The organism is Pseudomonas sp. Irchel s3a12 (assembly GCF_900187485.1).
In the GTDB taxonomy this organism is placed as follows: domain Bacteria; phylum Pseudomonadota; class Gammaproteobacteria; order Pseudomonadales; family Pseudomonadaceae; genus Aquipseudomonas; species Aquipseudomonas neuropathica.
The window spans coordinates 283,731-341,401 of sequence record NZ_FYDN01000001.1; the positions used below are offsets into that span (position 1 = coordinate 283,731).

At 60.4% G+C, this 57,671-nt stretch carries 48 protein-coding genes (2 of these 48 cut by a window edge); 21 read left to right on the forward strand and 27 right to left on the reverse strand.

Annotated elements, in window-relative coordinates:
* Window positions 1-256, forward strand: partial view of a 1-aminocyclopropane-1-carboxylate deaminase/D-cysteine desulfhydrase gene (locus tag CKW14_RS01340; RefSeq protein ID WP_095124453.1) — the 3' portion only. 671 nt of this gene lie to the left of the window's left edge; only the last 256 of its 927 coding nucleotides appear in the window; its start codon lies beyond the left edge, outside the window; it ends in the stop codon at window positions 254-256.
* 3 nt (window positions 257-259) lie between these two features.
* Here the strand turns inward: CKW14_RS01340 and CKW14_RS01345 are convergent, their stop codons facing one another.
* From CKW14_RS01345 to CKW14_RS01355, 3 genes are all read right to left on the reverse strand, one after another.
* Window positions 260-808, reverse strand: a complete 549-nt coding sequence (locus CKW14_RS01345; RefSeq protein WP_095050808.1) for a cytochrome b — start codon at window positions 806-808, stop codon at window positions 260-262.
* A 189-nt stretch (window positions 809-997) separates the two neighbouring features.
* Entirely contained in the window at window positions 998-1,825 is an 828-nt protein-coding gene (gene phnX, locus CKW14_RS01350; protein ID WP_095050807.1) for a phosphonoacetaldehyde hydrolase, read from the reverse strand.
* Between the two features lie 145 nt (window positions 1,826-1,970).
* Entirely contained in the window at window positions 1,971-3,080 is a 1,110-nt protein-coding gene (locus CKW14_RS01355; RefSeq protein ID WP_095050806.1) for a 2-aminoethylphosphonate--pyruvate transaminase, read from the reverse strand.
* Between the two features lie 112 nt (window positions 3,081-3,192).
* On the opposite strand from CKW14_RS01355, the gene CKW14_RS01360 reads away from it, so the two are divergent.
* On the forward strand, window positions 3,193-4,059 hold the full coding sequence (locus CKW14_RS01360) for a LysR substrate-binding domain-containing protein (protein WP_095124454.1): 867 nt from the start codon (window positions 3,193-3,195) through the stop codon (window positions 4,057-4,059).
* Window positions 4,060-4,166: 107 nt separating this feature from the next.
* Here the strand turns inward: CKW14_RS01360 and CKW14_RS01365 are convergent, their stop codons facing one another.
* A complete protein-coding gene (locus tag CKW14_RS01365; RefSeq protein ID WP_095050804.1) occupies window positions 4,167-5,045 on the reverse strand; it encodes a LysR family transcriptional regulator in 879 nt (292 codons plus the stop codon).
* A gap of 281 nt (window positions 5,046-5,326) precedes the next feature.
* On the opposite strand from CKW14_RS01365, the gene CKW14_RS01370 reads away from it, so the two are divergent.
* Both CKW14_RS01370 and CKW14_RS01375 read left to right on the forward strand, forming a co-directional pair.
* Window positions 5,327-6,652, forward strand: a complete 1,326-nt coding sequence (locus tag CKW14_RS01370) for an MFS transporter (protein WP_095050803.1) — start codon at window positions 5,327-5,329, stop codon at window positions 6,650-6,652.
* A gap of 72 nt (window positions 6,653-6,724) precedes the next feature.
* A complete protein-coding gene (locus tag CKW14_RS01375; RefSeq protein WP_095050802.1) occupies window positions 6,725-8,116 on the forward strand; it encodes an FAD-dependent oxidoreductase in 1,392 nt (463 codons plus the stop codon).
* A 105-nt stretch (window positions 8,117-8,221) separates the two neighbouring features.
* Here CKW14_RS01375 and CKW14_RS01380 read toward each other — a convergent pair whose 3' ends face one another.
* Window positions 8,222-9,613: a type VI secretion system Vgr family protein gene (locus CKW14_RS01380; RefSeq protein ID WP_095124455.1), complete on the reverse strand. Its 1,392-nt coding sequence runs from the start codon at window positions 9,611-9,613 to the stop codon at window positions 8,222-8,224.
* 221 nt (window positions 9,614-9,834) lie between these two features.
* On the opposite strand from CKW14_RS01380, the gene CKW14_RS01385 reads away from it, so the two are divergent.
* Window positions 9,835-10,539, forward strand: a complete 705-nt coding sequence (locus CKW14_RS01385; protein ID WP_016983911.1) for a YebC/PmpR family DNA-binding transcriptional regulator — start codon at window positions 9,835-9,837, stop codon at window positions 10,537-10,539.
* Between the two features lie 126 nt (window positions 10,540-10,665).
* Here CKW14_RS01385 and CKW14_RS01390 read toward each other — a convergent pair whose 3' ends face one another.
* Together CKW14_RS01390 and zapE are read right to left on the reverse strand one after the other, a co-directional pair.
* A complete protein-coding gene (locus CKW14_RS01390; protein ID WP_095124456.1) occupies window positions 10,666-11,979 on the reverse strand; it encodes a leucine-rich repeat-containing protein kinase family protein in 1,314 nt (437 codons plus the stop codon).
* A 218-nt stretch (window positions 11,980-12,197) separates the two neighbouring features.
* On the reverse strand, window positions 12,198-13,328 hold the full coding sequence (gene zapE / locus CKW14_RS01395) for a cell division protein ZapE (protein WP_095050799.1): 1,131 nt from the start codon (window positions 13,326-13,328) through the stop codon (window positions 12,198-12,200).
* A 305-nt stretch (window positions 13,329-13,633) separates the two neighbouring features.
* Between zapE and CKW14_RS01400 the strand changes: the two genes are divergently transcribed.
* From CKW14_RS01400 to CKW14_RS01430, 7 genes are all read left to right on the forward strand, one after another.
* Window positions 13,634-14,137, forward strand: a complete 504-nt coding sequence (locus CKW14_RS01400) for a spore coat U domain-containing protein (RefSeq protein ID WP_176471249.1) — start codon at window positions 13,634-13,636, stop codon at window positions 14,135-14,137.
* Between the two features lie 99 nt (window positions 14,138-14,236).
* Window positions 14,237-14,770 carry a spore coat U domain-containing protein gene (locus CKW14_RS01405; protein ID WP_095050797.1) on the forward strand — a complete coding sequence of 178 codons (534 nt, stop codon included), beginning with the start codon at window positions 14,237-14,239 and terminating at the stop codon, window positions 14,768-14,770.
* Between the two features lie 20 nt (window positions 14,771-14,790).
* Window positions 14,791-15,327, forward strand: a complete 537-nt coding sequence (locus tag CKW14_RS01410; RefSeq protein WP_095124457.1) for a spore coat U domain-containing protein — start codon at window positions 14,791-14,793, stop codon at window positions 15,325-15,327.
* Window positions 15,328-15,331: 4 nt separating this feature from the next.
* Complete coding sequence (locus CKW14_RS01415) at window positions 15,332-15,832, forward strand: spore coat U domain-containing protein (protein WP_095124458.1); 501 nt, start codon at window positions 15,332-15,334, stop codon at window positions 15,830-15,832.
* 33 nt (window positions 15,833-15,865) lie between these two features.
* A complete protein-coding gene (locus tag CKW14_RS01420; protein ID WP_095124459.1) occupies window positions 15,866-16,654 on the forward strand; it encodes a molecular chaperone in 789 nt (262 codons plus the stop codon).
* Window positions 16,655-16,734: 80 nt separating this feature from the next.
* Entirely contained in the window at window positions 16,735-19,092 is a 2,358-nt protein-coding gene (locus CKW14_RS01425; RefSeq protein ID WP_095124460.1) for a fimbria/pilus outer membrane usher protein, read from the forward strand.
* Window positions 19,089-20,060: a spore coat U domain-containing protein gene (locus CKW14_RS01430; protein ID WP_095124461.1), complete on the forward strand. Its 972-nt coding sequence runs from the start codon at window positions 19,089-19,091 to the stop codon at window positions 20,058-20,060. The genes CKW14_RS01425 and CKW14_RS01430 overlap by 4 nt, the downstream gene beginning before the upstream one ends.
* A 123-nt stretch (window positions 20,061-20,183) precedes the next feature.
* On the opposite strand, the gene CKW14_RS01435 is transcribed toward CKW14_RS01430, so the two are convergent.
* A complete protein-coding gene (locus CKW14_RS01435; protein ID WP_095124462.1) occupies window positions 20,184-20,939 on the reverse strand; it encodes an anti-sigma factor in 756 nt (251 codons plus the stop codon).
* Window positions 20,936-21,442, reverse strand: coding sequence for a sigma-70 family RNA polymerase sigma factor (locus CKW14_RS01440; protein ID WP_095124463.1), 507 nt, complete (start codon window positions 21,440-21,442; stop codon window positions 20,936-20,938). Before CKW14_RS01440 ends, CKW14_RS01435 begins: the two co-directional genes overlap by 4 nt.
* A 157-nt stretch (window positions 21,443-21,599) precedes the next feature.
* Between CKW14_RS01440 and CKW14_RS01445 the strand changes: the two genes are divergently transcribed.
* Together CKW14_RS01445 and CKW14_RS01450 are read left to right on the forward strand one after the other, a co-directional pair.
* Window positions 21,600-22,706, forward strand: coding sequence for a catalase family peroxidase (locus CKW14_RS01445; protein WP_095124464.1), 1,107 nt, complete (start codon window positions 21,600-21,602; stop codon window positions 22,704-22,706).
* Entirely contained in the window at window positions 22,703-23,248 is a 546-nt protein-coding gene (locus CKW14_RS01450) for a cytochrome b (RefSeq protein WP_093434126.1), read from the forward strand. Before CKW14_RS01445 ends, CKW14_RS01450 begins: the two co-directional genes overlap by 4 nt.
* Here the strand turns inward: CKW14_RS01450 and CKW14_RS01455 are convergent.
* On the reverse strand, window positions 23,245-24,438 hold the full coding sequence (locus CKW14_RS01455) for an MFS transporter (RefSeq protein ID WP_095124465.1): 1,194 nt from the start codon (window positions 24,436-24,438) through the stop codon (window positions 23,245-23,247). The two genes, CKW14_RS01450 and CKW14_RS01455, sit on opposite strands and share 4 nt — an antisense overlap.
* Before the next feature lie 148 nt (window positions 24,439-24,586).
* Entirely contained in the window at window positions 24,587-25,738 is a 1,152-nt protein-coding gene (locus CKW14_RS01460; RefSeq protein WP_095124466.1) for a M14-type cytosolic carboxypeptidase, read from the reverse strand.
* 96 nt (window positions 25,739-25,834) lie between these two features.
* Here CKW14_RS01460 and CKW14_RS29900 point away from each other — a divergent pair, with 96 nt between their 5' ends.
* Window positions 25,835-25,999, forward strand: a complete 165-nt coding sequence (locus CKW14_RS29900) for a hypothetical protein (protein ID WP_156685516.1) — start codon at window positions 25,835-25,837, stop codon at window positions 25,997-25,999.
* A gap of 219 nt (window positions 26,000-26,218) precedes the next feature.
* Here the strand turns inward: CKW14_RS29900 and CKW14_RS01470 are convergent, their stop codons facing one another.
* Window positions 26,219-26,557 (reverse strand): DUF6124 family protein, encoded by a 339-nt coding sequence (locus CKW14_RS01470; protein WP_093434137.1) that lies wholly within the window; start codon window positions 26,555-26,557, stop codon window positions 26,219-26,221.
* Window positions 26,558-26,687: 130 nt separating this feature from the next.
* Here CKW14_RS01470 and CKW14_RS01475 point away from each other — a divergent pair, with 130 nt between their 5' ends.
* Window positions 26,688-27,347, forward strand: coding sequence for a LexA family transcriptional regulator (locus CKW14_RS01475; protein WP_095050787.1), 660 nt, complete (start codon window positions 26,688-26,690; stop codon window positions 27,345-27,347).
* Between the two features lie 40 nt (window positions 27,348-27,387).
* Here the strand turns inward: CKW14_RS01475 and CKW14_RS01480 are convergent, their stop codons facing one another.
* The 4 genes from CKW14_RS01480 to CKW14_RS01495 form a co-directional block, all read right to left on the reverse strand.
* A complete protein-coding gene (locus tag CKW14_RS01480) occupies window positions 27,388-29,337 on the reverse strand; it encodes an acetyl/propionyl/methylcrotonyl-CoA carboxylase subunit alpha (protein WP_095124467.1) in 1,950 nt (649 codons plus the stop codon).
* Window positions 29,337-30,152, reverse strand: a complete 816-nt coding sequence (locus tag CKW14_RS01485; protein ID WP_093434145.1) for a gamma-carboxygeranoyl-CoA hydratase — start codon at window positions 30,150-30,152, stop codon at window positions 29,337-29,339. Before CKW14_RS01485 ends, CKW14_RS01480 begins: the two co-directional genes overlap by 1 nt.
* 117 nt (window positions 30,153-30,269) lie before the next feature.
* Complete coding sequence (locus CKW14_RS01490) at window positions 30,270-31,877, reverse strand: carboxyl transferase domain-containing protein (protein WP_095124468.1); 1,608 nt, start codon at window positions 31,875-31,877, stop codon at window positions 30,270-30,272.
* A gap of 11 nt (window positions 31,878-31,888) precedes the next feature.
* A complete protein-coding gene (locus CKW14_RS01495; protein ID WP_095124469.1) occupies window positions 31,889-33,052 on the reverse strand; it encodes an isovaleryl-CoA dehydrogenase in 1,164 nt (387 codons plus the stop codon).
* A 294-nt stretch (window positions 33,053-33,346) separates the two neighbouring features.
* On the opposite strand from CKW14_RS01495, the gene CKW14_RS01500 reads away from it, so the two are divergent.
* On the forward strand, window positions 33,347-35,044 hold the full coding sequence (locus tag CKW14_RS01500) for an AMP-binding protein (RefSeq protein ID WP_095124470.1): 1,698 nt from the start codon (window positions 33,347-33,349) through the stop codon (window positions 35,042-35,044).
* A 666-nt stretch (window positions 35,045-35,710) separates the two neighbouring features.
* Here CKW14_RS01500 and CKW14_RS01505 read toward each other — a convergent pair.
* The 3 genes from CKW14_RS01505 to CKW14_RS01515 form a co-directional block, all read right to left on the reverse strand.
* Complete coding sequence (locus tag CKW14_RS01505; protein ID WP_095124471.1) at window positions 35,711-36,610, reverse strand: hydroxymethylglutaryl-CoA lyase; 900 nt, start codon at window positions 36,608-36,610, stop codon at window positions 35,711-35,713.
* A 148-nt stretch (window positions 36,611-36,758) separates the two neighbouring features.
* Window positions 36,759-37,160 carry a MerR family DNA-binding transcriptional regulator gene (locus tag CKW14_RS01510; protein WP_038362702.1) on the reverse strand — a complete coding sequence of 134 codons (402 nt, stop codon included), beginning with the start codon at window positions 37,158-37,160 and terminating at the stop codon, window positions 36,759-36,761.
* A gap of 196 nt (window positions 37,161-37,356) precedes the next feature.
* Window positions 37,357-38,286, reverse strand: coding sequence for a LysR family transcriptional regulator (locus CKW14_RS01515; protein WP_016986544.1), 930 nt, complete (start codon window positions 38,284-38,286; stop codon window positions 37,357-37,359).
* Window positions 38,287-38,457: 171 nt separating this feature from the next.
* On the opposite strand from CKW14_RS01515, the gene CKW14_RS01520 reads away from it, so the two are divergent.
* Window positions 38,458-39,687: an acyl-CoA dehydrogenase gene (locus CKW14_RS01520; protein ID WP_095050781.1), complete on the forward strand. Its 1,230-nt coding sequence runs from the start codon at window positions 38,458-38,460 to the stop codon at window positions 39,685-39,687.
* A 119-nt stretch (window positions 39,688-39,806) separates the two neighbouring features.
* On the opposite strand, the gene CKW14_RS01530 is transcribed toward CKW14_RS01520, so the two are convergent.
* Window positions 39,807-41,141: a substrate-binding domain-containing protein gene (locus CKW14_RS01530; protein ID WP_095050779.1), complete on the reverse strand. Its 1,335-nt coding sequence runs from the start codon at window positions 41,139-41,141 to the stop codon at window positions 39,807-39,809.
* 163 nt (window positions 41,142-41,304) lie between these two features.
* Entirely contained in the window at window positions 41,305-42,117 is an 813-nt protein-coding gene (gene xthA, locus CKW14_RS01535) for an exodeoxyribonuclease III (RefSeq protein WP_064389273.1), read from the reverse strand.
* A 321-nt stretch (window positions 42,118-42,438) separates the two neighbouring features.
* Here xthA and CKW14_RS01540 point away from each other — a divergent pair, with 321 nt between their 5' ends.
* The 3 genes from CKW14_RS01540 to CKW14_RS01550 all read left to right on the forward strand — a co-directional run bounded on the left by CKW14_RS01540 (window position 42,439) and on the right by CKW14_RS01550 (window position 48,554).
* The gene (locus CKW14_RS01540; RefSeq protein WP_095124472.1) at window positions 42,439-43,089 is read left to right on the forward strand and encodes an N-acetyltransferase; all 651 of its coding nucleotides are present in this window, start codon (window positions 42,439-42,441) and stop codon (window positions 43,087-43,089) included.
* Window positions 43,090-43,155: 66 nt separating this feature from the next.
* Window positions 43,156-44,883, forward strand: a complete 1,728-nt coding sequence (locus CKW14_RS01545) for an autotransporter assembly complex family protein (protein WP_095124473.1) — start codon at window positions 43,156-43,158, stop codon at window positions 44,881-44,883.
* Entirely contained in the window at window positions 44,880-48,554 is a 3,675-nt protein-coding gene (locus CKW14_RS01550; RefSeq protein ID WP_095124474.1) for a translocation/assembly module TamB domain-containing protein, read from the forward strand. Before CKW14_RS01545 ends, CKW14_RS01550 begins: the two co-directional genes overlap by 4 nt.
* A gap of 130 nt (window positions 48,555-48,684) precedes the next feature.
* On the opposite strand, the gene CKW14_RS01555 is transcribed toward CKW14_RS01550, so the two are convergent.
* From CKW14_RS01555 to CKW14_RS01580, 6 genes are all read right to left on the reverse strand, one after another.
* Complete coding sequence (locus tag CKW14_RS01555) at window positions 48,685-51,177, reverse strand: fimbria/pilus outer membrane usher protein (RefSeq protein WP_095124475.1); 2,493 nt, start codon at window positions 51,175-51,177, stop codon at window positions 48,685-48,687.
* Between the two features lie 84 nt (window positions 51,178-51,261).
* The gene (locus CKW14_RS01560; RefSeq protein ID WP_095050774.1) at window positions 51,262-52,011 is read right to left on the reverse strand and encodes a molecular chaperone; all 750 of its coding nucleotides are present in this window, start codon (window positions 52,009-52,011) and stop codon (window positions 51,262-51,264) included.
* A 72-nt stretch (window positions 52,012-52,083) separates the two neighbouring features.
* On the reverse strand, window positions 52,084-52,674 hold the full coding sequence (locus CKW14_RS01565) for a fimbrial protein (protein ID WP_095050773.1): 591 nt from the start codon (window positions 52,672-52,674) through the stop codon (window positions 52,084-52,086).
* Between the two features lie 110 nt (window positions 52,675-52,784).
* Window positions 52,785-53,432 carry a response regulator gene (locus tag CKW14_RS01570; protein WP_095124476.1) on the reverse strand — a complete coding sequence of 216 codons (648 nt, stop codon included), beginning with the start codon at window positions 53,430-53,432 and terminating at the stop codon, window positions 52,785-52,787.
* 22 nt (window positions 53,433-53,454) lie between these two features.
* Window positions 53,455-56,622 (reverse strand): hybrid sensor histidine kinase/response regulator, encoded by a 3,168-nt coding sequence (locus CKW14_RS01575; protein ID WP_095124477.1) that lies wholly within the window; start codon window positions 56,620-56,622, stop codon window positions 53,455-53,457.
* 86 nt (window positions 56,623-56,708) lie between these two features.
* Window positions 56,709-57,671, reverse strand: the 3' portion of a protein-coding gene (locus CKW14_RS01580; RefSeq protein WP_095124478.1) for an EAL domain-containing protein. It continues 225 nt past the right edge of the window; only the last 963 of its 1,188 coding nucleotides appear in the window; the start codon falls outside the window, past its right edge; its stop codon occupies window positions 56,709-56,711.

Genomic DNA, 57,671 nt, shown 5'->3' on the forward strand with positions numbered 1-57,671 from the left:
TGGACTGGCCACTGCCGACTATGAGTTGATCGATGCCAGCCGTGGCGGTTTTGCCAAGGTTGATCCGCTGCTGCTCGCGTTCATTGACCAGACCCAGCAGGCCAGCGGCGTCCCACTGGAGCCGTTGTACACCGGCAAGGCGTTGCTGGCACTCAAGCAACAGGTCGAGGCAGGCAGGTTCGCGCCCGGCACGCGGCTGATCTTCATCCACACCGGAGGCTTGCAGGGCCGGCGTGGGTTTAGCGCCAGCCGCTGATATTCAGCCGCGCTTGGGCATCATCCGCAGCAGCGTGTTATCGCCCACCACATAGTGGTGATAAATCCCCGCCAGTGCATGCAGGCCGATCAACCAGTAGCCGATCGTGGCAATCAGCACATGCCAGCCCTCAACCTGCTTGGCGAAATCTTTGTTTTCCGCGACCAACAGCGGCAGGTCAAAACCATAGAACATCACCTGATGTCCTTCGGCGCTGGTGATCAGCCAGCCCAGGATCGGCATGCTGATCATGAACAGGTACAACGCCCAGTGCATCAGCCGCGCCAGCACGGTTTGCCATTGCGGTGAGGCGGGGAAGATTTTTGGCGCCGGACCAATGCTGCGCGCGAGCAGGCGAAACCACACCAGCACAAACACGGTCAGGCCGAGCATGTAATGCACTTCGCGGATCAGCGTGCGCCCGCCACTGCCTTTGGGAAACAGACCGCGCAACTCCATGCTGGCGTACACCAGCACCAACAGGACCAGCATCAGCCAGTGCAACAGGACCGAGACGGTGCTGTAGCGGGATTCGGAACTTGTCCACGGCATACGGTGTTTCCTCACAGATCAGGGTTCAAACCTGCCGTTCTTGGCCGACGGCATGCTTTAACTGTAATCCGCTTTGGCGGATTTGCCTGAGGCTGATCGGACTTTCAATGCTCTGAGTCAGGGCTTGCCAATAAAAAACGCCAGCGTCGTGCAGACACTGGCGTTTTTCTTTGCAGCAAGCGGCAGGGATCAGCTCGATTGCGGCATTTCACCGTTGGCCAGACGCTTGTTGATGTCGGCGATGACTTCCGGCAAATCGGTAATGGTGTCGATCATGTAATGCGGGCGCGAGCCTTCGAACAGCGCGTGAATGCGTTTGCGCTCGCTGGCCAGTTCATCGCTGCCCAAGGCACGGAACCCTTCGTAGTCCAGACCCAACGCGTTGCCTGAGCAGATCAGCGCCACGGTCCACATTCCGGCGCGGCGGCCTTCGAGAATGCCCGGCACGGTGTCGTCGATCTTCACGCACGCTGCGACATCGTCGATGCCCAGCGCGATCACGTTGGCCAGCGCCTGAGCCGGCCACGGACGGCCATTTGGCACTTCGTCGGTGGCAACCACGTGGTCGGCGACGTAGCCGTTGGTGGCGGCCAGCTCGACGACCTTGTCCATCACCTGCTTCGGGTAGCCGGAACAGGAGCCGATCTTGATGCCTTGCTGACGCAGATTGGCGATGGTTTCCAGTGCGCCGGGAATCAGCGCCGAGTGTTCGGCGATCTTCTCGATCTGCAGCGGCATGAAGCGGTTGTAGATGGCGGTGACGTCATCGTCGGTCGGCGTGCGGCCGAACGCCTTGCGATAACGCTCGGCCACTTGCGGCTGATCGCAGAGGGTGCGGATGTGGTCCCACTTGCCCATGCCCATCGGGCCACGCGCTTCTTCGATGGAGACCTGCACGTCGAACTCGGCGAAGGCTTCGACGAAGATCTGCGTCGGCGCGAACGAGCCGAAATCGACCACGGTGCCGGCCCAGTCGAGGATCGCGGCTTGCAGCTTGTTTGGGTTGACGTAGTTCATGTTGATCAAATTCCTGAGTTGGCAATGCAATTCAAATGTAGGAGTGAGCCTGCTCGCGATAGCGGTTGATCATTCAACATCTTCGTCGACTGGCACGGCCTCATCGCGAGCAGGCTCACTCCTACAGGGGGATTTTTGGTGTGGGTTAGATTTCTAACACTTCCATCTCGCGCAGCACTTCGCCGATCGCTGCAACGGCCTGGCGCATTTCGCCCGGACTGACGTGACCGATGCAGCCGACGCGGAAGGTCTCGACCTGAGTCAATTTGCCCGGATAAAGGATGTAACCCTTGGCCTTCACGCGTTCGTAGAAATCCTTGAACTGGTAGCGCGGATCTTGCGGCGCATGGAACGTAGCAATGATCGGCGCCTGAATTGCCGCCGGCAGGAAGCTGCGCAAACCGAGTTTGCCCATCTCGTCCATCAGCGCCTGGCAGTTGGCGGCATAACGCGCATGGCGTGCCGGCAGGCCACCTTCTTCGTTGTATTGCAGCAGCGCTTCATGCAGCGCCGCGACCACGTGGGTCGGCGGGGTGAAGCGCCATTGACCGGTTTTCATCATGTAAGCGTGCTGGTCGTACAGGTCCATCGCCAGCGAGTGCGAATTGCCAGCGGCTGCGGCCAAAGACTCTTTGCGAGCGAAGACAAAACCCATCCCCGGCACGCCTTCCAGGCATTTGCCGGAAGCGGCGATCAGCGCGTCGAACGGCACTTTCTGCGCGTCCACCGGCAGAGCGCCAAAGGAACTCATGGCGTCGATGATCAGGCGTTTGCCGTGTTGCTCAACGACCTGGGCAATCTCCGGCAGCGGATTGAGAATCCCGGTGCTGGTTTCGCAGTGGATCAGGGCGACGTGGGTAATATTGCTGTCGGCGCGCAGCAAGCGGTCGACGTCGGCGGCGGTGGTCGGTTCATCTTCAGCGGTTTCGAAGGTGCTGAACGAGCGGCCGAGCACTTCGCAAATCTTCGCCAGACGCTTGCCGTAGGCGCCGTTGATCAGCACCAGGACTTTGCCGTCACGCGGCACCAATGTGCCGATCGCTGCTTCGACGGCGAAGGTGCCGCTGCCCTGTAAGGGTACGCAGTGGTGAGTGGCGGCGCCGTTGAGGATCGCCAGCAGTTGTTCGCAAAGGCTGGCAGTCAGTTGATTGAAGCGGTCATCCCATGACCCCCAGTCGACCATCATCGCCTGGCGGGTGCGGGCCGAAGTGGTCAACGGGCCGGGAGTGAGCAGGATGGGTTCGGCAATACTCATTCGTGTGTCCTCGGATAGCGCTGTGGGATGAAGCTACGGGGCATACGTTGCAATTCGCCGTTGCATCAATCAAATTGTTTGTTGTTATGCCAGCCATCAGTGAGAGTTATCCATGAACCTGTTCCAGCTCCGCGCCTTCGACGCCGTGGCCCGCGAAGGCAGCTTCACCCGTGCCGCCGCGCGCTTGTTCATCAGTCAGCCGGCGGTTACCGGGCACATCAAGGCGCTGGAAGAGCACTACCAGATCACCCTGTTGCGGCGCACCGCGCGACGGGTGGAACTGACCGAGGAGGGCACCAAACTCGCGGCGATCACCCGCGCGATGTTCGGCCTGGCGGAAGAGGCGCAGACGATGCTCGAGGCCAACCGGCAATTACTCACCGGGCGACTGGAAGTGGCGGCGGACGGGCCGCATATGGTCATGCCAATGTTGGCGAGCCTGCGCGCGCGGTACCCGGGAATTACGGTGAACCTGCGCTTGGGCAATGCCCAGGAAACCCTCGCTGCATTGTTGTCGGAACACGCCGATGTGGCGGTGTTGACCGAAGTGGAGCCGCGCAAAGGCCTGCACCTGCAGGCATTGAGCGAATCACGGATTTGCGCGTTGGTGCCGGCAGGGCACCCGTGGGCGATGCGCGCCGGGGAAGTGAAACTCAAGGATCTGGATCAGGTGATCATGGTGCTGCGCGAACCGAGTTCGATCACCCGGCGTACATTTGATGAGGCCTGTGCGCAGGCGTCGATCCATCCTCGCGTGTTGCTGGAACTGGACAGCCGTGAGGCGGTGACCGAAGCGGTGGCGGCCGAGTTGGGCGTTGGCGTGGTGTCATCGGTGGAGGTCAGCCATGATCCGCGGGTGGTGGCGATTCCGATTGTCGGGGCAGGGCTGGTCAATCGGCACATGATCGGCTGCATGGAGCGGCGACGGGAGTTGCGCTTGATTCAGGCGTTCTTTGGCCTGGCGCCAACCGCCCCGTGATCGTTCCCACGCTCTGCGTGGGAATGCAGCCTGGGACGCTCTGCGTCCCATCCAAAGCCGAACGCGGAGCGTCCGTTGAGGCGTTTCCACGCAGAGCGTGGGAACGATCAGGAACCGGGGAGGCTGTCGCGGACCATATCGAGGAAGGTCGCCACCACCCGTCGATTGCTTTGCTCGCGCAAACACACCAGCGTCTCCGTCAACCGTCGGGTGCAGTCGACAATCGGCAACGCACACACCCGCGAATCGGCGCCAAATTCCGCGGCCGACACCACGCCAACGCCAATCCCGACCACCACCGCCTCACGCGCCGCTTCCCGGCCCTCGACCTGAATCGCCGGACGAATGCGAAATCCGGCCCGGGCCATTTCCTCTTCCAGCGTCTGCCGCGTTACCGAACCGTGTTCACGCAACACCAGCGGCGTGTCATCCAGGTCTGCCAGGCAGATCGATTCACGCTCGGCCCACGGATGATGGCGCGACACGAACGCGACCATCGGATCATTGCGCAGCGGCACACACAGCAAGCGTTCATCACTGACATCGCGGCCAAGCAACGCCAGATCGGCCTGATAGTTGAACAGGCGAAATAACGATTCATCGGTGTTGCCGGTCTCGATCTTCACGCTGATTCCCGGATAGCGCTCACAGAAGCGCGCGATCTGCGGCAGCACGTGGACCGGCGCATCCACTGCCAGAATCAGGCTGCCGGTCTGCAAGGCCTGGGATTCCTGCAACAGTTCCTGTGCTTCGGCTTCAATCACAAACAGGCGCTGGGTGATCGCCAGCAAGCGTTCGCCCAAGTCAGTCAGGCGTACGGAACGTTTATTGCGGTGAAACAGCAAAACGCCGAAACGCTCTTCGAGTTTGCGCACTTGGTCGGATATCGCCGGTTGCGTGAGAAAAAGGCGCTCGGCGGCTTTGGTGAAGCTTCCATGCACGGCCACGGCGTGGAAGGCTTTGAGTTGGGCGTGGGACACCGACATGAAGTCACCTGATCGCTTAGTCAGTAACAAGCTGAGCTTATGTGTGAAATACGATAAATCGATTTTATTTATTAAACAGTAATTGCTTTGATCGGCTCACGCCATCGCTGACTGCCCGCTCGGGCCGCACGGTAGCCATGAGCCTGTGCGTGCAACAACAGGACTCATCTGACCGATATCGCCACAGGGACGGGGTGATATCGCAGTGCTCAACAATAAAAACACAGGCGTTTTTCTTAACGATTCTGCCGGCACACTCACACCCTGAGGTCAGAACCACCATGAACAAGCACATCGGCACCATTGCGCGTTGGCGCGTGCAGATTTTCGCGATTACCTGGCTTGCGTACGCCGCTTTCTATTTCACCCGCAAAGCGTTTTCGGTGGCCAAACTGGGCATCGCCGAAGACCCTACCTTCATGCTCGACAAGATGGCCATGGCCAACCTCGATGCGATTTATCTGGCGGCTTATGCCCTCGGCCAGTTCACTTGGGGCATGCTCGCTGACCGCTTTGGCCCACGGGTCGTGGTGCTCGGCGGCTTGCTGATTTCCGCCGCAGCGGCGCTGGTGATGGGCAGTTACGCGACGTTGCCGATCTTCGCCACCTGCATGTTGATACAGGGGTTGGCGCAGTCCACTGGATGGTCGGGGCTGTGCAAAAACCTCGGCAGTTTTTTCCCTTCCCAACAACGCGGGCGAGTGCTCGGATTATGGAGTTCCTGCTACGCGTTTGGTGGTCTGGTAGCGTCGCCGTTCGCCGGCTGGTGGGCGTATACGTTGATGGGCACCTGGCACGCGGCGTTCATTTCCAGTGCGGTGGTGGTTGCCGTCGTGGCGGTGTTGTTCTTTATCTTCCAGCGCAACAAGCCGGAAGACGTCGGCTTGCCGGCGGTCGAGCCGGAGCCTGAACTGACGGCGGAAGAAACCGAAGCCAACAGCAAACTCAGCGTCTGGGAGCCCTTGAAGGAAATCCTGCGTAACCGCACGGTGCTGGTATTGGGCCTGGCGTATTTCATGTTGAAACCGGCGCGTTACGCGATTCTGTTGTGGGGCCCGGTGATTGTCTTTGAACAGATGCCCAGTGTCGGCAAGGTCGGCGCGGCGATCATTCCCACCTCATTCGAACTGGCCGGGTTGCTCGGGCCGATCCTCATCGGTCTGGCTTCGGACAAACTCTTCGGCGCCCGTCGGATGCCGGCCTGCGTGTTGAGCCTGTTGGCGTTGACCGTGACGCTGGCGCTGTTTATGGCCGCGTTGCACACCGGCAGTGTGTTGCTGGTGGTCGCGCTGCTGTTCGTCATGGGCCTGACTTTGTATGGGCCGGACTCGATGATCAGCGGTGCCGCCGCGATCGACTTCGGCAAAGCCAAGGCCGGCGCCACGGCGGCCGGTTTCGTCAACGGCTGCGGCTCGGTTGGCGCGGTGCTCGGCGGTTTGCTGCCGGGTTACTTCGACTCGGTGACGGTGTTTATCGTCTTCGCCGGTTGCGCGCTGTTCTCGGCGCTGGTGCTGATTCCGCACTGGAACAGCCGCCCGGTTGGCGTGATGGAACCGCGCGCCTCTATCCCCAATTGCCCGCTGACGATCAAACCCCTGCGTTCCTGAAACCCTTGCCTCGTGGCCTGCTGCGACGCTCGCGGCAGGCTGGGTCGTGGCCATCTGACTTGGAGAAACCCCATGAGACCGTTTTGGCTGGAGCAGGCCTTGCAGGCCGACACCTCGCAAACCTGCCCGCCGTTGCAAGGCGAAGTCCGCGCCGATGTGTGCATCGTCGGCGGCGGGTATACCGGGTTGTGGACGGCGATCATGCTCAAGCAACAAAACCCCGAACTTGATGTCTTGCTGATCGAAGCGGACATCTGCGGCGCCGGCGCCAGTGGGCGTAATGGCGGATGTGCGCTGTCGTGGTCGGCGAAATATTTCACCCTTGAGCGCCTGTTTGGCGTCGAAGAAGCGGTGCGTCTGGTCAAGGAATCGGAACGCAGCATCCATGCGATCGGTGAGTTTTGTGAGCAGTACGGCGTCGATGCCGACTACCGCCTCGACGGCACGCTGTACACCGCGACCAACCGCGCGCAAGTCGGTTCGACCGACGCGGTGATTGCCGCACTGGAGCGCAACGGCATCAACTCGTTCACCCAGCGCCCGCTGGCCGATGTGCAGCGCATGGCCGGTTCGAGCAAGCATCTGGAAGGCTGGTTCTCGCCGGCAGCGGCCAGTGTGCAACCGGGCAAACTGGTGCGGGGCTTGCGTCGGGTGGCGTTGCAGTTGGGTGTGAATATTTACGAAAGCACGGCGATGACCGGGCTGGAAGAAGGGCGCCCGGCGCGCCTGCAAACACCGAACGGCAGTATTGTTGCCGATCGCGTAGTGCTGGCGATGAATGCGTGGATGGCCCGTGCCTTTCCACAGTTCGAACGCAGCGTGGCGATTGTTTCCAGCGACATGCTGATCACCGAGCCGCGCCCGGATCTGTTACAGCAGATCGGCCTGACCAGCGGGGTCACTGTGCTCGATTCGCGGATTTTCGTGCACTACTACCACAACACCCCGGACGGCCGAATCATGCTCGGCAAGGGTGGTAACACCTTCGCGTTTGGCGGACGAATGCTGCCGGTCTTCGATCAGCCATCGCCTTATGCCGGCCTGCTGAAAAATAGCCTCGCCGACTTCTTCCCGGCGTTTGCCGATGTCAAAGTCGATGCCACCTGGAACGGCCCGTCGGATCGCTCGGTCACCGGTTTGCCGTTCTTCGGCCAGATGAGCAGCGCCGGCAATGTGTTTTACGGCTTCGGCTATTCCGGCAGCGGCGTCGGCCCGTGCCACATGGGCGGGCAGATTCTTGCTTCGTTGGTGCAGGGCCTGGACAACCCGTGGACCCGTTCGCCGCTGGTCAACGGGCCGCTGGGTTATTTCCCGCCGGAGCCAATCCGCTACCTCGGTTCGTTGATGGTGCGCAACGCCATCCGCCGCAAGGAACGCGCCGAGGATCACGGGCGGCGTCCTCGGCATCTGGATGTGCGCCTGGCGAAATTCGCTGCGGCGGCGGGCAAGGCTGACAAAGCCTGAAGCACGGCGTGTTGATGTAGGAGCTGCCGCAGGCTGCGATCTTTCGATCTTGTTTTTAAGATCAAAATCAAAAGATCGCAGCCTGCGGCAACTCTTACAAAGGGATCAGCGTGCGCCGCTGTCGAGTAGCCAGTCGAGTAATAGGCTGTCACGTGCGGGTGGTTCGCGAGGTGTGGGCTTGCGTGAGTTGCCCAGACACAGAATCGGCCGGTCGGGGTCGCTGTCAAGGAAACTCACCCACACTTCGCTGCCGGCGCAGGGCAGTTCCTCCCGTGCCACTCGGCCATTGGCGCGAGTCATGGCGATGGGCAGCCAGATCGCCTCGTCATCAAGGGTTTGCAGATGTTCCGAGGGCCACAGCCTGACGGCGACCCGACCCTGTTCATCGAGCTGCGCCGGTTGCCCGGCAGGTCCCAGCACCAGCGCCAGGTGATAACCGGCAATGCCTGGACGCGGTTGGTTGAGCGCCGGGCGAAAATCGCTTGACCAGGGCTGGGCGGTAAAATCGTTTTCGTAGCGGTGCAGGGGTGGGGTCGGGTCAAGAATCGACGGATGTTGCCCGTGATGACGTATCGAGGTGAGCCGCCATTGTTCGTTGAAGTGGCTGATCGGATGCGCCGACACTTGCAGCAGTTGTCCACTGAGCAAGCCGATCCGGTCGCTGCGGCCATTGATCGTGCGATGCTGGCAGCGTTGCCGTTCCAGATGTCGACGGCTGCGTTGTTCGTGGTGTCGTTGTTCGAGGGAAGATGCCTGCGGCAAGGGATTTGCCGTGATGTGGTTGGCGGCCTCGTCGCTGATCGCCCGCTGCCCTCGGTTACGCACGGCATGCAGCGTGGCGACGGGCGCGGCGTGATGATGCTGGTACAGCGAAGCGATGCAGGGTGAAGGCGTTTGCTCACAGGCCTTGAACGGAACCAGTACCGGCTTTTGCGGCAGACTGAGGCTGTCATCGGCAAACACGACAACGTGTCCGTCCATCCGGTGTTCGAAGTGGTAGTGAATGCCTTCCTCCTCGCAAAGCCTGTGCAGCAGCGCCAGATCGCTTTCTTCGTACTGGATGCAAAAAGGCCGGATCGGGTAGCGGCCGACAGTCATTTCAATCCGGTAGCCGTCAGCGGGCAGGGCGTTTTCCGTGAGCAACTGCTGGAGAATCTGCGGCACACTCTGTTGCACGAACACTCGCCGTTTGCTCGGCTGAGCCAGCCTGTGCAAGCGCGGCACGACCGTCACGCGATAGCCGATCCGGTGCGTACCGCGATGTTCGCAACTGGCACTGTCGATCACGCCGTGGATTCCATGATGGTCGTCCAGACGCAGAAAGGCCCGTTGGTGCAGGAATGTGCCCGGCGCCACGGCGGGGGCCAAACCGATCAGTTCGATATCGAAACGGTAGGGCTGGTTGAGCGCTTCCTCGCCGTGAAAGCGCACCACTGGCAGGCACAGACCGCTGTCGTTCAGGGTCAGGGTAAAAGGACTTTCCTTGTCATTGAGCATTCGAACGGGCTCTGTCAGGCAATACGGGCCTGAGAGGGTACGAAACCGCAGCGTTGAATGGTCATGTCAAAGGCGTTTTTCAGAATTCCCCTACAAGCTCTGGTGAAGATGTCGATTCCACATTGCGTTTTTTTGGTCGATTGCCGACTTTAGGCCGTATAAACTTGGCGCCACGCGTCGGCCAATAGATGTCTCGGCGCCACAGATCAAGAGAGTGAGTAATGGGCGCACAGTGGAAGGTTAAACACAAAGAAGCGGCATCCAACGCCAAGGGCAAGATCTTCGGCAAACTGGTGAAGGAAATCACCATCGCTGCCCGCAACGGTGCCGATACCGCCACCAACGCACACCTGCGTCTGGTGGTCGAACAGGCCAAGAAAGCCTCGATGCCAAAAGAAACCCTCGATCGCGCGATCAAGAAAGGCGCCGGTCTGCTCGGTGAAACCGTGCAATACCATCGTGTGACCTACGAAGGGTTCGCCCCGCACCAGGTGCCGCTGATCGTCGAGTGCGTGACCGACAACATCAACCGTACCGTCGCCGAAATCCGCGTGGCGTTCCGTAAAGGCCAACTGGGGGCTTCCGGCTCCGTGGCCTGGGACTTCAACCACGTCGGCATGATCGAAGCCTCGCCGGACACCCCGGACGCCGATCCGGAAATGGCCGCGATCGAAGCCGGTGCTCAGGATTTCGAGCCGGGCGAAGACGGCGCAACGCTGTTCCTGACCGACCCTACCGACCTGGATTCGGTGCAGAAAGCGTTGCCAGAGCAGGGTTTCACCGTGCTGTCGGCCAAGCTCGGCTACCAGCCGAAGAACCCGGTCAGCGGCTTGAGTGACGAGCAGATGGCTGAAGTTGAAGCGTTCCTCGAAGGCCTCGACAACCATGATGACGTGCAGGACATGTTTGTTGGCCTGGCGGGCTGATCTGTTTCGTCAGTGATGGCCTCATCGCGGGCAAGCCCGCTCCCACAGGTTCAGAGGTGTCCACACATTTTGTGAACGACCCGGACACTGTGGGAGCGGGCTTGCCCGCGATTGACTGCGCAGCAGTCAGCTTTCCTGCAACACCGCAATAACTTCAGCAAACCCCGGCCGCGCCAGCACATCCGCCTGACAGCAACGTCGCTCCAGCTCTTCAAGCACCGCATGCTGCTCATCACTCAACCCCGAGTCGATGCGCGCCAGCAATTCCCCCAGCAAAACCCCGAACGCACGCACTTCGATGCGTTGCAACGCGCGCGTTTCCGCCGTATCGGCAATAGCATGGAACGACGCCCCGCCAAAATCCCCGAGCAGGCAATCGCCGCGCTCGTTCAACAGAATGTTGTGCCCGTACAGATCGCCGTGGGTGATGCCTTGCCGGTGCAAGTGTTCGGCTGCCGAAGCGATGCCTTTGGCAATGTTCAGCGCGACCTCGGCACTGAACCGGCAGTCATCGGCGTACACATCCCGCGAGCAGGACGCCAGGCTCGGCAGATCAGCGAGGTTGCGGAAAGACGGATCGATCAACTGCATCACCAATCCTTGCTGGTCGTCGGGATGGCCGCTGATGCGACCCTCGACGCGGATCAGATTGGGATGCAGGCCAGCAGTGATGCAGGCATTCATTTCGTGCAGTGGCGAACCGTCGCTGGTCATTTCACCTTTGTACAGTTTCACCGCGACCGGCGTCACTGCGCCATCGGCGCGTTGCCAGTTCGCCCGGGAAATCACCCCCGAGGCGCCTTCACCCAAGCGTTGCTCCAGACTTAGCGCAGACCAGGGGATCTGTGCCGTTGCCTCGAGTGCGGCGGCGTCGGCCTCGGTTTCCAGCGGGTTACCGGCATAAGCCAGCCAGGTCAGGCTCGGCAGGCTGAGCAGCCATTGCGGCAGTTCGCTCAGGCGGTTGGCGGAGACGCGCAGCAACTCCAGTCGATGGCAGTTGCTCAGCGAGGGGGGCAGCGTTTGCAGACGGTTGCCCGAGAGCATGAGTTTTTGCAGGGCAGGGCGCTCGCCAAGTTCGCTCGGCAGGCTTTCGATGCAGTTGTCGGTCAGGATCAGCCAGCGCAGCTGAGGCGGCAGGGCGGCACCGGGTACGTTGACGATGCGATTGGCCCTGAAGCCGACCATCGTCAGGGCCGCGCACTGGCCGAGGCAGGCGGGCAGTTCGGTGAAGGTGTTATCGGAGCAAAACAACACGCGCAGGCGAGTCAGGCGATGCAAGTCGTCCGGCAGGCTGCTCAATTGGTTGCCGCTGAGGTTGAGGATTTCCAGGGTGTCGGCCAGATCGAAAATCTCGCGCGGGAATTCGGTCAGGCCACAAGACAGATCCAGTCGAGTGATGCCCGACAACTCGCCGGCGCGCAATTGAGCAAGGGTGTGCATGTTTGGTGTTCGCTATTGATCAGGGGCGCGCCGCTGGGGCGCCGGGAATGGCCGACATGATAACGGCAATACCCTGATTTGAAATTGGCTAGGTGGCGAAACTTCAGATGCCCTTGGTGGGAGCGAGCCTGCTCGCGAAGGCGGAGTGTCAGAAGCTGATGTTTTGACTGATAGGGCGCTTTCGCGAGCAGGCTCGCTCCCACAGGGGAGTGGCGTGCTCAGATCGTCCCGTGCACTTCCTGCAACTGCCCCAACCGACTGCGCGTGCGCGCCAGGTCAATGGCATTGCCATCCAGGCTAGCGCACAAGGGCAAACGACCGAGTAGCGTCAGGTGCTTGTCCTGGTCGTACAGCACGTCGATCAGGTTGATGAAGCGTTGTTGCGCGGCGATCGAGCACTCCGCCAGTTCCGGCAGACCATCGATGATCCAGCGGTCGAAACGGCGACACAGTTCCAGGTAATCCATCACCGCCGTTGGCTGTTCGCACAGATCGTTGAAGGTAAAACCGACCCGCCGCTTCTCAAAAAACCGCGCCTGAAACTGCCGGGTGCCGACCGTTAGCGCAACGGCCGGTGCCTCTGCAGGCGGGAGATCCAGGGCCGTGCGTTGTGCTGGCGTGGCCGGCCACACGTAATGTCCCTGGGTGAATATCTGGTGTGCAGAGTGACGCGTCTGGCTGCGGTAATCGTGCGGGCCGCCGACTTCCATCACCTGCATGTGCGTATTGATCAGTTCGATCACCGGTTTGAAGCGGGCGTGATAAAGCGGATTGGGCAGCAAACCTTCAGGCGCATAGTTGGAGGTCACCAGCAGCAGAATCCGTCGTTTGAACAACGCCTTGAACAGCCGGGTGATAAGCATGGCATCGCCGATGTCATGCACATGAAACTCGTCGAAACACAGCACCCGACAATCTTGCAGCAGTTCGTCGAGAGTCACTTCGAGGGCATCGTCCTGCAGGCGATGGCTGAACATGCCCTGATGCAATTGCGCGAAAAACTGATGGAAATGCAGGCGTCGTTTCTGGGTGATCGGCAGCGCCTGAAAGAAGCCGTCGAGCAGCCAGCTCTTGCCACGCCCGACGGCGCCGAACAGATACAGGCTTGGCGCGGTTCGGCCACTGGCGGCCAACAGCAGACTGGCCTGCTGCGCCATGCACTCGATGACGCGCTGCTGGCTGTGGCTGAGGGTGTAGCCCTGACCGCTGGCCTTGTGTCGGAAGTAATCGCGGATCGACTGGGCACTGGCGTCATGCCCGGCGCCGGCCGGCAAACCCTTGCCGAACCAGCGGTGCAACGCCGGCCAGCGCTGGATCAGTCGCGATCGTTTCGGCGGGTGGGCAGGCACTGTCGGCGTCTCCGTATTCGTCAAAACCGGCTCCCGGGAGCGCGGCGATGTAGTGTAACCAGACGCCGAGATGACCAGCCACCGCGACGTGTCGACAATGGGCGGTTATTGAACAAATTTGTGCGGCACGTACAGCCATTTTTAGCGACATGGCTCGCCCCGTTGCCAATCTTTCGAAACATATCCCGGCCGATCCATGGATCCAATCGACTGGCGGAATCGTCGACCGTTGCTAACCTCAATCACAGAAACGACGTCGCAAGCGATCACTGACAAGGAATGGCGCAGTGAATGTATATGGGGTCATGGGGCTGTTGGGTGTGCTCACTGCGCCTGCCTATTCGGCGGATCTTCAGGTCGAAGTGCGCGTCGATGTGCAACGCGGCTGCCAGTTGATCGGCCAGCAGCGGCAGGCTGGCATCGAGCAATTGGGTGTGCTTGATTTCGGCAGCACCGCGCGCCTCGATGACCCGGCCGGGCCTTTGGCAGCGGCGCTGACCAATCAACGCCTGCCACGGCTGGAGTGTAATCCGGACACGCCGTACCAGATGCGCGTCGACGGCGGTTTGCATGGCGGTGTCGGCGAAGTCCGTTACATGGCCGGTTCGGTCGGCAGCAAACCGATTCCGTACCGCTTGTATCAGGACGCGGCGCGCCGGGTGCCGCTGGTGGTGGATGTTCCGGTCAGTGGGCGGGTGCCGGACAGCGGCACGGTGGAGTTGCCACTGTACGCGCGGATCGAGCGCCTGGCTGAAGTGCCGCAGGTCAGCCGTTATTCGGATTTGGTCAAGGTGACGGTCACCTGGTGAGCGTGGTTTCAAGGCAGCCGCTGGACGTGGGTGCGCAAGGAAGGCGTTCGATGATGAGCGCGGTGATCGAGTCAGCGTAAAGGAGCAGGGACGGGCGCAATGACAGGTAAACACTGGATGGTGGTGGCAGCAGGTACGCTGGCATTGCTCGCAGACGAGGCGCAAGCGGCGGTCAGCGGGCAGATCAATGCGCGGCTGATCCTGATTGCCGGCTGCGAAGTCACCAATACCAGCACACCCGACAGTCCGCTCAGCGCCCTCGGCACCCTCGACTTCGGCCTTCAGGGGCCCACCTGGAATGCACCGATCAAGGCCAGTCTGGACGGCGACAGCAGCGGCAAACTCAACGTCGCCTGCAATCCCTCGGTCACTGGTTTCACCGTCACCATCGACGGCGGCACCCACGGTGACGGCAATACCCGGCGCCTGAGCAACGGCCGCCAGACTCTTCCTTATCAGCTGTTTGTCGATCCCTCCGGTGCCCGGAGTTACAGCATCGGCCAGCAACACAATTTCGCTGTCACCAGCGGTGCGCAGATACCCATTCCGGTATTTGGCTCGGTGGTGGCGAATACCCGTGCGGTACCGGCAGGAGTCTATACCGACACCCTGACGGTGACGCTCGACTGGTAACCCCGTAGAGGACGGACACCATGCGTATGTTTGCATCAAGGATAGGTTTGTCGTTGCTTGGCCTGGCGCTGGCTTCCGGTGCCAACGCCGCCACCACGGTCACTGGCCAGATCACCTCCAGCCTGATTCTGATTAGCAGCTGTCAGGTCAACGGCGCTGGCGGTTCCACCGGGCTGAACTTCGGTGCGTTGAACTTCGGCACTGCCAACAGCCTGTTCACTACCGCCACCGGGCAGGTGTTGGGCGGGGGCGGCGGGGCGTTGTCGATTCTCTGCTCCAGCGGCACCACGCCGACGGTCAAGGTGCGCGCCGGTTCCCATGACGGCATGTCACCGGGCGGCACACGGGCGCTGTATGACGGCGTTGCCAATTATGTGCCGTACGACTTGTACACCGATGCCGGGCACTCGCAACTGCTGGCGATTGACGGGACGATCAACCTCGCGGCCAGTACTGGTGTCGCGCAGACAGTGAACATCTACGGTCAGGCGGTCGGCAAGGCCGGTTTGCCGGCGGGGACGTACACCGACACTGTCGCCGTAGAACTGACGTTCTGATGCCATGCGCCGCCATGGCTGTGCCGCGCTGCTCCTGCTCTGCGCAGGCAGTACGCCGCTGCCGCTGACCGCAGCAACGAGCCAAAGCTTTCAGGTCAGTGCCACGGTCACTGCCGGGTGTCTGGTGGTGGGCGGGGTGTCGAACTATGGCGGGCTGAATTTCGGTTCGCGTTCGGCACTGGCCACCGGCACCGTGCAGGTCGCGCTGACGGGTGGGGTGCAATTGCAATGCACGCCGGGCGTGACGCTGAACATGAGCGTTGATGGCGGCCAGTACAACAACAGCGGCCGGCACATGCAGGTCAACAGCGGCAGTGCGCGGGTGGCGTATGCGCTGTTTAGCGATGCGGCATACAGCCAGAGCCTGGGCATCGGCCAGAGTGTGGCGGTGGCCTACAGCGATGCGAACAACATCAGCCTGCCGATTTACGGTCAGGTGCAATTGCCGGGCAATCAGCCTGGGGGGACGTACAGCGACGTGTTGCAGGTGCAACTGTCGTGGTAAGGCGAAGTTGAATGGCCGACAAGGAGCAGGTTTATGGGGTCAGTTACGTCACGGCATTCGTTCGTGCGCTGTGCGATGTGGACGCTGGTCATGCTTGGGGCAAGTCAGGCACACGCGGCGAGTTCGGTGCTGATCTGGCCGATCGATCCGGTGCTGGAGGCTGATCAGCAGGCCAGTGCGCTGTGGCTGGAGAATCGCGGCAGTGAAACCGCCAATCTGCAGATCCGCGTGTTTGGCTGGAGCCAGAGTGGTTTCGCCGAGCAATACCAGAACCAGCGCGACGTGATCGGCAGCCCGCCGGTGGCGAAAATCGAGCCGGGACAGAAACAATTGGTGCGTCTGACCCGAACCAAGGAAGTGCCACCGGGGCAGGAACTGGCCTATCGGATCATCATTGACGAAATTCCTTCCGCACAACCCGCGACCGCTGACGGAGGCAAAACCGCCGCAGCGATCCGCTTCCAGATGCGTTATTCGGTGCCGCTGTTTGCCTATGGCGCCGGGCTGTGGAGCAAGGAAGACAGCAGCCGCGCGCGTGATCCCAAGGGTGTCGGCCTGCCGCAATTGAGCTGGCGCACGGTGGCCGTGGACGGCCGGCCCTATGTGGAAGTGCGTAATCAGGGCGCGGTGCATGCGCGACTGACTGACGTGGCAATCAAACAGGCGGGGCAGAGCAGACCGCTTGCCGAAGGGCTGCTGGGGTACGTGCTGCCGGGGGCGGTAATGCGGTGGCCGGCACCGGGGCCGTTGGCCGGTGATTCGGCGTTGCAGGTGCGGGTGAACGGCGCGCCGCAGGTGCAGAGCATTACACCTGCCAAGTGAGTGAGTCGTAGCGCAGTTATCTGACGTCGGCTAAAGCGGTATCAGGGAGGATTCAGTCCATTGACGGACGTAAAACGGGTATGAGCCCAGGACGGGTTCGTCGTATTCAGCGTCCGTTGTGGCTCATCACTGGCGCGTGTTGCCTGATGTTTGTTCAACCATCCGGGGCCGGCGATCTGCCGCCGCCACCGAGCGGCATGGAGGCCGTGAGTGATGCACAGTTGTTTCTGGAACTGGTGGTCAACCAGATGAATACCGGTCGCGTGGTGGCGGTGCAGCAGCGCGACGGGCGCCTGTTCGTGCCAGTGACGGCGTTGCGTGAGACCGGCATGAAACTGCCCGACAGCCTTGGCGCCGAGGTCGATCTCGACAGCCTGGCGGGGCTGCACAGCGATTACGACAGTGTCGGTCAGCGCCTGCTGCTGGACGTGCCGCCGGACTGGTTGCCGGAACAGTTCATCGGCAATCGCCAGGCTTACCCGCGCACCCCGGCGCTGAGCAGTTTCGGCGCACTGTTCAACTACGATCTGTACCTCAACGACACCGACGATGCCGGCACTTACCTGGCGGCGTGGAACGAAGTGCGGCTGTTCGACAGCTGGGGCACGCTGTCCAACACCGGGCAATACCGGCGTACGTTGTCTGGTGACTCGCTTAACACGCTGGACAACGGTTACCTGCGTTACGACACCACGTGGCGTTACTCCGATGACGAGCGAATGCTCACCTACGAGGCCGGTGACGTGATTAGCGGTGCGTTGCCGTGGAGCAGTTCGGTGCGTCTGGGCGGCGTGCAGTTCTCGCGGGACTTTGCCGTACGCCCGGATCTGGTGACTTATCCGTTGCCGCAATTTGCCGGTGAAGCAGCAGTGCCGTCCTCGGTGGACCTGTTCATCAATGGCTACAAGTCGAGCAGCGCAGATTTGCAACCTGGGCCTTATACGCTGACCAATATTCCATTCATCAACGGCGCTGGCGAAGCGGTGGTGGTGACCACCGATGCACTGGGTCGGCAGGTGTCGACCACGGTGCCGTTCTATGTCACCAGCACGTTGTTGCAAAAAGGCTTAAGCGATTTTTCCGTGGCGGCCGGTACGTTGCGCCGCGACTACGGCTTGAAGGACTTCAGTTACGGCTCGGGTGTCACCTCCGGCAGCCTGCGTTACGGCGTCAGCGACAGTTTTACCCTGGAAAGCCATGCCGAAGCGGCCGATTCGCTGACACTGGGCGGCCTCGGCGGCAACCTGCGGCTGGGTAATTTCGGTGTACTCAATAGTGCCCTGAGTCAAAGCCGCTTCGACGGCGAGGGCGGTCAGCAATTGAGCCTGGGCTACCAGTACAGCAATCAGCGCTTCAGCTTTTCCTACCAGCGCCTGCAACGTCACGATCAATATGCCGACCTGACCGTGGTCGACAGCTCCTACATCAGCCTGAGTCGACGCAGCGAACAGGCGACCTTAAGCCTTAACCTTGATCGTTGGGGCAGCCTCGGCGCCGGTTATTTCGATGTTCGTGCGGCGGACGACTCGCGCACGCGGCTGCTCAACCTCAGCTGGAGCAAACCGCTGTGGCGCAACAGCAGTTTTTACCTGTCGGCCAACCGCGAAATCGGCGACAGCAACTGGGCGGTGCAGGCGCAACTGGTGATTCCGTTCGATCTGCGTGGCACCCTGGCGATCAGCAGCGATCGCAGTAAAACCGGGCAGAGCCAGCAACGGGTCAAATACAGTCGTGCGGTGCCGACTGAGGGCGGCGTGGGTTTCAACCTCGGCTACGCCAAGGGTGATGGCGCCGATTATCGCCAGGCCGACGTCACCTGGCGGCTGCAATCGGTGCAGTTGCAGGCTGGTGTCTACGGCACTTCCGAGGCTGAAACCCGTTGGGCCGATGCCAGTGGTTCGTTGGTGTGGATGGACCGTCAGGTGTTCGCCGCCAACCGCATCGACGATGCGTTTGTAGTGGTCAGCACCGATGGTTTCGCCGACATTCCGGTGCGCTACGAAAACCAGCAGGTTGGTCAGACCGACAAGAACGGTCATCTGCTGGTGCCGTGGAGCAGCGCCTATTACCGGGGCAAGTATGAAATCGACCCACTGAATCTGCCGGCCAATGTGCGCAGTCCCAATGTCGAACAACGCATCGCTGTAAGGCGCGGCAGCGGTTATCTGCTGGAGTTTCCGCTGGCCCGAGTGATTGCTGCGAGCATCGTGCTGGTCGACGCGCAACAGCGCGAACTGCCGCTGGGCGCGGGTGTGTTGCATGAGCAGAGCGGCACACGGACGGTGGTCGGTTGGGACGGGCTGGTCTATCTGGAAAACCTGCAGGCGCAGAACTCGCTGCAGGTCACGCTGGCCGACGGCAAGACCTGTCAGGCGCAGTTCAGCGTCGATATGAATCAGGACCAGGTGCCGCTGATTGGCCCGCTGGTGTGCCAATGATCCACGCACGATTGCTTTTGTTGCTGGCGCTGATGCTGCCGGGCGCGGCGCAGGCTGCGTGCTCGGTGGTCAGCACCACGCCGGCAGCGTTCGGTACGCTCAGTTCGATCGCCGTGCGCACGACTTCACAACCCAGTTCAACACTGAATGCAGGTTTGAGCTGTACCGGTTCGCTGCTGTCCCTGCTGACCAGCAACGACCACTTCTGGGGCACCGTTTCTTCGACTCAAAGTGGTCTGGTCGGGCCGACCGGCGATGTCATCAACTACACGGTCTACGCCAACAACAGCACCAGCTACCCGCTGACTCGTGGCACGGCCTACGACTTTGCGCGCAACGGCATCATCGATGCCTTGGGCCTGCTCAACGGTACAACGCCGAAAACCGTGCCGCTGTATCTCGGCACAACCATTGGCAGCAACGTCGCCGCCGGGGTGTACACCGAGACCCTGAGTATTTTCTGGAACTGGAATTACTGCTCGGGGATTGGTATTGGTTCTATCTGTCTTGGGCGCGACATCGCCAGTGGCACGACCTCGTTGACGGTGAATATGACGGTGTCCAACGACTGCACGATTACTGCGCCGAACATTGCGTTCGCCAGCGCTCCGGTGATCAGCGCGTTCACCCCGGTGACCGGGCAAACCATCAATCTGGCCTGCACCAAGGGCAGTGCCTATACCGTGGGGCTGAGCGACGGGCAGAACGCGGTGAGTGTCGGCGGCCGGCGACGGATGATTTCCGGGAGCAATTATCTGGCCTACGACATTTTCAAAAGTGCCGGCACCACGCGCTGGGGCAGCGTCGGCGCGGCGCGGCGGGCGAGTACCGATGCCGAGGTCAATCCGGGTAACGGCTTGGGCACGGGCAGCCAGATCTTCAACTACAACGCGAAGATCTACACCGACCAGACCACGCCGCCTGCGGGTACTTATCTGGACAATGTGGTTTTGGACGTAGGTTTCTGAGCTGACACGATCCTTTGTAGGAGCTGTCGAGTGAAACGAGGCTGCGATCTTTTGATCTTGCCCTTAAGAACAAGGTCAAAAGATCGCAGCGTGCCGCAGCTCCTACATAGAACAGCGGTGTTTTCAGAATTGCAGTGATTGCTTGAGCTGTTGCGCCGCCGGTGTATCGACCGGGCTGACCATCGCGTAGTTGTACCCGCCGCCCGACCAGTACTCGGCCTGCAAGTCGCCATCACTGCGGCTGCCACGGGGCAAAAAGGTGTTCTTCGGCCCCGGCGGGCGCACGTAGAAACTCACTTTGTGGCCGCTGCCATCCTCATACACCACCATCGCCGCCGGACCTTCATCAGTGCTGAGCAAGCGTCCGCTGACCGGTTCAAACCCGGCCGCCTTCAGGTCGGGCAAGCGACTGGCCCGGGTGAAATAGCGGTCGAGCCAGCGCTGCATGTCGTCGGCACTCTCGACCTGGTAATCGGCGGGCAACATGCCTTGCTGGGCAATCAAGCGATAGGCCTGCAAGGCGTCGGTCATCGGCAACATGGCCGGGCGCACGAGGGTCATTTCCCGGGCCTGCCAGCCACTGAAACCGCCGAGGCTGACCGCGATCAGCAACACCGCAGCACTGGCCAGATGACGACGCGACTGGCGCTGACGGCGCTGGCGAATCATCGCCGGGTCAAGCGCCGGGTTGGCCGGTTGCTGCAACGCGCCGCTGAGTGCCGCGCGTAGTTGCTGGGCATCCTGTTGCCAGGCGCGAACCTGCGCCGCTTCGTCCGGGTGACTGGCCAGCCAGGTTTCCAGCACACGCCGGTCGGCGTCGCTGAGCTGGTGGTCGACATAGGCGTGCAGGTCACGCTCGTTGGGAGGCAGGCTGATCATTTGAGTATCCGCAAAGAAGGGCTGCTGATTTCGCCGTCGCTGAGTTGGCGCAGGGCCTGGCGGGCGCGGGACAGGCGCGACATCACGGTGCCGATCGGGGCGCCGAGAATCTCGGCGACCTCTTTATAGGAAAGGCCTTCCACTGAAACCATGAGCAACAGCGCGCGCTGTTCGCTGGGCAGTCGGTCGAAGGCTTGCAGGGTCGACTGGGCAATGACGGTGCGCTCCGCCGAGGGTTCGGCATCGTCGCGACCGGTGAAGAATTCGAGCATTCGCGCATAACGCCGGGAGCGCCGGTGGGCGTCGAGAAACTGCCGATAGAGGATCGCGAACAGCCAGGCACGCAAGTCGCCGTCGGCGCGTTTGTCGCCCCAACTCGACAGGGCACGCTCCAGACAGGCCTGCACCAGATCGTCAGCACTACTGCTGTTGCGCGTCAACGACACGGCAAAGCGGCGCAATCTGGGAATGATTTCTCTCAACTGTTCGTCGAATTCGCTCATGAAATTCTGCTAGTCACTACGCTGTGGACTAGGGAGACGCCCGCCGTTGGAGGTTATTCCACGTTCGGAAAAATAAATACCGTTGTGTGGAATAAACCCGGACGAGGCGCGTCTTGCTGATTCTTCCTACTTGTGGCCATTGGCCCTGGAGTCCTTCATGGTTGATCGCACCTCACCCAACGCTTCACCGCCCGGCGGGCCGCAGCGCCCGCCACTGAGTCCCGCGAGCCTGATATTGCGTCTGGGCGGCATTGCCGTGGTAGTCGCCGCGGTGGCCGGGGTGTTTGCCTACGTTCACGGTAACTTCGACCCACAACGCCTGACGCCAAAGGCGCTGGTCGATGTGCTGGAGAAGAACAATGGCGTGCATCCTGGGTTTCGTCGTAATCACGCCAAAGGCGTGTGCGTGATCGGGCATTTCGAAAGCAGTGGTGAGGCACGGGTATTCTCCACCGCGCAGGTGTTCAACGAGCCGCAGACTCCAGTGGTCGGGCGTTTTGCGCTGCCGGCGGGCAATCCCTATGCACCGGACAGCAGCGTGCCGATTCGCAGTCTGGCGTTGCGGTTCACCCAGGTTAACGGGCAGCAGTGGCGCACCGGGATGAACAGCATGCCGGTGTTCCCGGTCGGTACGCCTGAGGCGTTTTATCAATTGCAACAGGCGCAATCGCCAGATCCGGCCACCGGTAAACCTGATCCGGCGAAGGTTCCGGCGTTCTTCGCCGCGCACCCGGAAACCGTGCCGTTTTTGACCTGGGTGAAGACGGCCAAACCGTCGGCCAGTTATGCCACCGAAACCTATAACAGCGTCAACGCGTTTTATCTGGTCGACGCCAGCGGTAAAAAACAGGCCGTGCGCTGGAGCATGACACCGTTGGCGCGCGATGCTGCGGGCGCCAGTGCGCCTGAGGGCGGCGATTTTCTCGAGAAAGATCTGGTGCAACGGTTGTCGTCTGCACCGCTGCGTTTTCAGTTGAATATCACTCTGGCCAATCCCGAGGATCCGGTGAACGACGCCAGCAAGACTTGGCCGGCCGGGCGCAAAGTATTGAACGCGGGCACACTGGTGCTGGAAAAGACCCAGCCGCAATTGAGCGGCGAATGCCGGGACATCAACTATGACCCGCTGGTGCTGCCGGCCGGGATTCAAGGTTCCGACGACCCGTTGCTCGCGGCGCGTTCCGCCGGTTACGCCAATTCCTATCTGCGTCGCACCAGCGAAGTCAGTCAGTTGCCCGCCGCCAAACAGGAGGCTCGTCCATGAGCACTCAACCGACGCATTTCGCCCTGTTGGCGCGGCTGCTGCACTGGCTGATGGCGCTGATGATCATCGCCATGCTGTTTATCGGCGCCGGCATGGTCACCTCGGTGTCCGAGCGGCATGAATGGCTGATCCATCTGCACAAACCGTTGGGCATTGCGATTCTGGCGCTGGTGATCGTGCGTTTGCTGGTACGGCTCACCACGCGCCAGCCACCGTTGCCCGCCGATCTGCCGGGCTGGCAAGTACTGGCGGCCAAGGCGTCCCATCTGCTGCTTTACGCGTTGATGCTGGTGTTGCCGTTGCTCGGTTGGGCGATGATCAGCGCTTCTGGTGAACCGGTGATGCTCAGCACAACGTTGCAGTTGCCAGCGATCGTTCCGGCCGACGCGCAGTTGTTCGCGTTTCTGCGCAAGGCTCACGGGTATCTGGCCTATCTGCTGTTCCTGACGGTGCTGCTGCACCTGGCGGCGGCGCTGTTTCATGGCTGGGTCCGCCGCGACGAGGTGCTCGACAGCATGTTGCGTGGTCGCGATCGCAGCTAACCCGTTTGTGTGGCGCATCGTAGCGATGCGCCACGTTTCAGGGTCAGCCACCAGTACGCCAGCGCCACGGCGTTGATGCCGGCGCCGAGCAGGCACACGCCGATCCAGCCGGCCCACGCGTACATCGCGGTCGAGCCGATGGAACCGAGCGCGCTGCCGATCGAGTAGAACAGCATGTAACCGGCAGTGAGACGGCTTTGCGCTTCGGGGCGCACGCTGTAGATCATGCTCTGGCTGGTGACGTGCACGGCTTGCAGACCCAAGTCCAGGGTGATTACGCCGAGCAGCAATGCCCACAGCGAGGATTGAGTCAGGGCGATCGGCAACCATGAGGCGAGCATCAGCAACAGCGAAAGACCGCTGACCCATTGTCCGAGTCCGCGATCAGCCAGATGCCCGGACCGTGCGGCTGCCAGTGCACCCGCAGCACCGGCGAGTCCGAACAGCCCGATTTCACTGTGCGACAGGGACAGTGGCGGCGCGGCTAGTGGCAGCACCATCGGCGTCCACAGCACCATCGCACTGGCGAAAGTCAGCAATGCGAGGATCGCGCGTTGGCGCAGTACCGGTTCTTCTTTGAACAGGCTGAATACTGAGGCGATCAGGGCGGCGTAAGTCGTAGTCGGTTGCGAGACCTCATCCTTCGGCAGAACACGCAACAGCAGCAACGCCATCAACAGTGTCAGCCCGGCTGACAGCAAGTAAATCGCTCGCCACCCAGCCAAATCGGCCATACCGCCGGCAACCGTGCGTGCCAGCAAGATGCCGACGACGATGCCGCTGGTGACCACCCCGACCACGCGCCCGCGTTGTGCCGGGATTGCCAGCGTCGCGGCATAAGCTACCAAGACCTGCGTCACTACCGCGAGCAGCCCTGTCAAGGTCATGCCAAGCAGCAGCCACGCACTGTTGGGCGCCAGCGCGATCATCAACAGCGCCGCTGCCGACAGCAGGGTTTGAGTAACGATCAATCGGCGCCGATTGAGCAGATCACCGAGAGGGACTAATAGCACCAGTCCGATGCCGTAGCCGATTTGCGTCAGGGTGATGACGATGCCGATGGTTGCCGGCGACATCGCAAACGCCTCGGCCATCGCGTCCAGCAATGGCTGGGCGTAATACACATTGCCCACGGCCAGACCGCAGGCTACGGAGAAAAGCAAAACGGCATCGCTCTTGAGAGGTTTCATTTCCCGCATCCTTTTAGGTTTCAAAATAAAACCTTTAGTACGGTATTGATTCGGGTTTTATTTTGCAACCTGTTTGCGCGAGATGGTGAATGGCGAAAAGCAAAAGATCGCAGACAAGCTGCGATCTTTTACAGAACGGAGGAGGGGATCAGCGCAAGGTATCAACCATGTCAGCGATGGTCGTCAGCACGTCTTTACCCAACTGTTTGGAGCGTTTACCCGACCAGCCGGTGACCTTGTCGGGATGGTCGTCGTGATCCTTGAACGGCATTTCCAGCGTCAGCGACAGGCAGTCGTATTTCTGGCCGACGCTGTTGCACGCCAGGGTCATGTTGGCCTGACCCGGTTCGTCGCGGGTGTAGCCGTACTTGGTCTGGAAATCTTTGGTGGTGTGTTTCAGGTGATTGCGGAAATGCTCTTCGAGCTTCTCGATACGCGGCGTGTAGCCCGGATTGCCTTCGCAGCCGGCGGTGAATACGTGAGGAATGGTTTCATCGCCATGGGCATCCAGGAACAGATCGACGCCGTACTTTTCCATTTGCTGCTGGACGAAGAGCACCTCGGGACTGATCTCCTGGCTGGCGTTCTGCCAGGCCCGGTTCAAATCCTGGCCCATGGCGTTGGTGCGCAGATGGCCATGGAACGCGCCGTCCGGATTCATGTTCGGTACCAGGTACAGATCGGCACTGGCGAGCAGCTTGTTCAGCACCGGATCATCGTGCCTTTCCAGGCGCTCGATCACGCCTTCCATGAACCATTCGGCCATGTGCTCGCCGGGATGTTGCTGAGCGATGATCCAGATTTTGCGCTGGCCTTCGGCGCCAGTGCCTTTGCGCAGCAATTGAATGTCGCGACCTTCGACACTTTTACCGCTCGCCAGTAATTCGGTGCCGGCCTTGCTCAGCGCCTGCTCGATCAGCCAGTCGTGACGGCCACGGCTATAGGGTTCGAAGTAGGCGAACCAGGCATGGGTCTGCGTGGCCTCGAGGCAAAAGCGCAGGCAGTCGCCCTCGTAAATAGTTGGCACGCGGAACCAGTTGACGTGATCGTAGGACGCTACGGCCTGATAACCGGGCCAGCCCTTGCTGTACGTGGATTGGCTGGCATTGTTCAGGCGGAACCAGTGTTCCTGGCCGACATGCAGGCCGCTGGCCTTGAAGTGAAACCACTGGAAATGCGCGCTGCGAGTATCCGGACGAATGGCCAGAACCGGATTGAGCGGATTGCTGATGTCGATGACTTGGATGTTGCCGCTGTCGAAGTTGGCACTGATGTCGAACGAAGATTTGGCCACGGTCATAATCGATTCCTGAATATGATTTTTATGGCCGTTACTGTACACGCAGGCAGGGCTGAAACCGAGGGGAATTGCGGTGTGTGGCGGGGGGCGTCCTCCATGACGCGCAAGCAGCTTAGAGACTGTGCGATTGATTCTCAAGTGCTAATTGGCATTAGTTTGCCCCAATGTGGCCGGGCTTCGCTTGCCAACCAATATTCTTTTGATATTATCCGCGCCATCGAATTTGCAGCACCTAAAGACTTCATTAGCCTGAAGCCATAAGCCTGAAAAACGGGCAAAAAAAAGACCCGGCAAAAAGCCGGGTCAAAAACCGTGATTAGCCTGATGAGGAGATAGTCCAGAAGACCGACCTAAGGTCTCTGGTCCATCGACTGATCTCGCGACCAGCTGCTTGCAATAATAATCATTATCATTTGCAAGTCAAATGTTTTTACCTGCTCGATTGGAAAATTCTTTCCCGTCCGCCCGCACTTCCGTTTCTCAGGCTTCATCGCCATCGAGTGAATGGTCGACCATCGCCCGCGCCATATCCACCATATGCACCACTGAAAATGCCAGATCGCGACTCGCGCCTTGCAGGTTTTCGGCTGCCTTGAACGCCGTGGCTGCCGCGCAGCGCAACAGGTCCGAGGCATGCACCAGGGCTTCCTCGCCACTGAGATGGCGCCTGACATCGAAAAAACGCTCGTCGACCTCAGGTTCTGACACAGCTGGTTTCAAGTAATAGTCCAGCGCTCGTTGCGCCGCCGCATTGCCTTGGGGCGAGGTGAAGGTGGTGTCCATTTGCAGATCGGGCAAGTCTTTGCTGCTGATATTCATGATGAGGGGGCACTCCTTGGTCGATTGAAAATCCGTGCCTTCAGAATAGTACTCTGTGTAGTTGTGACGAGAATTTAAATACTACAATATGTGTTTTGCTGGCCGAAGGCGTCCACGTAAGGTGCTGCACATGGATAAATGGATTGAGTTGGTCAAGGCCAAGATGAGTGAACTCAAAATCACTCAAACAGAGCTCGGAGAGCGCGTCGGCATGTCCCAGGGCGGGATCGGCCATTGGCTGAACAAGCGTCGCGAACCCGGTATCACTGAAATGAACCGGGTGCTGCAAGCGCTGGGCATGGATTTCCTCGAAGTGGTGCTGGTGATCCGTGAACCGCAACCCACGTCCGAAGACGAGATGCCGCTGGCGCAGAAGTACAACCCGTACTTCCGTTACCCGGTCAGCGATTGGCAGACGACGTGCGAAGTGCGTGAAAGCGATCCGGCGTCCTACGGCAAGGCGTCCGGCAAACAGCGCTTCGAGCTGACGGATTACCACGCGCGCGGCCCGGCGTTCTGGTTGACGGTGACGGGAGATTCAATGACCGCACCGAGTGGCCAGAGCATTGCCGAAGGCATGCTGATTCTGGTCGACCCGGCCGCCGAAGCGCTGCCCGGTAAACTGGTGATCGCCCAGTGGCCCGACAGTACGGAGGCGATTTTTCGCAAACTCGACGAAGAGGGCGGCCAGCGTTACCTGGTGCCGCTCAATCCGACGTGGCCGAAAGCCCTGCTGACCGATGAGTGTCGAATCATCGGTGTTGTGGTGCAGGCAACGGCGCGTTACTAGTCAGATCGATCCTCGCCAGGCGTAGGATCGATCCTCCCGTTCATACTTCTTCCAGCTCAACCAAAGCGCTGCCTTCGCCAACCATTTCACCTTCCTGGCAATACAGCGCTTTGATCACCCCGGCATGCGGCGCACGGATGCTGTGTTCCATCTTCATCGCTTCCAGCACCACCAGTTGCGCACCGGCCTCAACCGATTGCCCGGCCTCGACCAGCACACGGACAATGCTGCCGTTCATCGGCGCGGTCAGGCCGCCCTGATGGCTGTGGCGGGCTTCGACGGCGCTGATCGGATCGTACGTCTCGATACGGCGCAACTCGCCTTCCCATTGCAGGTACAACGCATCGTCCTGGCGAATCGCACGCAACGTACGACGAACGCCCTCGTGCTCGACGATAAGTGCTTCGCCGGACAGTCTGGCGTGGTCGGCAGCATTCAGCGTCAAGGCGCGATCCTGCCCCTCGCAACTCAAATGCAGGGTGATTTCCGGCGGCAGCCCCGCACGCAAACCGCTATTGAGTGACCAAGGCGAAGCAGGGTCATCCTGGCGTGCGAGTTGTGGCAGGCTCTGCGCCACCGCTTGAGCCGCCGCCGCCCAGAACGCATCGCTCAGCGTGCCCGGTGCAGGTAGCAATTGCTCCTGGTAACGCGGAATAAACCCGGTATCCAGTTCCGCCGCCGCGAACGCCGGGTGCGCAATGATCCGCCGCAAGAAGTTGATGTTGGTTTTCAAACCGCCAATCGCAAACTCGTCGAGCATGCTCAACAAGCGCAACCGAGCCTGTTCGCGATCCTCGCCCCAGGCAATCAGCTTGCCGAGCATCGGGTCGTAGAACGGCGAAATTTCATCGCCTTCTTCAACCCCGCTATCCACCCGGCGCCCTGGCCCTTCGGCCGATTCGCGATACAACGCCAGACGTCCGGTCGCCGGCAGGAAGTCATTTGCAGGATCCTCGGCGTACAAGCGAACTTCAATCGCATGGCCGTTCAACGGCACTTGTTCCTGAGTGATCGGCAGTGCTTCACCACGGGCAACGCGGATTTGCCAGGCGACCAGATCAAGACCGGTAATCGCTTCCGTCACCGGGTGCTCGACCTGCAACCGCGTGTTCATCTCCATAAAGAAGAATTCACCGCGCGCATCCAGCAGGAACTCCACCGTACCGGCGCCGACGTAACCGATCGCCTGTGCCGAACGCACCGCTGCTTCACCCATCGCCCGCCGCAGTTGCGTGGACAGACCGGGTGCCGGCGCTTCTTCGACGACTTTCTGATGGCGCCGTTGAATCGAGCAATCCCGTTCATTGAGGTACAGGCAGTTGCCATGCTGATCGGCGAACACCTGGATTTCCACATGACGTGGCTTGAGCAGGTATTTCTCCACCAGCATGCGCGAATCGCCGAACGACGACTGCGCTTCACGCTGAGCCGAGGCGAGGGCTTCGGCCAACTGGCTGACGTCCTCGACCACTTTCATGCCTTTGCCACCACCGCCGGCCGTGGCTTTGAGCAGCACTGGATAACCGATGCGTTCGCAGGCATCGCGGAAGGTGTCGAGATCCTGCGCTTCGCCGTGATAACCCGGCACCAGTGGCACACCGGCGGTTTCCATCAGTGCTTTGGCGGCGGATTTGCTGCCCATGGCATCGATGGCCGAGGCGGGCGGGCCGAGGAAAATCAGCCCGGCCGCTTCGATGGCACGAGCGAACCCGGCGTTTTCCGAGAGAAACCCGTAACCCGGATGAATCGCCTGCGCGCCACTGGCCTTGGCCGCTGCGATCAGCTTGTCGATCTGCAGATAACTGTCGGCGGCTTTGCTGCCGCCCAGGTCCACGCGAATATCCGCTTCCCGGCTGTGCCTCGCCTCACGGTCGGTGGCGCTGTGCACGGCAACCGTGGTCAGGCCCAAGGCTTTGGCAGTGCGCATCACGCGGCAGGCGATTTCGCCACGGTTGGCCACCAGCAGGGTGGTGAGAACAGGTGCGCTCATCAACGCGGCTCCTTGGTGGTGGTTGCGGCTTGCCAGCTCGGCGGACGTTTTTGCAGAAAGGCGCGCAAGCCTTCCTGACCTTCAGGGCTGACGCGGATACGGGCGATGGCATTTTCGGTGTAGCGGCGCAGCGCCGGGGTCAGCGCGCCGTTACCGACTTCACGCAACAGATCCTTGCTGGCGCGCATGGCGGCGGGGCTGTTGAGCAGTAAATTGTTGATCCACTGTTCGACTTGCTGATCAAGTTCGGCAGCAGGATAGCTCTCGGACAACAAACCGATTTCCCGTGCACGTTGTCCGCCGAAACGCTCGGCGGTCAGGGCATATCGACGCGCAGCGCGTTCGCCGATGGCCTGCACCACGAACGGACTGATCACCGCCGGCGCCAGACCGATGCGCACTTCCGACAGGCAGAACTGCGCGTCATCGGCGCCAATCGCCATGTCACAGCAACTGATCAGCCCCAGCGCGCCACCGAACGCCGCGCCTTGCACCACGGCCACTGTGGGGATCTTCAGCTTGGCGAGGTTGTACATCAGCTCCGCCAATTCGCGAGCGTCGTCGAGATTGGTGTGGTAATCGAGCTCGGCCGATTGCTGCATCCACGCCAGATCAGCGCCGGCACTGAAGTGCTTGCCACGACCACGCACCAGCAGGAAACGCAGGCTGGCGTCGCTGGCGACTTTGTCCAGCGCGAGGATCAGCTCGCGGATCATCTCGGCGTTGAAGGCGTTGTTCTTTTCCGCGCGATTGAGCCACAGCGTCGCGAAGCCACGTGGGTCGCTGTGCAGTTCGAGGGTGTTGAAGTCACTCATATTCATCCGTCTCCACGGTTCCTGCGGGAGCGAGCTTGCTCGCGAACGCGTTGTATCAGTCGACATTTCCGCTACCTGACAAACCGTATTCGCGAGCAGGCTCGCTCCCACAAAAAATCACATCCGGAACACGCCGAAGCGGCTCGGTTCGATAGGCGCGTTCAGCGACGCGGACAAGGCCAGGGCCAGCACATCGCGGGTCTGCGCCGGGTCGATGACGCCGTCGTCCCACAGCCGTGCGCTGGAATAGTAGGGGTGACCCTGCTCTTCATACTGGTCGAGGATCGGTTGCTTGATCTCGGCTTCCTGCTCGGCACTGAAGGCCTGGCCACTGCGTTCAGCCTGTTCACGCTTGACCTGCACCAACACGCCCGCCGCCTGCTCGGCGCCCATCACGCCGATCCGCGCGTTCGGCCACATCCACAGGAAGCGCGGATCGTAAGCGCGCCCGCACATGCCGTAGTTACCGGCGCCGAAGCTGCCGCCGATGATCACGGTGAATTTCGGCACTTTCGCGCAAGCCACGGCCGTTACCAGTTTCGCGCCATGTTTGGCGATGCCGCCGGCCTCGTATTTCTGACCGACCATGAAACCGGTGATGTTCTGCAAAAACAGCAGCGGAATGCCGCGTTGGCAGGCCAGTTCGATGAAGTGCGCGCCTTTCTGCGCGGCCTCGGCGAAAAGGATGCCGTTGTTCGCCAGAATCGCGATCGGGTAGCCGTGCAGATGCGCAAAGCCACACACCAGCGTGGTGCCGAACAAAGCCTTGAATTCATCGAACACCGAACCGTCGACCAGTCGCGCAATCACTTCGCGCACGTCGAACGGCTGCTTGGCGTCAGCCGAGACCACGCCGTACAACTCATTGCTGGCGTACAGCGGCGCAATCGGCGCGCGTTGCTGCACGTCACCGAGTTTGCGCCAGTTAAGGTTGGCAACGCTGCGGCGGGCGAGGGCGAGGGCGTGTTCGTCGCTCTCGGCGTAATGGTCGGCGACCCCGGAAATCTTGCAGTGCACATCGGCACCGCCCAAGTCTTCGGCGCTGACCACTTCACCGGTCGCGGCCTTCACCAGTGGCGGGCCGGCGAGGAAAATCGTCGCCTGATTGCGCACCATGATCGCTTCGTCCGCCATCGCCGGCACATAGGCGCCGCCGGCAGTGCACGAGCCCATGACCACGGCGATCTGCGGAATGCCCATCGCGCTCATGTTGGCCTGGTTGAAGAAGATCCGCCCGAAGTGCTCACGATCCGGAAACACTTCGTCCTGACGCGGCAGATTGGCGCCGCCCGAATCGACCAGATAGATACACGGCAGACGATTCTGTTGCGCGATGGTTTGTGCGCGTAGATGTTTTTTCACGGTCAGCGGGTAGTAAGAACCGCCCTTCACCGTCGCATCGTTGGCGACGATCATGCATTCGACGCCTTCAACCCGGCCGATCCCGGCAATCACACCAGCGGCCGGCACGTCTTCGCCATACACAGCGTGGGCGGCCAGTTGGCTGATCTCCAGAAATGGCGAACCCGGATCAAGCAAGCGGTTGATGCGTTCACGAGGCAACAGTTTGCCGCGTGAGGTGTGGCGTTCCTGGGCTTTCGCGCCGCCGCCCTGCGCCACTTGGGCGAGCAGGGTGTGCAGGGCGTCGACCTGTTTGAGCATCGCCGCGCTGTTGGCGGCGAACTCCGGCGAGCGGGGGTTGAGCTGAGTGTGCAGGGTAGCCATGGTCAGCTCCGTTAGCGGGTTTCGTTGAACAGTTCGCGGCCGATCAGCATGCGACGGATCTCACTGGTGCCGGCGCCGATTTCGTACAGCTTGGCGTCACGCAGCAAGCGGCCCGCCGGGAATTCGTTGATGTAACCGTTACCGCCGAGAATCTGGATCGCGTCGAGGGCCATTTGCGTGGCGCGCTCGGCGGTGTAGAGGATCACCCCGGCGGCATCCTTGCGGGTGGTTTCGCCGCGCTCGCAGGCCTGGGCCACGGCGTAGAGGTAGGCGCGACTGGCGTTGAGCTGGGTGTACATGTCGGCCACTTTGCCCTGGATCAGCTGGAACTCGCCGATGCTCTGGCCGAACTGTTTGCGGTCGTGGATGTATGGAACGATCAGGTCCATGCACGACTGCATGATCCCGGTCGGGCCGCCGGAGAGCACGACGCGTTCGTAATCGAGGCCGCTCATCAACACTTTGACGCCGCCGTTGAGCACGCCGAGGATGTTTTCTTCCGGCACTTCGACGTCATCGAAAAACAGCTCGCAGGTGTTGGAGCCGCGCATGCCGAGCTTGTCGAATTTATTGCTGCGGCTGAAGCCTTTCCAGTCGCGTTCGACGATGAACGCGGTGATGCCGTGTGGGCCTTTTTCCAGATCGGTCTTGGCGTAGATCACGTAGGTGTTGGCGTCAGGGCCGTTGGTGATCCAGGTTTTGCTGCCGTTGAGGACGAAGCGGTCGCCGCGTTTGTCGGCGCGCAGTTTCATCGAAACCACATCGGAACCGGCATTCGGTTCGCTCATCGCCAGTGCGCCAACGTGCTCGCCGCTGATCAGCTTCGGCAGGTATTGGTTTTTTTGTTCGTGGTTGCCGTTGCGGTTGATCTGGTTGACGCAAAGGTTGGAGTGCGCACCGTAGGACAGCGCTACAGAGGCCGAACCACGGCTGATTTCTTCCATCGCCACCACATGCGCCAGGTAACCCAGACCCGCGCCGCCGTACTCTTCCGGCACGGTGATGCCGAGCAGGCCCATGTCACCGAATTTGCGCCACATGTCGGCGGGGAACAGGTTGTCGTTGTCGATCTGCGCGGCGCGCGGAGCGATCTCCTTGGCGACAAAGGACTGAACCTGATCGCGCAACATGTCGATGGTTTCACCGAGGGCGAAGTTCAGGGATGGATAGCTCATGGGTCACCTTTTGGCTTTTTTGTAGGGTGGGGAGGGCGGTCACTCAGCTCTCACCTTTACGTTAACGTAAGCCTGCGATGGATGGCTGTCAATCACCCTTTACGTTAACGTCAACTTGAGCGAGAGTAAGGGCAGTTCAAGATTGAAAGCTGATTGGTTTTTGTAGGAGTGAGCCTGCTCGCGATGGCGTCGTGTCAGTCGACGTAAATGTTGACAGTTGGATCGAGATCGCGAGCAGGCTCACTCCTACAAGTGACCGTCGGCAACCCATAAATAAAGACAATAGGGGTCGTCATGGATCAACCCAGTGCAAACCCGCAGCGCAGCTATACCCGTGGATCTCAGGACAAAGCCTTGCTGGCGATGACCATCGGGCAGAAGTTCGATCACACCGCCGCGCAATACCCTGACGGCGAAGCGCTCGTCGTGCGCAATCAGCAGCTGCGTTACTCCTGGCGACAACTGGCCGATGCGGTGGACCTGCACGCCAGAGCGCTGCTCGCCCTGGGTTTGCAGGCCGGCGATCGCCTCGGTATCTGGGCGCCGAACTGCGCGCAGTGGTGCGTCACCCAAGTTGCTACGGCAAAAATCGGCGTGATCCTGGTCAACATCAACCCGGCCTATCGCAGCTCCGAACTCGAATACGTGCTCAAGCAATCCGGCTGCCAATGGCTGGTCTGCGCCGGGGCGTTCAAGTCCTCCAACTACCACGCCATGTTGCAAGGGTTGGTGCCGGAACTGGCCGAGCAACCCATCGGCCAATGGCGCAGCGAACGCCTCCCCGCACTGCGTGGGGTAATCAGCCTTGACGCGCAACCACCGTCAGGTTTTCTGCCGTGGTCGCAACTGGCCGATCTGGCCACCAGCATCTCTCCCGATCAACTGCGCGAACGCAGCGAAAGCCTGCACTTTGATCAACCGGTGAACATCCAGTACACCTCCGGCACTACCGGTTTCCCCAAAGGCGCAACCCTCAGCCACTACAACATCCTCAATAACGGCTACATGGTCGGTGAAAGCATCGGCCTGACCCCGCGCGATCGTCTGGTGATCCCGGTGCCGCTCTACCACTGCTTCGGCATGGTCATGGGCAATCTTGGCTGCATCACCCACGGCAGCACGATGATTTACCCCAGCGATGCCTTCGATCCGTTGCTGACCCTGCAAACCGTCGCCGAAGAAAAAGCCACCGGTCTTTATGGCGTACCGACCATGTTCATCGCCATGCTCGACCAGCCGCAACGCGGCGAATTCGATCTGTCGAGCCTGCGCACCGGAATCATGGCGGGCGCGACGTGCCCGATCGAAGTGATGCGTCGGGTGATCAGCGATATGCACATGAGCGAAGTGCAGATCGCTTACGGCATGACCGAAACCAGCCCGGTGTCGCTGCAAACCGGCCCGACCGATGAGCTGGAATTGCGCGTGACCACCGTCGGCCGCACCCAGCCACAGCTGGAGAGCAAGATCATCGACGAAGCCGGCAACCTCGTGACGCGCGGCACCATCGGCGAACTGTGCACCCGTGGCTACAGCGTGATGCTCGGTTACTGGAACAATCCGCAAGCCACCGCCGAAGCCATCGATGACGCGGGCTGGATGCACACCGGCGACCTGGCGAGCATGAACGAGGAGGGCTACGTCAACATTGCCGGGCGCAACAAGGACATGATCATTCGTGGCGGCGAGAATATTTACCCGCGTGAGCTTGAGGAGTTTTTCTTCACCCATCCGGCCGTGGCGGATGTGCAGGTGATCGGCATTCCGTGCTCGCGTTACGGTGAGGAGATTGTTGCCTGGATCAAATTCCACCCCGGCCACAGCGCCTCGGAGCTGGAGCTGCAAACCTGGTGCAAGGAGCGTATCGCGCATTTCAAGACGCCACGGCATTTCAAGTTCGTTGAAGAGTTTCCGATGACGGTGACGGGCAAGATCCAGAAATTCAGGATGCGTGAGATCAGTATCGAAGAACTGAAAACAATCGAGCGTTAACCACCACCCCTGTGGGAGCTGGCTTGCCAGCGATTGCGGTGGATCATTCAATATTGATGCTGGCTGACCTGACGCCATCGCTGGCAAGCCAGCTCCCACATGGATTTGCGGTGAAAACACAAATCACAGAAAGCACAAAGGGGAGCCGAAGCTCCCCTTTAATTTTGTCGTCGCGTGCTCTTTTTTATTATTGAGGGTCGGTCTGTTGTTGTTTTTGGCAACCGTGGCCCTTTACCGCTGTTTTTGGCGACCCCCATCCGGGGTCAAGAGCAAACGTATTTTTTTGAGCGCTGATCTACTTTCTCGCTAAGCGATCCAACCGATTCGGGAGCTACCTGAAGGTAGTTTTATTGTTCTCTGCCCGGTTGCGGGTCACTCCTGAGAGCACCCTGAAAAGCACACCTTCTCCAAAAAAATCTGTTAGCTGCGTCTCTGCCGTGTTGTTTTTGTTATGTCAGAGTCGGTACGTCTTATTTTTATTGGTTTGCTGCTTTTTATTCTTGTTATGCCATAGAGATAGCAGAAGCCGTGCCAACTTTTAAAAATCCTTATAAATCAATAGTTTGAAAATTTCAGAGATTTTTCACTCCGACGAAACCAGACAATTTGTTTCCGTGTTACTCGCTTGAACCCACATTCCGGACACAGCGGTAACACCTTCCCCCCTCACTGCGCGCTACGAGCCTTGGCCACGCGCGAACCGCTCGGGCGGCCGAGCACCGCGCTGATCTGCTGACCCGCAGCAATCAAGGCGTCCAGGTCGATACCGGTCTCGATACCCAAGCCGTTGAGCAGGTACACCACGTCTTCGGTAGCAACGTTACCGCTCGCGCCTTTGGCGTACGGGCAGCCGCCGAGGCCCGCGATAGAGCTGTCGAACACCGAGATGCCCTCGAGCAGGCTGGCGTAGATATTGGCCATGGCCTGACCATAGGTGTCATGGAAGTGCCCGGCGAGCTTGTCGCGCGGAACCTGCGCCGACACCACTTCGAACAAGCGGCGAGTCGCGCCAGCGGTGCCGGTGCCAATAGTGTCGCCCAGCGAAACCTCGTAGCAGCCCATCGCATACAGCTCGCGCGCGACCATCGCCACTTGTTCCGGCGCGACCGTGCCTTCGTACGGGCAACCGAGCACGCAGGACACGTAACCGCGCACGGTAACGCCGTGCTGTTGCGCCGCTTCCATGATCGGTGCGAAGCGCGCCAGGCTTTCGCTGATCGAGCAGTTGATGTTGCGCTGCGAGAACGCCTCAGACGCGGCCGCGAACACGGCGACTTCCTTGACCCCTGCGGCGATGGCATCTTCGAAGCCACGCAGGTTCGGCGCCAGTGCGCCGTAGGTCACGCCCGGCTTGCGCTGGATCTGTGCAAACACTTCGGCCGAACCCGCCATCTGCGGGACCCATTTCGGTGAAACGAAACTTCCGACTTCTATATAGCCAAGGCCGGCAGCGCTGAGTGCATCGACTAGTTGCACCTTGTCGGCCACGCTGATCGGTTGGGCTTCATTCTGTAGGCCATCGCGCGGGCCGACTTCGATCAGGCGTACTTGGGAGGGGAGGGACATGACGGTTGACCTGTTGTAGTTATCTGAAGTCTGCGGATATCCCCCTGTGGGAGCGAGCCTGCTCGCGAATGCGCCGGGTCAATCACCATAGATGTCGAATGACAAATTGCATTCGCGAGCAGGCTCGCTCCCACAGGGAATGGGGTTGTTACTGAATGGCCTGCTGGCTCTTCAGCGTCTGCTCCAGTGCCTGCACGCAGCGCTCTTCGGCGGTATCGAGCTCCAGCTTCATTTGCTCAATGTCGAGCAACTGCTGCTCCAATTGTTCCCGGCGCTCGCTGATTTTCGCCAGCATGCTGTTGAGTTGTTTGGTGTTACCGCTGGAAGGGTCGTAAAGCTCTATCAGTTCACGGCATTCGGCCAGCGAGAAACCGATGCGCTTGCCGCGCAGGATCAGCTTCAGGCTGACCTTGTCGCGTGGCGAATAGATACGTTCCTGGCCACGGCGCTCAGGGCTGAGCAGGCCTTGCTCTTCGTAAAAGCGGATCGCCCGGGTGGTGATGTCCAGCTCGCGGGCGAGGTCGGAGATGCTGTAAGTCTGGCTGCTCATGGAAGCGCTCGAAAAAAGGTCTTGGCGCTAAGCTAATGGCAGGTTGACGTTTACGTCAAGAAGGATGATCTGTGGTGTTCATGCTGGCCTCATCGCGAGCAGGCTCACTCCTACAGTTGACCGTGTTTCATCTGAAGAAATGCAACCAATTGTAGGAGTGAGCCTGCTCGCGATGGCAGCGCCGCGGTAAGAAGCCCTACACCTTATCGAGCTTCTTCTCCTGCGCCGTCACCTGCTGGCACAACTCGATCATCTGCTCGCGCATCCAGCGATTCGCCGGGTCCTGGTCAGTGCTTTCATGCCAATACAGATGCGTCTCCACTGGCGGCACATCATTCACCGGCAGATTAAACGCCTGCAGCTCATGCCGACGGGCAAAGCGCTCCGGCACCGTCATGACCATGTCGGTCTGCTGCATCACTTGCGACGCCATCAGATAGTGCTGCGAGCGCAGGGCAATTTTGCGCTGAATGCCCATTTTGCCCAGCGCCAGATCGACATAACCCAGACCACTGCGACGGCTGGAAATATGGATATGGGTCAGCGACAGGTAATCATCCAGCGAGAGCTTTTCCTTGCCTGCCATCGGATGCCCCTTGCGCATCGCACAGACGTAACGGTCTTCCATCAGCTTGACGTGGCGCACCTGCGGGTCGGTGTTGAGCGGCGCATCCACGGCGAAATCCAGACGCCCGGCGGCCAGTTCCTTGGTGGTCTCGCGGCGCTTGGACAGAAAGCTTTCGATAATCACGGTCGGCGCCAGACGGCGCAGGCGCTGGAACAGCGGCGGCAGAATTACCGCTTCGGTGAGGTCGGTCATGCTGATGCGGTAGGTCTTGACCGCCTGCGCCGGGTTGAAAATGCGGCTTTCCTGAACCGACACACGCAGCAGCGACAAAGCGTTGCGCACCGGGCCGATGATGTTCTGCGCCATTGGCGTCGGCACCATGCCCTGAGCCGTGCGCACGAACAGCGGATCGTTGAAGGTTTCGCGCAACCGCGCCAAGGCGTTGGACACCGCCGGCTGGGTGATTCCGACAATCTGCCCGGCGCGGGTCAGGTTGGCTTCGGTATAGATCGCGTCGAAGACGATGAAAAGGTTGAGGTCGACCTTACTCAGATTCATAACGCGGCTTCTCTTGTTATTAAGGGCGGTGATTTAAGGGCTGGTAATCAGCCGATCATATATCGGTGATGAATGTTTATACACGCCGAGAATAGGCTAGGTAAATTATCAGCGCTGTTCTAGCATCGATTGCATGACTTAAACAACCTCTGCCCAAGAAGGTAATTGATCATGGATTTCGCTTATTCGCCCAAGGTGCAAGAACTGCGTGAGCGCGTGACCGCGTTCATGGACACTTACGTTTACCCGGCCGAGGCGGTGTTCGAACGCCAGGTTGCCGAAGGCGATCGCTGGCAGCCGACGGCGATCATGGAAGAGCTCAAAGCCAAGGCCAAGGCCGAGGGTCTGTGGAATTTGTTTCTGCCTGAGTCGGAACTCGGTGCCGGCCTGACCAACCTCGAATACGCACCATTGGCGGAAATCATGGGCCGTTCGCTGCTCGGGCCGGAACCGTTCAACTGCTCGGCACCGGACACCGGCAACATGGAAGTGCTGGTGCGCTACGCCAACGAAGAACAGAAACAGCGCTGGCTCGAACCGCTGTTGCGCGGTGAAATCCGCTCGGCATTCGCCATGACCGAACCGGACGTTGCCTCTTCGGACGCGACCAACATGGCTGCCCGCGCCGTGCGTGATGGTGACGAGTGGGTGATCAACGGCAAAAAATGGTGGACCTCCGGCGCCTGCGACCCGCGCTGCAAGATCCTGATCTTCATGGGCCTGAGCAATCCCGATGCGCCGCGCCACGCCCAGCACTCGATGATCCTTGTACCGGTCGACACTCCCGGGGTGAAAATCGTCCGTCCGTTGCCGGTGTTTGGCTACGACGACGCTCCGCACGGCCACGCCGAAGTGCTGTTCGACAACGTGCGTGTGCCGTTCGAAAACGTTTTGCTCGGTGAAGGCCGCGGCTTTGAAATTGCGCAAGGTCGCCTTGGCCCAGGCCGGATTCACCACTGCATGCGCTCGATCGGCATGGCTGAACGGGCTCTGGAATTGATGTGCAAACGTGCGGTAAGCCGCACTGCATTCGGCAAACCGCTGGCGCGTCTGGGCGGTAACGTCGACAAGATCGCCGACTCGCGAATGGAAATCGACATGGCACGTCTGCTGACGCTGAAGGCGGCGTACATGATGGACACCGTCGGTAACAAAGTGGCGAAAAGCGAGATCGCGCAGATCAAAGTCGTTGCGCCGAACGTCGCACTGCGGGTGATCGACCGAGCGATTCAGATGCATGGGGGGGCCGGGGTGTCGAACGATTTCCCGCTGGCCTACATGTACGCCATGCAACGCACCCTGCGCCTGGCCGACGGCCCGGACGAAGTGCACCGCGCGGCGATCGGCAAGTTCGAGATCGGCAAGTATGTGCCGAAGGAAATGTTGCGTAGCGAACGCTGATCCACCTGATCATTCCCACGCTCTGCGTGGGAATGCATCCCGTGACGCTCTGCGTCACAGTGGACGCGGAGCGTCCATGGTGGCGTTACCACGCGGAGCGTGGGAACGATCTGGTGATATCAATACACCCAAACCTCAACCCGCCGATTCTTGATCCTCCCCTCATCCGCATTGTTCGCCGCCACCGGCATCAACGCACCAAAGCCACGAACCTCACGCAACACCACGCCGTTCTTCACCAATTCCCGCCGCACCGCCATCGCCCGCAGCTTCGACAGCAGATCTGCCCGTGCCGGGTCATCCTTGGCATCACCAAAACCAACCAATGTCACCGCGCGCTCGGTCTTGTCATGACGTTTTATATAGTCGATCACCCGCGCCAGATCCTGCCGCGCCTTGTTATCCAGACTCGCGCTGCCTTCTTCAAAACGGAAATTCACTGTCAGACGCTGGGCGTGACGGCTGAGGGATTGATAACCCTCGGGCATCAGTGCATTCGGCGCGACGCTCATCGCATGCACGGTCTGACTGATAAAACCGTTTGCCGCGACAATCACCTGGCCCTGACGGCTCTGCGCAAACGTCACCAAGGCTTTTGCCCACGGATTGTTGCTGTCGGGTGGCAGATAGAAGAACAACCGCCGCGACAGTGGATAGTCTTCGGTAGCGATCAGGCTGTTGAGCGGCAGCATCGACTGCGATGCGCCATCAGCAATGGCCACGGCTTTGGCCTGACGCACGTAGGGCAAACCGATGAAACCGATGCCTTGCGGATCGCTACTCACCGCGTCGGACAACTGTTCGCTGGACTCAAACCTTTTCGCCGCGTTGCTCAGACTTTTCCCACGACGACTCAGGACCAGTTCCTTAAACGTGTCGTAAGTGCCGGACTGATCATCGCGCGCATATAAATGAATCGCACCACCACGCCCGCCGAGGTCTTCCCAGGTTTTCACATCGCCGGCGAAGATCCGCGCCAGTTGCTCAGTGTCCAGTTGTTGGAGGGGATTGTCGGGATGAAGGATGATCGCCAGGCCGTCGATGGCGATGACTTGTTCAGCGGCGGGGCTTTTCAGGTCGCCCAGTGATTGCAGGGTCTGTAACTCACTGTCCTTGATCTCGCGGGAAGACGCGGCGAGGTCGGCGCTGGCATTTTTCAACGCGGTGAAACCGGTGCTGGAACCGTGGGCGGCGACTTCAACGACCACGCGTTTACCTTCGCTGGTCTGGCCGACGATGCGCAGTTCGTTGGCGGTGTCCGGGGTTTCTCGGTGGATTTTCAGCAGGCCTTGCTCTTGCAGCAGGCCCTCAACGAGTGCGGGGCCGAGTTCGGCGCCGATGGTGTTGGAACCTTGAATGCGCAGCGCGGGGCCGTTTTCAGGAAGGGGCAGGGCGGCGGCAGAAACCGTCAGCCACGCACTCAAGAGAAACACGCACAGAACACGCAGGGTCATGCCGGCACCGAATCAAGCCAAGGGGATTGCCGGGGAGATTAAGTCAGGCGCATGACCAAAAGATGACAGATCAAAAGATCGCAGCCTTCGGCAGCTCCTACAGGGGAACGCATTCCAAATGTAGGAGCTGCCGAAGGCTGCGATCTTTTGATCTTGGCTGATATCAGCTGAGTTCAAGCCAGATCGGCGCATGATCGGACGGTTTTTCCATCCCGCGCAGTTCGTAGTCCACGCCCGCAGCCTTCACCCGCGGCAACAAGCCATGGGACGCCAGAATCACATCGATGCGCAGCCCGCGCTTCGGCTCATCCTCAAATCCACGGCTGCGGTAGTCGAACCAGCTGAACATGTCGGTCACGTCCGGGTTCAAGTGGCGATAGCTGTCGGTCAGACCCCAGTTCTTCAGGCGTGCCATCCACTCGCGCTCTTCCGGCAGGAAGCTGCATTTACCGGTTTTCAGCCAGCGCTTCATGTTGTCCGGGCCGATGCCGATGTCGCAGTCTTCCGGGGAAATATTCACATCGCCCATCACCACCAGCGGCTGCTCGTTGTGGAACTGGCTTTCCAGCAGCGCTTGCAGATCGCTGTAGAAACGCTGCTTGGCGGGGAATTTGGTCGGATGGTCGCGGCTTTCACCCTGGGGGAAATAGCCGTTCATGATGGTCACCGGTACGCCATTGGCGTCGGCGAACGTGCCCCAGATAAAGCGACGCTGAGCGTCTTCTTCGTCGGTGGCGAAACCTTTGTGGATGGCGATCGGCTCCTTGCGCGAGAGCATGGCCACGCCGTAATGGCCTTTCTGGCCGTGGAAATACACGTGGTAGCCGAGGGCGCGGACTTCTTCGAGCGGGAACTGGTCGTCGTGGACCTTGGTTTCCTGCAGGCCGATCACGTCCGGCTGGTGTTTTTCGATCAGCGCTGCCAGCTGATGCGGACGGGCACGCAGTCCGTTGATGTTGAAGGAAACGATCTTCATGGTCGGCAGTCCTGGCAAAAGGGCGATGCTAGCTGACATGGGGGAGATGGGCCAGTGTGGGAGAAATCATTTTGGCCTGTGGGACATGTGTTGTCCCGGAGGGCCCCATCGCTGGCAAGCCAGCTCCCACAATGTCGGCGTCGTTCATAACATTCATGTACACCAGAGAAACCTGTGGGAGCTGGCTTGCCAGCGATGAGGCCCCACCGGTCGATGAAGATCCCGAGTTGGTCTATACCTGTGGGGAACCACGCCACCCGTAAAAGGTTCGTACCAACAAGAGCGCCGCCATTTGCACGCGCCCCGGGGAGATTCACCGTCATGCCTGAAACCCAGACCGCCATCGCCGACATACATATGCTCGACCGCGGTTATTCCCGCGAAGCCCGCTCGCTGCTTTATCAGGCCTATCGCCACGAACCGACCTTCTGCTACCTGTTCGAAGCCGAGCGCCCCGGCTACGAGCAACGGGTGCGGGCGACGGTGCGTGAACTGGTCAAGCAACACTTTCTGCAGGACCTGCCCGCCATCGGCCTGTTGGTCAACGACCGCCTGATCGGCATCGCCCTGATCGCGCCACCGCAACGGCGTTTGGGCATCACCGAGAGTTGGGCGTGGCGCCTGCGCATGGTGCTCAGCACCGGTTTTCGTTGCACCCGACGCTATCTGGAATACCACGACGCCGTCGCCGCGTGTGTGCCCAGCGATTCCGTGCACATGCTTCCCTTGTTGGGCATTCACCCGCAGTTCCAGGGCAAACACTTCGGCGAACAATTGCTGACCGCCGTACACAACTGGTGCGCCGTCGACGAAACCTCGCAAGGCGTGGTGCTCGACACTGGCAACCCGCGCTATCTGGAATTCTATAAAAGGCAGGGTTACGAAGAGATCGGCGAAGTTGCCGTCGGCCCGGTGCGCGAACACGTATTTTTCCACGCCAATCCGCAGGTGTTACAAACTGCAACAGCATGACAATCGAACTTCTTGGGAAATTTCCTGTTCTATCACGCTCCCAAGCCCGTGATAGCATCCGCGCCTATGAAGTTTCCAGGAAGATTTACCAGTGGCGTGCTCCTGCTGTTAACCAGCTGCACGGCGCTGGCGCAAAGTGAATTGGATGTGCGGATCAAACCGTCCAACGATGAACTCAAGGCCAATATAGAAGGCTATATCGGCAGCCTCGGCGATCGTGACGAAGAAGCCCTGCAGCGCTTCAGTCGCGGTGCCGAAGAGCAGGCGCGCAAAGCGGCTCAGGCGTTGGGCTACTACCAGCCGCAGATTGAAAGTGACGTCAAGGGCGGCGACAAGCCGCGCCTGGTGTTGAACATCGATCCCGGCGAGCCTATTCACCTGCGCAACGTCACCATTCGTGTCGACGGCCCGGCTGCCTCCCTCAAATCCTTTCGTGTACCGAAAAGCGACGCGCTCAAGTCCGGTGCGGTGCTCAACCATGGGCGTTATGAAGACGCCAAAAGACTTATTCAGAATCAGGCCTCGCGCTTCGGTTTTTTCAGTGGCCATTTCACCAGTCAAAAACTTATGGTCGACCCGCGCGCCGGGGTGGCCGACATCGAACTGATCTACGACAGCGGCCCGCGTTATGCGCTGGGCAAGGTCAAATTCGAAGGCGACACGCCGTTCGACGAAGACCTGCTGCAACGCATGGTGCCGTTCAAGGAGGGTGAGCCGTACGACTCCGAGCTGATCGCCGAACTCAATCGCGACCTGCAATCGAGCGGCTATTTCGAAGGCGTGCGCGTCGATGCCGCACCGACGACCGCGAAAAATGACGTGATCCCGGTGGACGTCAAACTCGACACGCGCAAGCCGCGCACCATGGGCCTGGGCCTCGGTTATTCGACCGACGTCGGCCCGCGCATCAAAGCCAACTGGACGCGCCATTGGGTCAACCCGCAAGGCGACAGCTACGGTTGGGAAGCCGAACTCTCGGCACCTCGGCAAAACGTCGGGCTGTTCTACGACATCCCGCTCGACCCACCACTGACCGACAAACTGCGTTGGGCCGGCGGTTATCAGTTCGAAGATATCGACGGCTCCGACACCCTGAGCAAACTGCTGACCTTCGGCCCGGAATGGCACAGCAAATTGCCGAGCGGCTGGCAGCGGGTGATTTCGCTGAAATGGCAGCGTGAAGAATATGAACTCGGCGATGACTCCGGCCTGAGCACCTTGCTGATGCCCGGCATCAGTTACTCGTATCTGAAAAGCGACAACCGCATCGACCCGCACAATGGCTATCGCCTGAGCTTCGAAAGCAAAGTGGCGAAGGAAGGCCTCGGCTCGGACAACAACCTTCTGTATGGCACCGCGCTGGTCAAAGGCCTGACCACGGTGTTCGACAAACATCGCTTGCTCGGTCGCGTGCAGGTCGGCGGTAGCGCCACCAATGGCTACAACTCGATTCCGCCGTCGCTGCGCTTCTTTGCCGGTGGCGATCAGAGCGTGCGCGGTTACGACTATCAGAGTCTGTCGCCGAAAAACTCCGATGGCGACCGAATCGGCGGCCGTTACACGGTCGCTGGCAGCGTCGAGTATCAATACTCGATCGCCGAAAAATGGCGCGTGGCGACGTTCGTCGACCAGGGCAACTCCTTCAACAAACTCGAACTGCCGAACCTCAAGACCGGGGTCGGCATTGGTGTGCGCTGGGTCTCGCCGGTGGGGCCGATCCGCCTCGATCTGGCCCACGCACTCGACGACGATGGCGGCATCCGGCTGCACTTTTCCATGGGGCCTGAGCTGTGAAGCGTGGTTTGAAAATTACGGCGCTGACGCTGCTGGCGCTGGTGTTGTTGATTGTATTGAGTGTCCCCGCCGTACTCGGCACGGCGGCTGGCAGCCGTTGGGTACTGGGTCTCGTTCCGGGGCTGACGGTGGAGAATTTCCAGGGTCGCCTCGGCGGGCAATGGAGTGCCGATCATCTGCTGTGGCAGCAGGACAGCAGCCGCGTCGAGCTGAACAAGGCGATTTTCGCCTGGTCGCCGTTGTGCCTGACGCGTATGACCTTGTGCATCGAACAGCTCAAGGCTGATCAGGTCATTCTGCAATTCCCGCCGAGCGAAGAAACCACCGAAAGCGGCCCGATCAAACTGCCGGATCTGCAATTGCCGGTGGCCATCGAACTGGGCGACGTGCAGGTTGGCAGCCTTTTATTCAACGGCAGCGAACAGCTCAAGGGTTTGCAACTGGCGGCGCACTGGACCGCGCAAGGCATGCAGATCGACAGCGTGAAATTGCAGCGCGACGAGCTCAGCCTGAACTTGTCCGGAACGCTCGCGCCAACCGGCAACTGGCCGCTGAACATCGCCGGTGATCTGACATTGCCGTCGCCGGGCACGGGGCCGTGGGCGCTGGCGTTGAAGATCGACGGCGACCTGTTGAAAACCCTCAACCTGCACGCCGACAGCCGGGGTTACCTCGACGGCCAGTTGAGTGGTGAATTGCAACCGCTGGCGGAAAACCTGCCAGCCAAGGTGCGCATCACTAGCGAGGCGTTCAAACCGAGCGCCGACCTGTCCGACACCCTGCAACTCAATCAATTGCTGTTGACGGGTGAAGGCGACCTGAAAAACGGTTACCAGCTCAACGGCAACGCCACGCTGCCCGCCGACAAAGGCCCAGTGGCGCTGCTGCTCAAAGGCAAAGTCGACGCCAGCGGCGCGCAGATCGCCGGCCTTGATCTGACAGCCAACGACAAACAAAGCCTGAAACTCACCGGTAGCGTCGACTGGAGTAAAGGCCTCAGCGCCCAAGCCAACATCAACTGGCAGGACTTTCCGTGGCATCGGCTCTACAACGAAATCGACGAACCTGAGGTCGCTTTGCGCACCTTCACGGGCGAAGTCTCCTACACCGATGGTCAATACCTCGGCAACTTCGCCGCCGCTCTGGATGGTCCGGCCGGCGCGTTTACCCTGAGCAGTCCGTTCAGCGGCAGCCTGAAACAGGTCGCCTTGCCGCAACTGAAAATGGAAGCCGGGCAGGGCAAGGCTGAAGGCCATGTGAATGTGCAGTTCGCCGACGGTATCGCCTGGGACACCGCGCTGGAACTGTCGGCGCTCAACCCGGCGTACTGGGTCGCCGAATTGCCGGGCACGTTAGCTGGACCGCTGAAAAGCCAAGGCGAAATGAAAAACGAACGCCTGAGCCTCACCGCCGACCTCGACTTGAAAGGCAAATTGCGTGGGCAACCGGCGATCCTCCAGGCCAAGGCTGATGGCGCTGGCGAACAGTGGAATCTGAATGCCCTGCAAATCCGTCTCGGCGACAACAGCATCAGCGGCAAGGGCAGTCTGCAACAGAAACTCACCGGGCAGATTGATATCAAGCTGTCGCGTCTGGCTCAGCTCTGGCCGCAACTGCGCGGGCAGGTCAACGGGCAGGTCAATGTCGCCGGCACGTTGAAAGCACCGCAGGGCAAACTCGACCTGCAAGGTTCGCAACTGGCCTTCCAGGACAATCGCCTGCAAAGCCTCAACCTCGACGCCACCCTCGACAGTGCGCAGCGGGCAAAGATCGATCTGAAGGGCAGCGGCATTCAGGCCGGCGACACCAATCTGGGTGTGTTGACCGCCAGCGCCCAAGGCGACATCAAGAACCAGAAACTCAACCTCGACCTGATCGGGCCGAAGCTGAAACTAGCCCTCGGTCTGGATGGCAATCTGGACAAGGGCAACTGGCGTGGTCGTCTGGCCAGTGGCGATATTCAGGCGGGTGGCCAGGATTGGAAACTGCAAAGCCCGGCCAAGCTCGAACGTCTGGCAGACGGCAAAATCAACTTTGGCGCTCATTGCTGGATGTCCGGCGACGCCAGCCTGTGCGGTGAAGATCAGCGCCTGATGCCGGAGCCGAAACTGCGCTACCACCTCAAGCAGTTCCCGATCGAAAGCCTCGCGCAATGGCTGCCAAAAGATTTCGCCTGGAAGGGTAAGCTCAATGCCGATCTGCAACTGGATCTGCCGGCCAGCGGCCCGAACGGCGTGGTCAGCATCGACGCCAGTGGCGGCACCTTGCGCATGAAGGAAAAGGAACAGTGGCTGGACTTCCCGTACCAGACCCTGAAACTCACCAGCAAACTCACGCCAAAACGCGTCGACACCGAGCTGAATTTCGTCGGCGGCAAACTCGGCGAGTTGATGGTGCAGGCACAGCTCAATCCACTGCCGAAAAACAAACCGCTGAGCGGCTCGTTCCGTCTCTCCGGGCTGGACTTGTCGGTGGCACGGCCGTTTGTGCCGATGGTTGAAAAACTCACCGGGCGCCTGAATGGCAGCGGCACGATTTCCGGTGGATTGCTCGCGCCGCTGGTCAACGGCACCGTGCAACTCAGCGACGGTGAAGTGTCCGGCGCCGAGTTGCCGATGGAACTGCAGAACCTGCAACTCACCGCGCTGATTGCCGGCGAATCGGTACGCCTCGACGGCGGCTGGAAAAGCGGCAAGAACGGGCAGGGCAGCCTCAACGGTAACGTCGCCTGGGGTCAGGCGTTGGTGGTCGATCTGGCGCTCAAAGGCACGCAATTGCCGGTCACCGTCGAGCCCTATGCCAAGCTCGAAGTGGCGCCGGACCTGAAGATTTCCATGGCCGGCGACGAGCTGAAAATCGCTGGCAAAGTGCAGGTGCCCAAAGGCGAAATCACCGTGCGCGAATTGCCGCCATCAACGGTGAAAGTCTCCGATGACACGATCATCGTCGGCGCGCAGACCGAAGAGGGCAAACCGCCGATGGCGATGAAAATGGACATCGACGTGGTGGTCGGCGAAGACAAACTGGCTTTCGCCGGTTTCGGCCTGACCGCCAACGTGAAAGGCCATGTGCACATCGGCGACAACATGGACACCCGTGGCGAACTGTGGCTCAACGACGGCCGCTACAGTGCCTACGGCCAGCGCCTGCAAGTGCGCCGTGCGCGTCTGTTGTTCGCCGGCCCCCTCGATCAGCCGTATCTGGACATCGAAGCGATCCGCCAGACCGACGACGTGATCGCCGGTATTCGCCTCAGTGGCAGCGCCGAGCAGCCGACCACACAGATCTTCTCCGAGCCGGCGATGAGCCAGGAGCAGGCGTTGTCCTATCTGGTCCTCGGTCGTCCGCTGAGCACCAACGGCGAAGACAACAACATGCTCGCGCAAGCGGCATTGGGTCTGGGTCTGATGGGCAGCTCCGGGGTCACCAGCAGCCTGGCCAAGGATCTGGGTATTCAGGACTTCCAGCTCGACACGGCAGGCAGCGGCGATGCCACCAGTGTGGTGGCCAGCGGCAATATTACCGAGAAGCTCAGTTTGCGTTATGGCGTTGGCGTGTTTGAACCGGCCAGCACCATTGCGCTGCGCTATAAGCTGAGCAAGAGGGTTTATGTCGAAGCGGCCAGTGGCGTGGCCAGTTCGCTGGATATTTTCTACAAGCGCGATTTCTAGATCGCGCTTTCTCCTGAACCGAGTCGCTTCAATCGCTGGCAAGCCAGCTCCCACAAGCTTCTGTGGCGTACATGATTGTTGTGTGCGCCAAGGACTTTGTGGGAGCTGGCTTGCCAGCGATGGCGTCTTCTCAGTCAGCCACTGGCGCGCGGCACACCAGGGAGGCCCGCTCGTAGTTCAACGCCTTGTCCCGCTCGGGCAGTGCATACGACGCCTCGCAGCGCTGGCCTTGCCAATTGATGGTCAGGGTGCCGGCGTCGTCCGCGACCAGCGCCAGTGCCTTGCCGCTCGGGTCGGAGATCGCCAGTTGCTTGCCGGCGGCATCTTCCAGTGACGCACCAAACGGGATCGGCTGGTGCTGCGCATCGAACAAGGCAAATTGCACGCGGCGTCCGGTCTTGCTCGCATAGCGCGCGAGCACCACTGCACCGCGGCGCGGCACCACTTGCCGGGTCGCATTGTCGATCTCGATATCGCCGCCCAGATCGCGGGTATCGAGGTTGATCCAGTTGACCCGATAGGGTTGCGCGTTGGGCACCACGGCATAGCCGTTACGCCCGGTTTTCGCTCCGGAGAAACTGCCGATTTTCACCCCGGAAACGCCTTCGACCTGCGCCAACGCAAACGTCTCACCCACGGTTTGCCCGAGGTTGATCCCGCCGCCGTGGCCGACGATCGAGCCGGCCAGATTAAGGTTCTGCGAGTTGTAGCCGCGGCCCTGACTGTAACCGGCGCTGATGTCCATCACCGATGTTCGCGTGCTGATATTGGCCGAACCGCTGCTGCCTCCGCTGCTGCTGTTGCCACCTTGCACCGAGTAATAGGTGTCGCTGTCTTCGGTCAGGTAGCCGTTGATTCCGACCTGAGTGCTGTCAGTGGCTTTCTGTGTGCTCGCGGAAACAAAGGCGCGGGGCGCGCGAGGTTTCGAACCCAGCGGGAATGACAGCGACAGGTTGACCAGGGTGTCGTTGTTCGCCGGCCCATAGTTGCCGACGTCCTTGGTGTAAGTCGCGCCGAGGTTGTAGCTGACATCGCCCCAATAGTTGCTGTAACCCGCCGACAGGCTTTGCGATCCGCCGCGCCCCCAATAACGCTGGTCACTGGCGTTGAGGTAAACGCTGCCATATTGCTGGTTAGTCCCCAGGCTCTGGTTGATGGTCAGGTCGGTACGGGTTTTCGAGTTGCCCGTGCGTTTTTCGCCCTCGTGGCTCAGTTCCTCGACGTGGTCGGTGAGGGTGCGATAGCCCTCGGTCGAATAGCGATAGGCGGCGAGGGTGAAGCTGGTGTCGGTGCCGGTAAATGTCTTGGCGTACAGCGCGCGCAAACTGTTGCCTTTGACCACTTGGCCAAAGGTGCGACTGGCGGAATGGGTCACGTCCAGTGACACGGCGCCGATCGGCGTATTGCGCCCGGCGCCCACGGACAACGCCTGGAAATTCTCGGTCGCCTGTACGCCGACGATGCCGGACAAGTTGCTGCTGATGCCATAGGCCAGCGTGCTGCTGACGAACTGCGGCGATTGCTGATCATCGCTGTTGCTGTTGTAGCGGCCGGCCGAGACGCTGTACTTCAACTGCCCCTGGCGCACCATGATCGGCAGGCTGGAAAACGCCTGCACCGTCACCCGGCGCTGACCGTCGGCCTCGATAATCGTGATCTCCAGATCGCCGTTGGAACCGCTGGGATAGATATCGCTGATCTCGAAGGGGCCCGGCGGCACGTTGGTGGTGTAGAGGATGTAGTTGTTCTGACGAATTTCCACCGTGGCGCTGGACTGGGCAATCCCGCGAATGACCGGTGCATAACCGCGCTCGCTGTCGGCGCGCATGCCGTCATCGGAGGCCAGTTTCAAGCCGCGATAGCGCACGCTGTCAAACAGGTCGGCGTCGGAGAAAATATCCCCGGCACTGAACTGGCCTTTCAACGCGGTCAGGTCATGTTGCAGATAGCTGCGGTTGCTTTTGAAGGTGCTCGGCTGGCCCGTGCTGCTGTTGAAGTTGGACTCGTTGCGCAAGCGCCAGCCACCGAGGTTGATGCCGTTGCGCAAGCCGACGTTATTGGAAAGCGTGTTGGCGGTCTGCGTGCTGTTACGGTTGCTGCTCAGTTGATAGTTGATAAACGCCGCAGGCACGCCTTCGTCCCACAGGGCCGGGTCAACGTAACCACGCCGGCCACGTTCCATGGCGCTTTGCGGCACGCTGACCAGCAGGCGCAGGCGCGGCACGTCGTAACGCACGCTGGCATGTTCGATCAATGCCGGCAGGTCGAGGCAGGCGTTCGGGTCGTCAGCGTTGAGTTTGCCGCTGGCATGCAACTTGGCGATGTCGACGCCCAATTGCTGGACCATTTCCAGGGTCAGGCAGGCCTGGATCTTGCCGTTGCCGGGGTGGCGACGGAAGTCGATGTCGCGACGACCGACCAGCGTGTCGTTGCTGTAGAGGTCAACCCGGTAGTTGCCGGGCAGTACGCTGTTGCTGGCGAGCAGCGATTGCACATCGACAGTCGACGCGGCACCTTGCAGAAACGACGTGTTGAACTGTTCTTCGCCGTCAGCCTGGCACGCCGAGCTGATAGCCGAGGCGATCAACAACGACGTCAAACCGTCGCGTTTGAGTAAAAACATGCAGGAACCCTATATCACCTCCGATACGAACTAACGGAGCGAAGAGAAATACAGTGAAAGTGTGCGATCAGAGCGATTCGCGAGTTATGGCGTTTCTTTCTTTGGACTGGCGCTGGTGTCAGCGCTGTTGGAAAGTTGCGCGGTATAACGATCTTGGGCGCCATAGTCGTTAATGCTGCTGAACAACAAATTTGCCGCATTAGTTGAATGAAGTTGTTTGAGGGCGAACTCTTTGCGTTCCCCGGGCGCGATCATCATCGAATCAAACGGGTGCTCGCTGAGTGCGCCGGATTGCAGAGTGATATCGGCAATCGACACGTGATACAGGCCGGGGTTGTTCACCACCAGCACGCTTTTGCCGGCGCGCTCGGCCAGGCGCCAGGTCAATTCGCCCGGTGCCAGATAGGCGTTGTTTTTCAGACCGGCCGGGCGGAAGAACACCTTGATGCGCTGGCGCACGGCGAGTTGCAGAGTGTTCTGGGTCTTCGCGTTCTGGGGGATTTCCTGCACGTTGAGCCAGACCACCGATTCGCGGTCGGTCGGCATGCCGGTGCCTTCGTAGATGACCCGCAGTATTTGCTGTTCGTCGCCGCTGACGCGCACCAGTGGCGGTGTGACCGCAAACGGCACGGAGGTGGTTTCGCTGGCATCGGTGTCGATCCACGACTGGACCAGAACATCTGCACCGCTGTTACGCACGGTGATGCCGGCTTCCTTGTGCTGGCCGTCGAAGACCAGGCGGGTGCTGCTCAAGGAAATGCCGGCGGTGGCCTGATTGACCACGAACAGGCCCAGCAGGCCCGCGCAAAAGGACAATGAGTGACGATAAAACATGATGGTTACCGCGCAAGTGATTGAAAGCGCGGGGCCGGGCGGCCCCGCACTGGGCTCGAATAGTTGCGCGGGTTATTCGTATTGCAGGGTGAACGGCAGGGTAGCGTCGCCGCGACCGGCAACCACGGTTGCGACGTCAGCAGTGGTGACGTAGGCGGCCGAGAATTTCAGCGTGGTGTTGCTGTCCTGCAGGGTGTTTTCGATCTTCGCCGCAGCGGGCGAACTCAGATCGATCAGCGCACCGTTGGAATCGAGCAAGGCAATACCGACGTTCTTGGCCGCGCCCAGACCGTCAATCAGCTTCAGCACTTTGGTCCCGGCAACGATGCCCGAACCCGCACCTTTGGTCGGTTCGAAGATCATCGCAACTTTGGTGCCGGCGTTGCAGTTGATCTTCATGTCGAAGTTCTCGGCGCTCAACGTGCCATTGCCTTTGGGTGCAGTGGCTGTGCCCATGTCCTTGATCGACACTTCGCCCATGGCGACCGAAATGGTTTTATTGCTGCCCGCGCCTTCAACGGAGCAGGCGTCATTGTTGATGGTGCCGGTGAAGTTGATGGTGCCGCTGCCGGCTTTGGTTGGCACGACCGGGTCAGCGGCCAGGGCGTTACCTGCGGCAGCGAACATCGAAAGGGCGAGAAGTGTTTGGGACAACTTTTTCATGTTGCTTTTTCCATTGGTGGGGTTAAAGCAACACAATAAAACGCCAATTACCGAGCGAACATCAGACGATTCCTAGATGTGCGGAAGTTGCAGAAAGGTATCCCGTACTATTAATTGAACAAGTTGCGTTCTATGCAGTAAGTCAATAACTCCTGATCGCTGCCGACTTCAAGTTTGCGCATCGCCGAGATTTTCTGCGTGCTAATAGTCTTGGCACTTCTGTTCAAGTAACGGGCAATGTCGTTGACGCCTTGGCCCTGTACGAACAAACGCAGGATTTCATGTTCCTTGGGCGACAGCCGGGAAAAACGCTCATCCAGATCGGCGCCGTCGTTCACTACGGATGTCGGCGCAGGTACCTGCCAGCGCACCGGGCTGCCCTTGGCAATCGCTTTGAGGGCAGTCTCAATTTCGTCGTGCAGCTGGTTTTTCTGAATGACCGCCAGCACGCCAAGTTCCTGCAGGCGCGTCAGGATCAGGGGGTTGGAGATCATGGTCAGCACCAATACCCGAACCCTGGGAAAGTGTCGTGTCAGGTATTCCATCAGTTTCAGGCCGTCCCCGTAAGGCGAATCGGCGGGCATGTTGAAATCGGTGATCAACAAGTCCACGGGCCGGGTTTCGAGCAGATTGATCAGTTCATTGGAGCCTACGGCTTCGCCCACCACGCGAAAGCGTTGGTCACGCTCGACCAGTTCCCGCACCCCCAGCAGCACGATGGGATGATCATCGGCAATGACAACGTTGAAGGTTTCCATGAGTGATTTATCCAGAGTGAAGTTATTCGAGGGAGTCGAGCAGATCTTGCAGCCGCGTCAGATTTTGTCGCACCGCCACGGCCAGAGCGGGCGTCACGGCCATGCCGGTCAAGCGACATTCCAGCTCGACAAACGCGCTGGCCAAGGCGTTGATCTGCACTGCCCCTAGCGCCCCCGCCATGCCGTGCAGTTGCTGCGCCACGCTGTTGGCGTCGGCCGCATCCAGTGCCGCCAGGGTGGTCTGAATATCCTGGCGCAGGGTGGTGACAAACAACTCGCGCATTTTTGCAGATAGCGACGGCGGGGTATCGATAACGGGGGCCACAGCGATTTTGCAATGTTGCTCAAGTTGCGTACGCAGGGTGGCAAGGTTCAGCGGCTTGACCATCCACGCGTTCATGCCGACGGCGGCGCAGCGTTCGCCTTCTTCGCGCAGGGCGTTGGCGGTGACGCCGATGATCGGCAGCGTTGCGTCCTGTTGGCGCACCGCTTCGGCCAGTCGGTAGCCGTTCATGACCGGCATGTTGACGTCGGTCAGCAGCAGATCGAAGCGGCCGGGCGCCCACTGCGCCAAGGCTTGTTCGCCATTCGCGGCGACGACCACCGAGCAGCCCAGAGCCTCCAGTTGCTCCTTGATGATCGCCGCGTTGATCAAGTTGTCTTCGGCCACCAGCACCTGCAGATTCAGTGGGCGGGTCTTTGCCTGCAATGCGCCTGGGCGCTGCGCATTGGCGCCGTGTTGTGCCAGATAAATAGCCCAGGCAATCGCGCGGACATCGTTGGCGTCGACCGTCCAGTCGGGGCCATTCAGTTGCGCCGGATTTGGGCCGCCCGACAAAGCGACGATCCGTGGCCCGCTCCAGTGCGGGGCATTGTCGAGCGGGGTGAGGTCCACCAGTAGCGCCGAGAGTGGTGGCATCTCGGTCGTCACCAAGCGGCAATCCAGACCAAAACGGTTGAGCCAGGCCATCAGGTGCAGCGCCAGTTCGCTGATCGGTGCACGTACATAAACGGCGGGGCTGCCGGCCACGAAAGCGGGGCAGTCGGCCAATGCGCCCGGCACGTTCTCCAGCGTGAGTTGCAGGGTAAAACTGCTGCCCAGTCCCGGTTCGCTGACCACGCTCAACTTCCCGAGCATCAACTCGCACAGCCATTTGCAGATGGCCAGGCCCAGACCCGCGCCGGCCTGACTGTCGGCATCGTTGACCTGATAGAACGGGTCGAACAATTGCTGTTGCTGCGCCGGGGAAATCCCCACCCCCGAGTCGCTGACCTGCCATTGCACTTCGGCGCTGCCAGCGGCGTTTTGCAACACGCGCACGCGCAGCACCACGCGACCGTTGTCGGTGAACTTGATCGCGTTGCTCAGCAGGTTGTTGAGGATCTGGCGGATGCGCAACGGGTCACCGCGCAGTTGATCCGGCAAGCCCGAATCGATGCAGGCATACAGTTGCAGGCCTTTGGCGCGGGCAAATGCGCTGTAAGTACGCACGACATCTTCAGTCAGCTCCAGCGGACAGAAGTCCTGAAGCTCAAGGGTCATTTGCCCGGCCTCGATCTTCGACACATCCAGCACATCGCTGATCAGCTTGAACAGGCTGGCGGAGGAACGCTGGATGGTGTCCAGATAATCCTGCTGGCGTGGGGCGAGCGGTGTCAGCCCGAGTAATTCGAGGGTGCCCAGCACGCCGTAGAGCGGGGTACGAATTTCATGGCTCATGGTGGCGAGGAAGCGGCTCTTGGCCTGGTTGGCCGAGTCGGCGGCCTGACGGGCTTCTTCCAGGGCGGCGGCGTCTTCGATATGCCGGGTCACGTCATGCAACGCACACAACCAGGCATCCTGGCCCTGGTAACGGGTCGAGACGAAGGCCAGATGCAGATGACGCCCGTCGATCTCGAGATCGGCATGGCCGGACTCGCTGTGCGCCTTGAGCAGGCTCATCAAACGGCTGCTGTCGTGCCATTGCTGGGCGCGCTGGTTTTCCAGGAGCACGTGGTGATCGCTGCGGCGAATCACACAGAGGCCGGTCGGTGCGGTGTCGATCACCGCACGGCTGAACGCCTCGCTTTCGGCGATGCTCGCGTGCGCACTTTGCGCGGGGATGATCACGCGCGCGGTGTACCAGCGATTGATGACCCGACCGCAACCGAGCAACGCCAGCACCACCGCTACGAGGCACAGCAATGGCCACAGCGCATAGCTGAGAAAACTGCGCAGGCTGATAACGTAGATCGCGGTCCAGTGCTGTGCGCCGGGGCTGCTGAGCTTGAACACCAGACCGTCGCGGCTGAAATTGATCCCCTCATCCAGTACCTGGTCGGGCCTGTGTGCGCCGGTCAAGACCACGCCGGCCGGGGTGATCAAGGTGAAGTCATCGTAAATCGACCACTCCATCAAGCGCTCGATGTTGTTGATCTGGGACAGTTTCAGCAACGTGCCGAGCACCACCCAGGAATCGGCGCCCTCGATGGCCTGCATAGGCTGGAGCAGATTGATCCTGACGTAGGCCAGCAGCGTCGGTGTTGCCTCGCTGTCCTGAGTGGACGGGTAGGGTACCCAATGCACTTGATGATCAGCGACTGATGACGGCTGCTCGCGTGCATGCTGGTTCACCTGGCTCATGACTTGGGCAAACGCGCCGATCTGCATCGGGCCGGCACCGCGCAAGCGCCCGGCGGAGGGCACGGCCACGTCGAAATTGTCGGGGCCATTGAGCAGGATCACTTGCGGCGACTGATAGTGCGAGGCCGCCCAGAACGCGCTGTAGTAGGCGGCCAGATAACTGCCCAGCGCGAAAACCTTGGGGTATTGGTCGGCGGCGATTCTGTTCGGATCGATCTTTACGCTGAACGGCAGTGAAAACGGCAAGCCGCGACCTTCATAGATATTCGGGCCTTCTTCGGGCAGCAGCTTTTGCGAATAGGTGGGCAACACCACCAAAGGGAAATATTGACCCTTGGCACTGGCCTGGGAGATATCGCGCAGAAACACTTCCTGCTCGTGGATGTTCTCCATCAATCGGGCGAAGTGAAACTGCAGGGTGTCGCGCTGCTCTTCGAGCATGCGCTGCACCCCCAGATAGCTGATGCCCAACAGCAGCAACACAAGTGCGCCGAGCAGCAGCAGACTTTTGTTCAAACGCAGCGAACTGCTGGCGAGTTTGTCCAGAAATGCATTGGTATGCGGCATTACAGCGCCTGACCAGCGGTGATGGGGCAGCCTTGGGACACAGTGACCTCGGTAGCGATCGACGTTCAACAATAGCCACGTGCCGCTCAACAGGCGTTCGCCGGCCCGTCGTGGGTCAGCAAGTGCTGGAACTGATCGGCTGAAACGGCGTGGGAGATCAGGAAACCCTGAACCTGAGTGCAGTCGATTTTACGCAACAGAGCAAGTTCTTGTGCGGTTTCTACACCTTCGGCCACCACCGTCAGGCCCAATTGGCGACCGAGGCTGACAATGCTGGTCAGGGCTTGCGCGAGTTCGGCGTTGGCATTGCAGCCTTGTACCAGAGCACGGTCGATTTTCAGTTCGGTGAACGGCGCCGATACCAGGTTCATGTACGAGCTGTAGCCCTTGCCGAAATCGTCCTGCGACAGACCGAAACCCTTGATCCGCAAGCGGCAGGCGCCGGCGTAGAAATTGCTGATGTCGTCGGGTACCGAGCACTCCATCAATTCGAAACAGATCCGCGCGGGCAAGCCTTGATGGGCAAGCACGAAAGCGAGTATGCGGTCGGGCAGGTCGTGGCTGTTGAGCAGGTGCGTGGGCAGGTTGACCGAAACCGGAATGTCATAACCCTGCTCGCGCCAAGTCGCTTGGGCAGCGATCGCTTGTTTCAGCACGCACCAGAGCAACGGCTCTTCGAGACCGAACGCGATCAACGCCGGCAAAAATACCCCGGGCAGCAGCGTGCCATGTTCGGGATGATTCCAGCGTACCAGTGCTTCGGCGGCGACGATCCGGCCATTGTTCAAAGCCTTCTTCGGTTGAAACCAGGCTTGCAGTTCACCGTTGTCGAGGGCGTTGCAGATACTCTGGCGATCGATGCCGGGGTGGCTCGCCGCCGGGACGCTCTGGCGCAGCGCCTGCAATTGATCAATCAGGCAGCGCAGTGCGGCGGCATTCACCGGTTTGGAAATCAGCCCGATGACTTTCACCTGCAGGTTGCTCGCCACCAGGCTCGCGCCCATCAGCATGCGTCGTGAGGCGGCGCTCATGATCGCCAATGCCGGGCG

What these genes read in the sequence shown, in the direction of transcription:
- CKW14_RS01435 (WP_095124462.1), bottom strand. Translation starts at nt 20,939, where the DNA reads ATGATCAGCCTGCCTCCCAACGAGCGTGACCTGCACGCCTATGTCGAC.
- CKW14_RS01360 (WP_095124454.1), top strand. Translation starts at nt 3,193, where the DNA reads ATGAACCTGTTCCAGCTCCGCGCCTTCGACGCCGTGGCCCGCGAAGGC.
- CKW14_RS01440 (WP_095124463.1), bottom strand. Translation starts at nt 21,442, where the DNA reads ATGAGCGAATTCGACGAACAGTTGAGAGAAATCATTCCCAGATTGCGC.
- phnX (WP_095050807.1), bottom strand. Translation starts at nt 1,825, where the DNA reads ATGAACTACGTCAACCCAAACAAGCTGCAAGCCGCGATCCTCGACTGG.
- CKW14_RS01570 (WP_095124476.1), bottom strand. Translation starts at nt 53,432, where the DNA reads ATGGAAACCTTCAACGTTGTCATTGCCGATGATCATCCCATCGTGCTG.
- CKW14_RS01565 (WP_095050773.1), bottom strand. Translation starts at nt 52,674, where the DNA reads ATGAAAAAGTTGTCCCAAACACTTCTCGCCCTTTCGATGTTCGCTGCC.
- CKW14_RS01420 (WP_095124459.1), top strand. Translation starts at nt 15,866, where the DNA reads ATGGGGTCAGTTACGTCACGGCATTCGTTCGTGCGCTGTGCGATGTGG.
- CKW14_RS01560 (WP_095050774.1), bottom strand. Translation starts at nt 52,011, where the DNA reads ATGTTTTATCGTCACTCATTGTCCTTTTGCGCGGGCCTGCTGGGCCTG.
- CKW14_RS01510 (WP_038362702.1), bottom strand. Translation starts at nt 37,160, where the DNA reads ATGAGCAGCCAGACTTACAGCATCTCCGACCTCGCCCGCGAGCTGGAC.
- CKW14_RS01455 (WP_095124465.1), bottom strand. Translation starts at nt 24,438, where the DNA reads ATGAAACCTCTCAAGAGCGATGCCGTTTTGCTTTTCTCCGTAGCCTGC.
- CKW14_RS01380 (WP_095124455.1), bottom strand. Translation starts at nt 9,613, where the DNA reads ATGCTCAATGACAAGGAAAGTCCTTTTACCCTGACCCTGAACGACAGC.
- CKW14_RS01445 (WP_095124464.1), top strand. Translation starts at nt 21,600, where the DNA reads ATGGTTGATCGCACCTCACCCAACGCTTCACCGCCCGGCGGGCCGCAG.
- CKW14_RS01385 (WP_016983911.1), top strand. Translation starts at nt 9,835, where the DNA reads ATGGGCGCACAGTGGAAGGTTAAACACAAAGAAGCGGCATCCAACGCC.
- CKW14_RS01355 (WP_095050806.1), bottom strand. Translation starts at nt 3,080, where the DNA reads ATGAGTATTGCCGAACCCATCCTGCTCACTCCCGGCCCGTTGACCACT.
- CKW14_RS01480 (WP_095124467.1), bottom strand. Translation starts at nt 29,337, where the DNA reads ATGAGCGCACCTGTTCTCACCACCCTGCTGGTGGCCAACCGTGGCGAA.
- CKW14_RS01390 (WP_095124456.1), bottom strand. Translation starts at nt 11,979, where the DNA reads ATGCACACCCTTGCTCAATTGCGCGCCGGCGAGTTGTCGGGCATCACT.
- CKW14_RS01460 (WP_095124466.1), bottom strand. Translation starts at nt 25,738, where the DNA reads ATGACCGTGGCCAAATCTTCGTTCGACATCAGTGCCAACTTCGACAGC.
- CKW14_RS01505 (WP_095124471.1), bottom strand. Translation starts at nt 36,610, where the DNA reads ATGTCCCTCCCCTCCCAAGTACGCCTGATCGAAGTCGGCCCGCGCGAT.
- CKW14_RS01405 (WP_095050797.1), top strand. Translation starts at nt 14,237, where the DNA reads ATGACAGGTAAACACTGGATGGTGGTGGCAGCAGGTACGCTGGCATTG.
- CKW14_RS01555 (WP_095124475.1), bottom strand. Translation starts at nt 51,177, where the DNA reads ATGTTTTTACTCAAACGCGACGGTTTGACGTCGTTGTTGATCGCCTCG.
- CKW14_RS01485 (WP_093434145.1), bottom strand. Translation starts at nt 30,152, where the DNA reads ATGAGTGACTTCAACACCCTCGAACTGCACAGCGACCCACGTGGCTTC.
- CKW14_RS01370 (WP_095050803.1), top strand. Translation starts at nt 5,327, where the DNA reads ATGAACAAGCACATCGGCACCATTGCGCGTTGGCGCGTGCAGATTTTC.
- CKW14_RS01400 (WP_176471249.1), top strand. Translation starts at nt 13,634, where the DNA reads ATGGGGCTGTTGGGTGTGCTCACTGCGCCTGCCTATTCGGCGGATCTT.
- CKW14_RS01450 (WP_093434126.1), top strand. Translation starts at nt 22,703, where the DNA reads ATGAGCACTCAACCGACGCATTTCGCCCTGTTGGCGCGGCTGCTGCAC.
- CKW14_RS01425 (WP_095124460.1), top strand. Translation starts at nt 16,735, where the DNA reads ATGAGCCCAGGACGGGTTCGTCGTATTCAGCGTCCGTTGTGGCTCATC.
- CKW14_RS01365 (WP_095050804.1), bottom strand. Translation starts at nt 5,045, where the DNA reads ATGTCGGTGTCCCACGCCCAACTCAAAGCCTTCCACGCCGTGGCCGTG.
- CKW14_RS01475 (WP_095050787.1), top strand. Translation starts at nt 26,688, where the DNA reads ATGGATAAATGGATTGAGTTGGTCAAGGCCAAGATGAGTGAACTCAAA.
- CKW14_RS01430 (WP_095124461.1), top strand. Translation starts at nt 19,089, where the DNA reads ATGATCCACGCACGATTGCTTTTGTTGCTGGCGCTGATGCTGCCGGGC.
- CKW14_RS01495 (WP_095124469.1), bottom strand. Translation starts at nt 33,052, where the DNA reads ATGAGCTATCCATCCCTGAACTTCGCCCTCGGTGAAACCATCGACATG.
- CKW14_RS01520 (WP_095050781.1), top strand. Translation starts at nt 38,458, where the DNA reads ATGGATTTCGCTTATTCGCCCAAGGTGCAAGAACTGCGTGAGCGCGTG.
- CKW14_RS01410 (WP_095124457.1), top strand. Translation starts at nt 14,791, where the DNA reads ATGCGTATGTTTGCATCAAGGATAGGTTTGTCGTTGCTTGGCCTGGCG.
- CKW14_RS01345 (WP_095050808.1), bottom strand. Translation starts at nt 808, where the DNA reads ATGCCGTGGACAAGTTCCGAATCCCGCTACAGCACCGTCTCGGTCCTG.
- CKW14_RS29900 (WP_156685516.1), top strand. Translation starts at nt 25,835, where the DNA reads ATGACGCGCAAGCAGCTTAGAGACTGTGCGATTGATTCTCAAGTGCTA.
- CKW14_RS01490 (WP_095124468.1), bottom strand. Translation starts at nt 31,877, where the DNA reads ATGGCTACCCTGCACACTCAGCTCAACCCCCGCTCGCCGGAGTTCGCC.
- CKW14_RS01515 (WP_016986544.1), bottom strand. Translation starts at nt 38,286, where the DNA reads ATGAATCTGAGTAAGGTCGACCTCAACCTTTTCATCGTCTTCGACGCG.
- CKW14_RS01545 (WP_095124473.1), top strand. Translation starts at nt 43,156, where the DNA reads ATGAAGTTTCCAGGAAGATTTACCAGTGGCGTGCTCCTGCTGTTAACC.
- CKW14_RS01375 (WP_095050802.1), top strand. Translation starts at nt 6,725, where the DNA reads ATGAGACCGTTTTGGCTGGAGCAGGCCTTGCAGGCCGACACCTCGCAA.
- CKW14_RS01575 (WP_095124477.1), bottom strand. Translation starts at nt 56,622, where the DNA reads ATGCCGCATACCAATGCATTTCTGGACAAACTCGCCAGCAGTTCGCTG.
- CKW14_RS01415 (WP_095124458.1), top strand. Translation starts at nt 15,332, where the DNA reads ATGCGCCGCCATGGCTGTGCCGCGCTGCTCCTGCTCTGCGCAGGCAGT.
- CKW14_RS01500 (WP_095124470.1), top strand. Translation starts at nt 33,347, where the DNA reads ATGGATCAACCCAGTGCAAACCCGCAGCGCAGCTATACCCGTGGATCT.
- xthA (WP_064389273.1), bottom strand. Translation starts at nt 42,117, where the DNA reads ATGAAGATCGTTTCCTTCAACATCAACGGACTGCGTGCCCGTCCGCAT.
- CKW14_RS01470 (WP_093434137.1), bottom strand. Translation starts at nt 26,557, where the DNA reads ATGAATATCAGCAGCAAAGACTTGCCCGATCTGCAAATGGACACCACC.
- CKW14_RS01530 (WP_095050779.1), bottom strand. Translation starts at nt 41,141, where the DNA reads ATGACCCTGCGTGTTCTGTGCGTGTTTCTCTTGAGTGCGTGGCTGACG.
- CKW14_RS01540 (WP_095124472.1), top strand. Translation starts at nt 42,439, where the DNA reads ATGCCTGAAACCCAGACCGCCATCGCCGACATACATATGCTCGACCGC.